Raw genomic sequence first — 57,671 nt, 5'->3', positions numbered from 1 at the left:
GGGAATAATCATGAACGCAAATACGAACAGAACAGCCGTGATGAATTTTCAAATCATGGGCCATGGTTGGCACCCCGTAGGGGCAACCCCCTGTGGTTGCCCTCACCATCGTCGGTCATCCATGACAGGGCAGGCACGGGGGCCTGCCCCTACGGTTCCCTGCAAATCCGGAACGAAATGGATTTCATGCCTCCTTGATTTTCACCCACCATTTGCCGGTGAGCAATTTCTGCATCAGGCCGCGTTTTTGTTTTTTATATTTCTCTAAAAGCTGTTCCAAAATCTTGATCTCCTGATCCATGGTGTCTAATGCTTCACCAATTTTTTTCTGTGTTTTGATATCGGGCAACCAAATGGGAATTTTCAAAAAATCTTTTTTGTTCAAAACACGGTTTCTACCGGCTCCACCGGGTGAAATATTGGTCAATTCGTATTTCATCCGATTTGATTGAATCATATGATGAATGAATCTTGGATTGGCTACCTTTTCATTGATGACATATGTTGGGAACCGATGGGAAACGTAACAGTGTTCATCTTCTTCCTTTACCAGTGCAATTGCACCTTCCCATGCGAACGTTATGTTTACGATAAGGTCGTTCTTTTTTACCCTGTAGAGGGTTTCCATACTCACAGTTTCAGGATCTTCGATTTTTCTCTGAAAAGAGCCCTTGAAATGGCTTCTTATCCCTAACGCAAGGTATGATTCGGTTGGTCTTTTTGTTTTGCGGGCTTTTGGTCGGGCGAAAGCACCAACAGTATCGTTCGGCTTTTTTCCATTGATAAGAGCTTTAAGTTGGTAGGATTTAGATTCGAGTTTTTTGTCAATAAGCTGCTCAATCTTTTCGATAGCCTTATCCCAAGTAGAAAGCAGATCTGCAATGGCTGTTTGTTCTGAAAGAGGAGGGTAACAAATAGGTATTTTTAAAGCTTCTTCTACTTTTATATGGTGAACTGTGGCGCCGAATGATACCTCTTTAATGTACTTTTGAGTGTTTGGTGACAACAAAGTATACAGCAAAAATTTAGGGTCCAATAGATTTCTATTTGCTCTATATTGAAAAAGCCTTTGTCCTAAAAATATTTTTTCATGCGAATTTACAATACCGACTTCTCCTACAGGAGCCTCTCTTGTTAAAATCACATCTCCTAGTTTAGGAGCCAATCTTCTTGTCCATTTTATATATACATCTTCATTTACATATTTGATATCAGCCAAATGGATCTTGCCCTCCTTAATGTTTGATGTCCTTATCATAATGTATGGCGTTTCTTCATCAACGATGGGAGCTGTCCGGTTTAAACAATCAATTGCATGTTCACACAATTTCGAAATTTGTTCCCTTTTCCAGTTTTTTGGAGCCATAATTATTTTCCAAATCAAAAGTTATTTTTTAGCTTTAGGCAACTGTTTCGCTGCTATTTCCAACGCATTGATATTATTTATAACACCAACATCTTCTTTGTAACTTCTACGCCTTTTAGCAAACCGATCATACGCTAATTTTGCATGCTCATCCGCTACCTTCTTGCTCACGCACCCAGCATTGGGAAGCACATTACGGTCATTGAACTTAAGAAACTCATCCAACTTCCGCTCCCAATCCTTCATGAAAACCTGCTTGCGGCGAAGGGCTTGGTCTTCGGCAAAATCCAGCCACATGACCACGATGCGGTTGAGTTCGTCGATTTCTTTCTCGTTGAGGTAATTCTTGGCGATGGTCACATCGGTCTTGCGTACCTCGTCCGCTTTCCAACTGGTCAAGCCCATGTTGGGCAGGGTGTTGTCGGCACGGCTACGGATCAGTTCGGCGGCGGTCAGGCCGGTGGCCGCATAGTGCAGCTTGTTCTGGATGACACTGAAAAATTTGGTGGTCTCGGCCCAGGAGGGGTTGTAATCACCGGCCATGGCGAATATCTCTTTAACCCGCAGGTACATGCGACGCTCGCTGGCACGGATGTCGCGGATGCGAGCCAGCATTTCGTCGAAGTAATCCGGCACAACCGATCCGGCCACGGGCGGATTCTTCAGCCGCTCGTCATCCATGGTGAAGCCCTTGACCAAGTACTCCTTGAGCCGCTGGGTGGCCCAGATGCGAAACCGGGTGGCGATGAGGCTCTTGACCCGATAGCCCACCGAGATGATCATGTCCAGATTGTAAAAATCCAGGCTGCGGCGGACCTGTCGTTTGCCCTCCTGTTGAACCGACAAGAATTTCTTGTGAGTTCCTTCCGGTGCCAGTTCGCCCTCTTCGTAAACATTACGAATGTGAAGGCTGATGTTTTGCTGAGTGGTTTGAAACAATTCGGCCATCATGTTCTGGGTCAGCCAGACCGTCTCATCCTCCAATCGGACATCCAGTTTAACCCTGCCGTCTTCGGTCTGATAGACGATCAATTCCCCTTTTCCCGTTATTTCTTCACTCATTCTGGAGATCCTTATCCAAATCTATTTTTTGATACGACGGCCAAATGCTTCCACGCTCATCAACTTAGACAGGATAAAATTGGTTTCCATCTGACCATTTTGCTGACGTTGGCAATATGGTTCAGACCATTTTCGTGAGGTCAGGAAAATGGTTAGCCTGAAATACGTTACTCCTCATCGCTCAATCTCCTTAAGCTTCTCGGCCATTTCCAACCGAATCTCGGCCAGCTCCTTTTCCAAGGCATCGATCTCCCGCTGAACGGCATCGATATCGATTTCCTCCTCCTCTTCGAAGGTATCCACATAGCGGGGGATATTGAGATTGAAGTCGTTTTCCTCGATTTCGTCGAAACCGGCCAGATGGGCATATTTATCCACATCCTTGCGGCCTTTGACCGTGGCCAGAATTTTTTCGATGTGCTCATCGGACAGGGCATTCTGGTTTTTGCCGGACGAGAACTCACGGCTGGCGTCCACAAAAAGCACATCCGTGCGATCCTGGTTGAGGCCGCCTTTTTCCCTGCTGCGATCAAACACCAGGATCGCCACGGGGATGGAGGTGGTGGGAAAGAGGTTGCCTGGCAAACCGATCACGGCGTCAAGCAGGTTCTCCTCAATCATATGGCGACGGATGCGACCCTCGGCGGCGCCTCGAAACAGAACGCCATGGGGCACCACGACCGAGACACGCCCCTCCTTTTCCAATGCCGCTTCCACCATATGGCTGATAAACGCCCAATCACCCTTGGATTTGGGCGGCACACCGCGCCAGAAGCGATTGTAACGATCGTTCTCAGCCGTTTCCGCCCCCCATTTTTTAAGCGAAAATGGCGGATTGGCCACCACGATATCGAATTTCATCAAACGGTCGTTTTCCACGAGGGTCGGCGAGGTGAGGGTGTTACACCACTCAATCCGGGCGCTGTCGGCTTTGTGCAGAAACATGTTCATGCGCGCCAGAGCCCAGGTGCTCCCATTGACCTCCATGCCGAAAAGAGCGTAATTCCCATCTCCCACCTCACGGGCCGCCTCGATGAGCAAGCCACCCGAACCGCAGGCGGGGTCACAAATTCGGTTTCCCGGTCTCGGCCCGGCCAGCTTGGCGACCAGCTCCGATACTTTATGGGGGGTGTAGAATTCACCGGCCTTTTTACCGGCATCCGATGCAAAGCGTTCGATCAAGTAGATATAGGTATTGCCGATGACATCCTCGGAAACCCGGCTGGGCCGCATGTCCAACTGGGGTTTGCGAAAATCCTCTAGCATCAGTTTTAAACGCCGATTGCGGTCCTTGGTTTTGCCCAAATTGGCTTCGCTATTGAAATCGATGTTACGGAAAACCCCTTCGAGCTTGACTTTGTTGGCCTCCTCGATGGCGTCCAGGGCGATGTTGATCAGCTCTCCGATATTGGTGGCATTGCGCCGCTCGTATAGGCTGTAGAAATCGGCCAGAAAGCGGTCTTCGATTTCACCCGTATCCGGGTCCTTCAGTTCAGCCATGGGCAGCACGAACCGCTCGCGCTCCAGTTTGCGCCGGATACGCTCATCATCATCACCGTATTGTTGACGGTACTTTTCATAGTGATCTTTCCAAACATCGGAAATATATTTTACGAAGAGCATCACCAGAATATAATCCTTGTATCCGGCCGCATCCATCACGCCACGAAATGTGTCGCAGACTGACCAGGCTGCGTTGTTGATATCTTTTTGATCGACTTTTTCGTTCATCGCTAACCTTCATACCCTTGGAGAAATCGTTACATTCACGATGCTTTTTCCACAAATTGCATCAGTTTTGTCAAAACGTAATGGTTGCGTCGCACGGCAATTTTTTCTAACAGCACCTGCTCCTTGTCTGCTAACGCAGCGATGTCCACAATCGCCTGCTGACGGTCGAGCGACGGCACACTTATCTCGACATTTTCCAGTGTCTGTTTGCTGATCATTTTCTGGGTGGTACCTTTTGCCCGGCTGGTAAAATACGCCTGGGCGAGGGGTTGGTTGATGTACCAAACCAAATAATCCGGCAAAATTGCTTTTTCATCGACGCGAATTTTAATTAACGGTGCGGCAATGACTGCCTGGCCCGGATCTTCGGATAGCAACACAGCGGTTGTCACCAGACCCCGCGAACGAAAAACGATGTCGCCTAATCTTGCCAAATGGCGATCTTTTAAAGAGTCCATATCGATCTGAATCAAATCACGACAGTCAACAACATTATCATCTGTTAGATCCTTCATTTGAATGACAGCCGTGAGGCCTTTATTCATGAAATCCAACCGGGATCGGAATGAATATCCCATTTGGATTGATGCAATTTCTTTAAGCTTAGCTCTCATAGTACAAAACCAGTTTATTACTCTGAAATGCCGTTACAGCATTCATTTAACGTTTATATTTATTATTGTCAATATATTTTTACTGTAACGTTATTTCTGCAGAATTAACTTTGTATCAAATCGTAGAAATTATCAGCACAGACGGATAAAAATGGTTCGTGGGAAAATGAAAAAGGGCAGGCGTTACCTGCCCCTACAGGGAAAATCATCGAGGAATGGAATCTGAAGGCTGGATTCTTTTGCTTACGCGTCCGCCAGCGGTTCCAGAAACCGGTATGCGGCCTGTCGCTCAAGCATCCAGCCGGGATACTCGGCCGGCAGTTCGCTGACCGATTTGAGACGTGCCAATTCATCATCGGTGAGCGTTACCTCCGGCGCAGCGAGGTTTTCGGCCAGTTGTTCCGGGGTTTTGGCGCCGATGATGACGCTGGTGACCACCGGTTGGTGCAGCAGCCAGCTCAGGGCAATCTGGGCCACGGAGGCAACCTTGTCCCGGGCAATTTCCCGCATCACGCCCACCACGTCGAAGGCGCGGTCCTTATTCACCGGCGGGAAATCGAAATCAACCCGTCGGGCGCCATCCGGACCGCGGCCATCCCGGTCGTATTTGCCGGACAGGAGACCGCCGGCCAAAGGGCTCCAGACCATCAGACCCAGGTTCTGGTCCTCCAAAACAGGCACGATCTCCTGCTCGATTTAATAGGAACGGTTCATGGAGATGAAACACACAAAAGAATTTAATTCTTGCTCATTCCTGCGATCAACTCAGGAAAACGCCAGTTCCACCGCCTTCCCGGCATGAATGACGGTCGTATCGTAAAGGGGCACCGGTGTATCGGCCTGGTTGATCAGCAGCCCGATCTCGGTGCAGCCCAGGATCACCGCCTCGGCACCGTTTTGGGCCAGGCGGTCGACAACACCGACATACGCCTGCCTGGATTCCGGCTTGATGACGCCCAGGCACAGCTCTTGGTAGATCACGTCGTGCACCTGCAGGCGATCATTCTCGTCGGGAATCAAAACGTCCAGCCCGTATTTCTTCATCAGCCGGCCTTTGTAGAAATCCTGCTCCATAGTAAAGGCCGTGCCCAGCAATCCGACGCGTTGGATTCCTGCATTTCGCAGGGCCTCCCCGGTGGCATCGGCAATATGCAACAGGGGGATGTTGACGGCGGCAGCCACCCGGTCGGCCACCTTGTGCATGGTGTTGGTACAGATCAGCATAAAATCGGCACCGCCGGCTTCGATGCACCGGGCCGCGTCCGATAAAATATCGGCCGTCCCATCCCAATCACCCTGGTGTTGCAACCGTTCGATGGGATCGAAATCGACGCTGTAAAGGACGATCTTTGCCGAATGGAGGCCGCCGAGACGGTTTTTCACGCCCTCGTTGACGGCCCGGTAATAGGTCAGGGTGCTCTCCCAGCTCATTCCGCCTAACAATCCAATGGTTTTCATGGCACTCCTCCTGAATCTAATCGATTCCATCCTTCATTTGTCATTTGGATGTTGACAGTTGACATTTTCCCTATGGGACATGCCGCGTTTCAACGGTTGCCCAAAACTGTATCCACTTACGTTTGCCCACTCTACTCCCCTCATCCTTTCTTCTTCCTTTTCCGCGAATTCTATGATCTTTTTATCTAATTGTTCAGACACATTGCGCTGAGCCGAAAAAGATGACGCAACGAATGGAGAAAGTCCGGATCTTTCCAGAAAATCGCTAATATTACGGATGCTGGCAATCCCGGCTTTTGTAAACGATACATGCGCCGATGTCATTAATCGGTATCGACTCGTTTCCATGATTCTTTTCCACTTGCCGCACTCAAAGATTCGTTGTATGTTGTATTCATGGCTCGATCTGGTTTTTTCCCTTTAAAATAAGTAAGTTGCAGCATCCTTATTTTCTTGTATCAGATCGAGCGTAAAATGTTCCGCACTATCTCATCTTATTATGCCACCGTGTAGTAGATGGGCGAATTTAAGATCAAGCCCGAAAATGGGGATGGGGCTGTCCATCTGCCATCGCATTATCGAAAAACACAACGGCAGTATTACGGTGAGAAATTTCAGCCCCAGGGAGCTGAATTCGTTATCCGGCTGCCGGTGAGCCAATCTGAAAACCAGTATTAAGAGAGGTGGCTATGCGCTATGGCGCCATGAATTTTCCGGTTACACCGGTGTTGACGGAAATTGACACGTTTGCCCGGATGGGGTTCGATTATCTGGAACTGGCCATGGATCCCCCCATGGCCCATCACAGCGTCCTGGCAGGGGCGCGCAAGGCGATCTCCCAGGCGCTGGAGGAAAACGGACTCGGGCTGGTCTGCCATCTACCGACCTTCGTGAGCACCGCTGACCTGACTGAAAGCATTCGGCGGGCATCGGTGCAGGAAATGCATCAATCCCTGGCCGTGGCCGCTGACCTGGAGGCTGCCAAAGTTGTTCTGCACCCCAGCATGGCCGGCGGCATGGGCGCGTTTGTCATGGATACGGTCAAAGGGTACCTGTTTGATTTTTTGTCAACCATGGTGACCGCGGCCGAACGCCTGGGGATGTCGATCTGTCTGGAAAACATGTTCCCCCGCTACCGGATCGGAGTCGAGGCGGACGATTTCGATGAGATTTTCAGTACCTTTCCTTCCCTGAGAATGACTCTGGATACCGGTCATGCCAACATTGACGATGCGCGGGGAAAACGCCTGAAAACCCTGGTACAGCGTTTTGGTTCCAGGATCGATCACGTCCATGTCAGCGATAACCGCGGTCGGGTCGACGATCACCTGGCCGTCGGGCTGGGAACCGTCCGGTTTGCCGATCTGGTAACCCATCTCAAGGCCGCAGAATACGACGGCACAATGACTCTGGAGATCTTCGACGAAAACCGCCAAATGCTGGTGGACAGCCGCGAGCGCATGAAAGCCCTCTTTCTAGAGCATTCAAGATAATGTTTTTGGTAAGGCCAGAGGGAGGAAGCTGTATAACCCATACCGCGACGACCGATAACGCCGCCCAAAAACATTATCTTGAATGCTATATCTTAAACGGGCTGGTTCGCTTTCAGAATCGATACAATCCGGGACAGGTAATCGTCGGCCCTGGAACGCGCGAAACGGCAGGCGCCGGCGCCGCGATGTCCTCCGCCTTCAAAGCCGGCCAACATTTTTCCCACATTGACCTGACAGCCGCGGTTCAGGATACTGTGTCCGACTTTGATGCTGGTGATATCGTTGCCGTCATGGACGATTTTGACATTAACGGTACATTCGGGGAAAAGGGAATAGATGAGAAAGCGGTTCCCATTGGGCACTGGATCCAGATCCCGGAAATCGGTAATGGAAACATGGTCGACCAGAGTGGTGTTCGCCTTGAGGGCCTTTTCATAGGTGACATTGGCCGCCACCACCTCCCCGCAACGCCGTCTGACCTGCTGGTCGTTCATCACCTGATCCATTGGATGGCGACGCATCAGGGCGATCAGGTGTTCCCAGTAATCTTTTTCCTTGGGGTCATTGGAGATGGTCATGGACAGCAGAACGAACGGGTACTTTTCCGGGTGCAGAATTTCATCCAGGGTCAGGTCGGCCGAATCGATCCGGTCGGTCTGGTGGACCAGTTCCCGGTAATCGCGTTTCAATCGATCGCGATAGGTATCGTAAACGATACCGGCGGCCGACGGAGCAAGCTTAAAGGCGCCCGGGATCGGTTTGTCCGGCTGATTGGAATAGTGGTGGTCGAACCACAGGCTGCAGTTTTCGTGGTAAGGGAGGTTGGCGATGACATCGCCCGCCCGGATGACCACCTGGCCGCGTTGCATGTCACTGGGCTGCGTCCAGTGCACCGGTGGGGTAATGTTCAATGCGTCCATCAACAGGATGGCACATACCACACCATCAAAATCGGGTCTTGTCACCACTCTCATCAGATCCGTCCTTTAATCGGTCGTCTCTTGCTATTCCATAGGGTCGGGACGAACAGTTTTGCCTGTGCCGCCGCTGACCGAAACCGCAGGGGAGATTTGCATCTTTCCGCTGGGGTGATAAGTAAGGAATGTACCAATAATCAAGGTTAACCGCAATAGCCGGTGGTTCCGACAGGCTTCGGCATCGCGATTCAGCTTGAAGTTTGCCCGGATCCATGCCAGACAAAAAAAGTGCCATAGCCGTTGGTCGGTTCGGGTTCGGCGGAGGTGCTCCGGTTCGCGTTACAGGGGGCACGGCATCGCGCAACACAAAGGAGGGACAAACCGGGTATGACTGAAATCCAGCTGGCGAATCTGGTTCAGATGGACTCCCCAAAGGCGGTTTTGGAGGAAGCCGTGGCCACGATTGCCTGTTTTTCTGCGGCTGCGGATCTGCCTGTCATCCGATCCGCATTTGACCAGACCGTGTCCCTGTACCGGGGCGCGTGGCCGGATATCAAAGGTTGCAATACCGATTACCATGACCTGAAACATGTCACCGACTGTTTTCTGGCGATGGTTCGGCTGATGCACGGCGCGGTGGAGAACGGGCTGTGCATTACCCCGCGGCAGGTTCATCAGGCCGCGGTGGCGGCCCTGCTGCACGATTCGGGGTATCTGCAGAACTGTGATGACACATTGGGAACCGGGGCCAAATTCACCCTCAGCCACGTCAGGCGGAGCATGGATTTTCTCCAGCGGTATCACCGCGTTTTTGGTCTGCAGTCCTCTGAGATCAATGCCTGTATGGCGATGATCCACTGTACGGATCTGAGCTGCACCCCTGCCGGCATCCCCTTTCCGGACCCGGCTTCCGCCCGTCTCGGCAAAATGCTGGCCACGGCCGATGTCCTGGCCCAGATGGCCGACCGCACCTATTTAGAGAAGCTGCTTTTTCTTTTCTATGAGCTGGACGAGGCTTGCCTGAACGATTATTGCGACGAGTTGGACCTTCTGAAGCGATCCAGGGATTTTTTCATTCAGATCTCGGACCGCATGAAAAACCAGCTGGATGCGTCGGACCGTTTCATGATCCATCACTTCCGGTCACGCTGGCACATTGATGCGGACTTATATCGGACGGCGATCGATGACCAGCACGCCTATCTGAAACGGATCTTGAAAAATGGCGGTGGCGACCCGCGCAACCGGCTGCGTCGCGGAAACGTTGTCAACAAGGTACGCGCCCGCTATAACTGATCGGCCCGAGTGTTGCCGGCCGTGTCAGCCGTTGACGGATTCGCAAAAAAAGATTCAGACCACGCCGTCGGGCATGGGCGCAACCGCCTCCCCGCCCAGCGGATAACCGCCGTCCAGACGCAGCACGCTGCCGGTCATGAACGGTGCGTCGTCCAAAAGAAAACGGACGGCACGGACCACATCGTCGATGCGGCCGATTCTGGCAAGCAGGGTGTGATCCACGATGGCCTGCTGCTGTGCCGCCGTTAACAGACCCCACCCGCGGGTTTGCGGCCCGTGGCGCGTCTCCACCACGCCGATCATCAGTTCGTTGACCCGCACTTCGGGGGCACCCAGGCGGGCCCAGGTTTCCGTGAGCAGCGAGATGCCACGGTTGGCGGCAGCGTACCCCTCGTTGAACAGGACGCTGGCCGGACCGCTGCGGCCAACCATACCGGCAATGGAAGAGATATTAACCACCGAACCATCCCCGGATGCTTTCAGGTGGGGCAGGGCAGCCTCGAAAACCCACCTTTTGGCCCGCAGGGTGGTGGCCAGTTCCAGATCCCACTGCTCGGGGATGTAACGACCGTGAACCACCGGCCATCCGCCGCGTTCGATGTTGTTGACAAGAATATCCAGCCGACCGAAACGGTCGATGACCGGTTCCAACAGGCCGTCGATGGCATGGGGGTTGAGAAGGTCGATGCGTTGAATCAGGTGTTCTGTACCGGTGTCGGCGAAATCGGCCTGCATGGCGGCCTGACTCTCCGGCCAGTCAAACCAGGTGGCGGCCACGCGGATGCCGTGTTGCAGCAGATCCAGGGCGATGGCTTTGCCGATTCCCTTGACCGCACCGAGCACCAGGGCGACTTTTGGGGACTTTGTCATCGGGCGTCGTTTTCCTGTGAAAGGGTAAACACATTCTCCCTGACCCAGGCCATGGCCACGGTCAGCAATGCCGAATCGTCGCTGCGGGCCTGGTCCATATTTTTGATGCCGCCAAGGTTTTTTACGGGTTTTCCGGTGGTGAAGAGCGTTTCGCGAAAAACATCCAAGTCGTATAAGGCGGTATAGACCAATTGGCTTTCGGAGGGCTTCAGCGGGCCCGGGCGGAAACGGTTTTTGTCGCTGATCAGAGACAGCATGCGGTCATTCATGCGGTTATGCTCGGCAATCTGCTGACCCTCGACCCACCGGTCAATGGTTTGTTCCGGACCGCTGTCAAAACCGCGGCAATGGGGTTCCCGGATCAGCGCCCAGTGCTCGACCCGTTTGCCCGTCTCCCGGTTATAGGAGACTCCTCGGGCCAGGGGATAGGTCCGGCAAGAGGCGGGCCTGGCCGGATAGACCCAGCAGCCGGCATCACTGACAAACGGGCAGGCCAGATCGGCCGCATCGGCGAAGCGCAGGCTGACCACCGGCAGCCCCGTTCCCGGGCCGGTACTTGCCTCGGTATAGCGTTTGAGAAACTCGGAGGATGACATCTCTGTATATTGCTTCAGGCAAAGAATGTCATAGGGGGTCAATACCTGCTGCAAATCCCGGCAGCAGGCGTTGAAACAGGCCACCTCGGGAGAGCAGCGGAAACGGAACGTCTGGTGCTTGCTCAGTGGAAAAACAGGATCGCGCATGGCGGGTTTCCCAACGGGTCACAAAGGTTGATGATTGAGAGCAGTGGTAACACGCTGATCGACCAAGTCAACCGCAAATTGCATCGTCATCGCTCAGGGATCCGGGAACCACAGGATAACCGCATTTGAATGGGGCCCCGGTTAATGGCCTTATCGGCGACTCTTGTTTTCGAACAGATGAATGCCAAATCTCAATTAAAGGATTTAAAATTTTTTTCTACCACATATTGTGCCGGTTCATATGGGGCCATCGATATGTAGAAAAACCCGTTCCTGAATGTAAGTCACTGCATCTTTTGGCATTTTAGGCTGATGAAAATTCTTGACAATGAATATGCCGGATGGTATTGATCTTACCTTGTGTTACGCTAATACTATCTTCCCGATTTTATACAATTATCTATCGAATCAGCCAATGCCGGAGTGCATTGAATCAAGTCCGTAATACGTGTTTTTGTTAACAGAGTATGGGGGATTTTATAATAAAGCGGGTGTAACTGTCCGAATCGAAACCATTCGGACGCCATTTTATGGAAGGGAGGTGCGACGAACGGGAGGTTTTTACCTTTAGTTTCGGAAGTTGGTTGAGTGAAAATCTTTTAACTAACCTAGGAGGTATTATAAATGCCAAGTTTTGTAATTCAGGAAAAATGTGACGGCTGCAAGGGTGGCGATAAGACCGCTTGCATGTACATTTGTCCCAACGACCTGATGGTCCTGGATCCCAATGCCATGAAAGCCTACAACCAGGAACCGGATCAGTGCTGGGAATGCTTTTCCTGCGTAAAGATCTGCCCCACCCAGGCCATCGAAGTGCGAGGCTATGCCGATTTCGTACCGCTGGGAAGCTCCATTATGCCCATGATGGGCACCGAGGACGTCATGTGGACCTGTAAGTTCAGAAATGGCCTTATCAAACGCTTCAAGTTCCCCATCCGGACCACCCCCGAAGGCCAGGCCAATGCCTATGCCGATCTTAAGGGCAAGGACCTCGAAAGCGGTCTGCTGTCCACCCAAGAAGCTGACGGCGTCACCATTCCGACCCCGCAGATGTAAGATCGGTTCATTGATTGCTGGAAAACAACCTTTAAGAATCTGACTTTCTACAGGAGGATGAAATATGGCATTACCTAATAAACCTGTGGGTGAACTCAAGGCTGTACGGGATCCCGAAGTTGTCGAGAAAGAAGTCGATGTCCTCATCGTTGGCGGTGGTATGGCTGCCTGCGGTACCGCATTTGAAGTCAAAAAATGGATGAAAGACGACCAAACCGTTCTGCTGTGCGACAAGGCTGCCATGGAGCGTTCCGGTGCCGTTGCCCAGGGTCTGTCCGCCATTAATACCTTTGTCGGCGACAATGCCAAGGAAGACTATGTTCGCATGGTGCGTAACGACCTGATGGGTCTGGTCCGCGAAGACCTGATCTTCGATCTGGGTTGCTATGTTGACGACTCTGTCTACCTGTTTGAAGAATGGGGACTCCCCGTTTGGAAAAAAGATGAAGCCGGCAAGAACATGGACGGTAAAAAAGGTCAGAAAATGGGCACCCTGAAATCTGGTGCACAGCCGGTCCGTACCGGTAAATGGCAGATCATGATCAACGGTGAGTCCTACAAGCGTATCGTCGCCGAAGCCGCCAAACTGGCTCTGGGCGAAGACAACATCATTGAGCGCTGCTTCATCGTTGAACTGCTCCTCGACGCCACCGTGCCGAATCAGATCGCCGGCGCAGTTGGTTTCTCCGTCCGTGAGAATCTCGTCTACATCATCAAATGCAAAACCATGATGGTTGCCTGCGGCGGCGCTGTGAACATCTATCAGCCCCGTTCGGTCGGTGAAGGTAAAGGCCGCGCCTGGTATCCGGTATGGAACGCTGGTTCCACCTACACCATGGCCATGAAGGTCGGTGCTGAGCTGACCATGATGGAAAACCGTTTCACCCCGGCCCGTTTTAAAGACGGTTACGGCCCGGTCGGCGCCTGGTTCCTGCTGTTCAAGGCCAAAACCCTTAACGGTCTGGGCGAAGCCTTTGCCGGTAGCGATGCCGCCAAGGCTGAGCTGGAAAAATACGCTCCCTACGGCACCGCCGCCATCACCCCGACCTGTCTGCGTAACCACCTGATGCTGTTCGAGATGAAGGAAGGCCGCGGCCCGATCATGATGGACACCGTCACCGCGCTGGCCGAACTCGGCAAAACCATGGACAAGAAGGAGCTCAAGCACCTCGAGTCCGAAGCTTGGGAAGACTTCCTGGATATGACCTGTGGTCAGGCCAACCTGTGGTGTGCTCAGGATTGTGAGCCGGAGAAGAAAAACTCCGAAGTTATGCCCACCGAGCCTTACCTGCTGGGTTCTCACTCCGGCTGCTGCGGGCTGTGGACCTCCGGCCCCGACTATGACTGGGTCCCGGATGATTACAAAATCAAAGCCCGCAACGGCAAGGTCTACAAACAGATGACCACCGTTGAAGGTCTGTTCACCGCTGGCGACGGCGTGGGCGGCTCCGGTCATAAGTTCTCCTCCGGTTCCCATGCCGAGGGTCGTATCGCCGCCAAGCAGATGGTGCGCTACGCAACCGATTTTGCTGATTTCACCCCGACCCTGAAGCAGTCCAAGGAAGAACTGGTCGACCTGGTTTACAAACCGATCCGTACCTTCCTGGACAACTGCGAATACACCACCGCCATCGACATCAACCCCAACTACGTAAAACCCAACGGGATGATGTACCGCCTGATGAAGGCCACCCATGAGTATGGTGCGGGAACCGCCACCTTCTATCAGACCACCAGCAAGTGCCTGGAAATCGTCATGGATCTGCTTGCCACCATGCGCGAAGACTGCGATAAGCTGGCTGCCGGCGACCTGCATGAGCTGATGAGATGCTGGGAAATTGAACACCGCATCTGGACCGTTGAATCTCACCTGCGCCACATCCAGTACCGTAAAGAAACCCGCTACCCGGGCTTCTACTATCAGAGTGACTATCCGGGACAGGATGACGAGAACTGGTTCTGCTTCGTCAACTCCAAGTTCGATCCCGAAAAGAAGGAATGGGATGTCAAGAAGGTTCCTTACATCAAAATCATCCCGGACTAATCGAATGTCGACGGTTGTTTTAGTCGAATAGCCGCTCACCTCCAGGTGCCTTTTACGGCACCTGGAGGTTTTTATTACCGAAAAGCGAGCGTGTTTTTCGGGTAGTACCCATCTGGGACCATCCTGCGCTCACCTGATTGGAACCCGAAACCGGTACCTGGAGATCCGGATTTGCCCGCTGAGCGGTTTCCAGCTCCCCGTTTCCAGTTTCAATAAAAGGGTATTACCCGAAACCGAGGCAGTTTTGATCTGCAATTATATCGATGACATTTTAGAAACGTTGATGCACGGAGGGATAGCATGACAAACGACAAAGCAGCCCCTGCGAGTGGAAGCATTATGGTGGTTGGCGGCGGTATTGCCGGTCTGACCACGGCCCTTGAGGCCGCTGAAGTGGGGTATGAAGTGTTTCTGGTCGAAAAAAATCCTTATCTGGGCGGAAGAGTTGCACAGCTGAATCAATACTTTCCCAAGCTATGCCCTCCGACCTGCGGTCTCGAAATCAACTTTCGGCGGATCAAGGACAATCCCCGAATCAAGGTCTTCACCCTGGCGGAAGTCGAAAAAGTGGATGGCGCGCCGGGTAACTACACGGTCAGCGTAAAGCTCAATCCCCGCTACGTGAATGAGAACTGCACCGGTTGCGGCGCCTGCGCCGAGGCGTGCCAGACTGAAGTTTCCGATGAGTACAACCTTGGCATGTGCAAGACCAAGGCGGCCTATCTGCCTTTTGCCATGGCCTTCCCTTCCAGATATGTCATTTCCCCGCAAATCATCGGGACCGATGACGCCACCAAAATCAAAGAAGCCTGTAAGTATGATGCGGTGGACCTGGAGATGCAGGCCAAGACCGTTGACCTGGCCGTGGGCGCCGTCGTCTGGGCCACCGGTTGGGAGCCCTACGATGCCCACCGCATCGACAATCTGGGCTTTGGCCAGTACGACAACATTATCACCAACATGATGCTCGAGCGCCTGGCGTCTAATTCCGGTCCCACCAAGGGCAAGATCGTGCGGCCCTCGGACGACAAGGCTCCGGAGAGCGTGGCCTTTGTTCAGTGTGCCGGCTCCCGTGACGAAAATCACCTGCCCTACTGTTCATACATCTGCTGTATGGCATCCTTGAAGCACGCCACCTACATCCGTGAGCAATACCCGGATACCAAGGTATACATTTTCTACATCGATATCCGTTCACCGGGTGACCGATACGAAAAGTTCTACAACAAAATCAAGGAAGACGAGAATGTTATCCTGATCAAAGGCAAGGTTGCCGAGGTCAGTGAAGATCCGAACACCAAGAATATTACCGTGGTTGCCGAAAATGCGGTCACCGGGGAGAAGATCCACCAGACGGTGGAGATGGCCGTTCTGGCCACGGGCATGCAGCCCACCGCCGCCAACACCAAACTGCCCGCCGACTTGAATGTCAACGATGATGGCTTCATCGTCAACGACTATGCCAAGGGCGGCATGTTTGCTGCCGGCTGCGCCAACAAGCCGGCAGACGTGATTTCATCCAACCAGAATGCGACCGGCATGGCCCTGAAAGCCATTCAAACCCTGGTGAAAAGGTAGGAGGTAACCCATGGACAAAAAGTATGGTGTTTATATCTGCGAAGGTTGTGGCATCGGGGAGGCCCTCGATGTAAAGGCCCTGTGCGGGGTTCCCGAAGAAGAGGGTGTGCCTGTCAAAACCCATCCTTTCCTGTGCGGTAAGGATGGCGTCGATCTTTTGAAAAAGGACATTGCCGACGGGACCAATACCCTGGTTCTATGTGCCTGTTCCCGCCGGGTGAATTTTGACATTTTTCGTTTCGACGGCTGCATTGTCGACCGCGTCAACCTGCGTGAGGGCGTGGCCTGGTCACATCCGCGCAGTGAGTTCCCCGCGCTGACCGAAGAAGAGAAGGAAGATGAGGACAATTACGATCGCGTCCAGATGATGGCCGAGGATTATATCCGCATGGGCATGATCCGGGTCGAAAAAATCAAGCTGCCCGAGCCTTACCTGCTGGACAATGTATCCAAGAAAATTCTAGTTTTGGGCGGCGGTATCACCGGCATGAGTGCGGCCATCGATGCGGCCAAGATCGGTTACGATGTGACCATTGTCGAGAAGACCGACAGCCTGGGTGGGTATGCGGCCAAGGTGAGAAAACAGATCCCGGTCTCCGCGCCTTACGACGCCCTGATTCCGCCGGTGGTTCAGGCCAAGATCGCTGAGGTCGAGGCCATGCCCAACATTACCGTGAAAACCGGCACCGTGGTGGCCCGCATCGCCGGACAGCCGGGCGAGTTTACGGTCACGATGAAAAAGCCGGGTGAGAAGATCCCCTTTGACGTTCCCTACCCGCTGCCCGACGAAATGAAGGTCGATGAAGCCGGCAAGGAGCTGGATGTCGAGAAACAGCACGAAGCCTACCTGAAATACAACGAAGGCAGAAATGACATCCTCCAGTTCGACGCCGATGGTGAGATGTTTGGTGCCGTGATCCTGGCCGCCGGGTGGCGTCCGGACGATCTCAAGGATGGCGATTTCAGCCACCTGGGATACGGCGAAATTCCGGATGTAATTACCAACACCCAGTTTGAAGAGATCGCCAAGGCCGGCAAGATCGTGCGTCCGTCCGATGGCAAAGCGGCCAAATCGGTCGTCTTCGTCCAAAGCCCGGGCAAGAACGATTCGGACAGCGACTTCGCCTATGCCGGTGCGGTGACCAGCATGGTCTCCCTGAAGCAGGCCAAGTATGTCCGCGAAGATTACAGCGATGGCAAGGCGTTCATCTTTTATCAGCATATGCGCACCCCCGGATTTTCCGAACTGTTTTATAAGGGACTGCAGCAGGATCCGGGAATCTTCATGACCAAGGGCGCCGTGATGAGCGTGGCCAAGAACGGCGACGGCATGATCGTGGATGCCGAAAACACCCTGCTCGGCGAAAAGCTGCAGGTCAAGGCCGATTTGGTGGTCCTCGGTGCCGGCATGGTTCCCGTGACCAAGGACGATCCGGTGGTCAACCTGGCCTACCGTCAGGGCCCCGGCTTCCGGGACATCGGGCTGTTCAACAGCTACGTGGACTCCAACTTTATCTGTTTCCCCTACGAAACCCAGCGGACCGGCATTTACGCCGCCGGCGCCATTCGCCGCTCCATGACCATGGAAGAAGCCATGGAAGACGCTTCCGGTGCCGCCCTCAAAGCGGTCCAGTGCCTCGAATCGGTCAACCGCGGTGTGTCCGTGCATCCACGTTCGGGCGACATGACTTTTCCGGATTTCTTTTTTCAACGCTGCACCCAGTGCAAGCGGTGTACGGAAGAGTGCCCCTTCGGCGCCCTGGACGATGACGAAAAAGGAACCCCGAAACCCAATCCCACGCGCTGCCGCCGTTGCGGTACCTGCATGGGGGCCTGTCCCGAGCGCATCATCGGCTTTGCCGATTACAACATCGACAGCATCGGCTCCATGGTCAAATCCATCCAGGTGCCGTCCGAAGATGATTACTCAGAGCCACCGTTGCGGATCCTGGGCCTGGTCTGCGAGAACGACGCCTATCCGGCACTGGATATGGCCGGCCTCAACCGCTCAGGCTACTCGGCGGATGTGCGCATCATTCCGATCCGTTGTCTGGGCTCCATGAACGTCATCTGGATCAAGGATGCGCTTTCCCAGGGCATGGACGGTGTCTTCCTGCTCGGTTGCAAACACGGGGACGACTACCAGTGTCACTTTGTCAAGGGTTCCGAACTCGCCGACATCCGGATGAAGAAGATCGGTGACGCCCTGGCCAGCCTGGCCCTGGAAAACGAACGTGTGGCCCAGTTCGAAGTGGCCATCGACGACTACGACAAGGTCCCCCAGATCATCAACGATTTCGTGGAATCCATCGAGGCGCTCGGTCCCAACCCGTTCAAGGGCTTCTAACAATAAACGAACCCATGGAAAGGCGGCCAGCCTGCCGCCTTTCCCACCGATTTTGTCCAAGTGAGGAGGTTACCAATGGCGGATTCATATCTGGTCGAACCTGATGTGAGTTTTATTGAAGAAGTGAGCAGATTGGGCGGCGCCGATGTCAAAAAGTGCTTTCAGTGTGCCACCTGTGCGGTGGCCTGCCCGATCTCTCCGGATACCAAACCGTTTCCCCGTAAAGAGATGATTGCCACATCCTGGGGCCTGAAGGACCGCTTGATCGGCAACGGTGACGTGTGGCTGTGCCACAATTGTGGTGACTGCTCCACCCTGTGCCCCCGCGGCGCCCAGCCCGGTGACGTGCTGGCGGCCGTGCGCGCGGCCACGGTGATTGAGTACGCCACCCCCAAGGCCGTGGCCAAAATGGTCAGCGATCCCAAAAAATTGCCCATCCTGCTGGCCATTCCGGCAGCGATTTTTCTGGTTCTGGGGCTGCTGCTGAAGATGGTCGGCGTTGACTGGCTCAACTTCGCCCCTTCCGGCGATCATCTGTGGCAGGCCGATTACATCGGCAACTACCTGGTAGACATCATCATGATTCCCACCTTCTTCGGGGCAGTAGCGGTTTTTGCTCTGGGCTTGAAGCGCTTCATCGTCGACATGCATAAAAATGCCCTTCTGGAAGGCAAGACCGACAAGGAGAAGATCGATCCGGCCGGCTTCATCCAGGCCCTGATCAAAATCGTGCCCACCATCGCGCGGCACGACAAATTCAACGAGTGCGGTGAGAACAAAGAGCGCTCCACGGCGCACATGATGGTGCTGTTCAGCTTCATCGGATTGTTTATTGTCACCAACTGCTTTTTCGCGGCTGAGTGGGTTTTCCACATTGAAGGCCCCTATCAGCAGATCAACCCGGTCAAATGGCTGGGTAATGTCAGCGGCATCGCCCTGGTCATCGGCGGCATCCTGCTGCTGAAAAATCGCCTGAGCAAAAAAGATCAGATTTCCAGTTACTGGGATTGGTACCTGGTCGGTCTGGTGCTGGCCCTGGGCCTCTCCGGCATGCTGACCCAGATGTTGCGCCTGGGCGGGATGTACGGCCTGTCAGCCATCGTGTACTTTCTGCACCTGATGTTTATCTGGTGCCTGTTTGCATATACGCCCTTCTCCAAGCTGGCCCACATCGTCTACCGGACGGTGGCCATGGCCTACCAGGAGTACAGCGGTCGCAAATAAAAATTAAGGGTAGTATATGGGGTGAAAGGGGGGCATGAGGGTGCCCCCCTTTTTTGTTTTCCCTGCATTTTCAGCTCGTTCAGCCAATTTAAATGGGCTTTGCTCCATTTTGTCTTGCCCGGTTAACTGAGCCCTTGGCGCAGCACAAACGCAATGATCTGTTGTTTGGCCTTGCGCAGGGTCATGGAGATATCTTTGCGGGTCTGAACCAAATCCTGCAGGGCTTCATTGGTTTCATCCGGAACATAGACCGGTGTCAGATCGCCGGAATGGTGGAGCTTCGCCAGGTTGGTCGCATCGCGGCGATCATTTTTCACCTGATCTCCCGCTTTTTTTGGGATCAGCGCCAGTGCCCCAACGACGCAATCGATCCCCTGGCGCTTTAGATGCCGGTAAATTGTGTACCCGCAAGGACCGGCTTCATAAGCACATCGCAATTCGGTGTTTTCTGAAATCAGCTTGCTCATGACGTTATCATGCTGCCCCAGGTCGTTATGAATTTTGCCATGCAACCGGACATTTCCGTCACGGCCTTCATCGGCGATGGCGATAGTAATTGAATCTTTCTGGAAACCCAAACCAACATATTTTACTATCTTGCTCACGGCCTGCCGCTTTAATTTTGGCTCTGTAGTTAGGGTTTCTGTGAATGCTTACTATAACCCACGTTTTCAAGGTTTGGCAGGCCATTCTATTTCCGGCGTGTCCGGCTAACGTTCAACCATATTGTCTTACTTTGCGACCATTTCCGGCAACACCATCGAAAAGGCGAAATTATGCACCCAACATCATCACCCTGCCGAAACCACCGCTATGGCAACCGTTTCAGGCGCTTTTGGGCAGCGCTCATTTTGGTCTCGGCATCTGTTTTAACGATCTGCGGCTGCAGCATCAACGCACCGGTGGCCCCTGAAACCGGCGTTGCGCATGTTTCTCCGGGCACCTTCGTCTGGCACGAACTGCTCGTGAGGGACGCGGCCCAGGCGAGGGCCTTTTACGGTGCCCTTTTCGGGTGGCGGTTCCGTTCCCATGGACGGTATGACGTCGTTCTCCTGGACGGCCGGGAGATCGCCGGAATCGCCGCGGTACCCACGGCGAAAGGCAGCATGGCGGCCGCCCGATGGGTTCTTTCGTTAGCGGTGGCCGACCTGGCGCGCGCCATGGCCCATACCCGGACCCATGGCGGGCAGGTCCACGAAGGCCCCATGAAAATGGGGGACCGGGGCAATGGCGCGCTGGTGCGGGATCTCCATGATGCCCAACTCGTGTTGCTCGAATCCGTCCCAAACGAATCCGTCGATACCGCGATGCCGCTCAACGGTTGGTTATGGGATGAGCAGTGGTCCGACGACCCGCATGATTCGCTGGATTTCTATCGTGGCCTCGCCGGGTTTTCAGACATTGAGCAAAGGGATGGCTACTGGATTCTGAAATCCTATGGCATGTGGCGCGCCGGTATTCGAGAGGTATTCAACAAGGGGCTGGAACGGCGCTGGGTGCCGGTGATTCGTGTTGCCGACCCGACGGATACCGCCCGGCAGGCCGAGACGCTCGGCGGCCGTGTCCTGATCGGCGTGGGCGAAGCCCCGGAAACGAACCATGCGGCGTTGATCGCCGGGGTTGGCGCCCTCGCGGGTTGCGCAAACGACGGCACCGGCCGCGTGAGTGGTCATGTTTCTTACACCTATTACCATGGCTTCCATGATCCTCATCCCTGCTGGGGATGTGGCGGCGACACGGTCATTGTCGTCCCCCCAGCGGACAAGCCGGGCAAACCCAAACCACCAGGCATACGACCGCCAAAACCACCCCTCCCCAAGCCCCCCGGCGGAATCGGACGACCCCGACCGAGAGATGGGCGACGCCTGTGAGCATGCCAGGAGCCATGTCCAATTGTGGGGTTATGGTCAGGCGGGCGGATTGCGAAGCGCTGTTTGATCAAATTCTGGAACCGGTCGGCATAATGGACGGCCATTTCAGAATCATACGCTATAACGCATCAGGGTACGGATTCATCGCCAAGAAGCCCGAAGAGGTGATCGGAAAGAGATGCCATGACGTGTTTGGCTTGGGCACACCGTGCAGTTGTTGTGCGCTACATGAAGCCTATCGAACCCGGCAAATTTCAACGGTTGAAAAATATTTCAGTGAAATCGACAGCTGGTTTTTGGTCACCGCCTATCCCATCGTCGACGGAAACGGCCGGATTACACGGGTCTTCCAGCATTACCGTGACATCACGGAGGATAAGCAAAGAGAGTTGCGGCTGCTGATTCTGGAACGGGCGCTCAATCATTCCATCGATGGGATCGCTGTGGCGAACATGGAAGGAGAAAATCAGTTTGTCAATCCGGCCTGGGCGCAAATTCACGGTTACCGCGTCGAGGAAATGGTCGGAAAGAACCTGTATTCATTTCATCCTGAAAAACAGTTGCGGGAAAATGTCATCCCTTTTTTCAACACGGTTCTCGAAAAAGGCTGCCATCGCGGCGAGAGTGAACATACCAAAAAAGACGGAACGCTGTTTGCCACCTATATGATGGCCAGCATTATAAAAGGCCGTGCCGGTGAATCCATCGGTTTTGTCGGCACGATACGCGATATCAGCGAGCTGAAACAGGCCCAGCGTGAGCTTGAGAAATACCGGGATCATCTGGAGGAGCTCGTTGAAGCACGGACACACGAATTGCAGGCGAAAAATGAAGCGCTGAGCATCGCTTTAAGCCAGATCCGTAAGCTTAAAGAGCAACTCGAAAAGGATAATATTCAACTCAGGGAGCAGATCAATCACGAACAAAATTTTGAGGAAATAATCGGCCGCAGCGATCCTTTGAAGTATGTACTATACAAGATCGGCGACGTTGCCCCGACGGATGCCACGACGCTTATTCTCGGACAATCCGGCACCGGCAAGGAACTGGTGGCGAGAGCCATCCATAAGAACAGCGCCCGCAGTTCCCGGCCCATGGTGAAAGTCGACTGTTCTGCGCTGCCCGCCGAGTTGATTGAAAGCGAGCTTTTCGGACACGAAAAAGGCGCATTCAGCGGTGCCCATCAGTCCAGGAAAGGCCGTTTTGAAATTGCAAACGGTTCCACCATTTTCCTCGATGAAATCGGAGAGCTGGAACCAGGGCTTCAAAGCAAGTTTCTACGGGTGCTGGAGTATGGTGAGTTCGAGCGGCTCGGATCTTCGAAAACACTTCGCACCGATGTCAGAATTATTGCGGCAACGAATCGTAACTTACAGGAAGAGGTCGCAAAAGGACGTTTTCGCGAGGACCTGTGGTTTCGGCTGAATGTTTTTACCCTGACGGTACCGCCGTTGAAGGACCGCCGAGACGACATTCCCCTGCTGGTGGAATCGTTCGTTGCAAAATTCAACAGAAAGCATGGAAAAACGATAACAAAGATCCCGAAGAAAACCATGAACGCGTTAATGGCCTACCACTGGCCCGGCAACATTCGAGAGCTGTCCAATCTGATTGAAGCGGCGATCATTGTCAGCCGTGACGACGTGTTAAGGACTGCCGATCTCCCCGATTTCAGACGCGATAACGCCGACAAACAATTCCCGACAATGGCGGAAATGGAGAATCGACATATTGTTCGGGCACTTGAAGCCTGCGGCTGGCAGATCGAAGGCAATAAAGGTGCGGCAAGGCGTCTCGATCTCAATCCGGGAACCCTCCGGGGGCGAATGCGTAAATTGGGGATCAAGCGCCCCCAGCGTTAAGGCTGCCGGAAATGGGGCCTCCCATCAAATATGATGGGCCGATCCTAAACATCCAAGACCTGAAACGTACATGACTGGCAATGCGGATCGTTCCAGGCTGGTATAAGCTTTGACAGAAATCGCCTCACAGCCTTTTCCTATCCCTATAAGCCCGATTAACGCTCTGCGTTCGGCAGAATCAGAAAACGGAATTTCAGCGACAGCATATTGCAGCATATACCCTTTCCCGAAGAAATATCGTCACCCCGAAAAGAGTAAAAAACAGAGAAAGGCACCGTGATATATGTCGGCCCCCATCATATTTGACGGTGCCCTTCCATAGACGCTTCTTGCCCGCCCCATCCGGCTCATGTCAGATATCCATAAAAATACAAGTAGTTACAAAAAACTGACGTCTACGAAAAAGTCGGCATATTTGTTGATAATACCCTCTACCATGATTCATCTCAATCTTTTAGGGGATACATGATCGTTCTCACCTTCAACACCAGGGTCCGCTCGGAAGGTTTTAGAGAACTGCTCAACACGCTGAATTCAATGGGCAAACAGATTCAAGAACTGGAAGGTTGCATCAGTTTTAAATGCCATCGTGGCATCACGGAAAAAAACAACATCCGCTTTATAGAGAAGTGGTCATCCAGAAAACGGCTCGATACCCATATGCAGTCGGAACTATTCAGCGCGCTGAAAGGGGCATTTCAGGTGCTGTCCGGAACGTATACCATTGAAATTAATGAGAAACAATTTAAATCGCCATAATATCAACCCATACCCCAGGGAGAAATCGTTTATGAAGCATTTTTTTTACACACGGCTGATCCGTTCAATTGCACTGCTCGCATTCTGTTGTGCATTGTTCTGCCAGTCGATTCCCGTTGCAGCATTTTCGGCACCACCACCCAAGAAACAATTGATCAACGATAACACGCTCACCATTCTTCGGGCAAAGGAAGAAACGGCCTTCCACTATGGTGTCTCTGCCTATATCTGGGGGTATTCTCTTGTGGATACGGAAAGGCTGCAAAGGGGACGGGTCTTGAAGGCGTCCCCCGGCGTTCCCCAAACCGCAATTAATCAATTCGGACATGTCCGCGACTTGCGGGATGCGGAATACAAGACGATCCCAACGCCAAACAACGATACTCTCTATTCCCATGCGTTTCTAGACTTGACGGCAGAGCCAATTGTTATCGGTGTCCCAGCCATTAAGGACAGGTATTATGTACTGCCTTTATTGAGCGCTTATCAGGATGTATTTGCTCACATTGGCACAAGAGAAACAGGTACCAATGCGGGAGCGTATGTGATTGTCGGCCCCGATTGGAAAGGCGAGCTTCCCGAAAAATTGACAAGAATTGACTCGCCGACCAATTTGGCGGTTATCTGGGGGCGGACTGTTGTCTACGGAAAAGGCGATCTCAAAAAGGCACGCAATATTCAGGATAGCTATTCGCTGATTCCGTTGAGCAAATATGACAAGCTTGAACGCTCTCCAGATCCAGACTGGGATTCCAGCAAAATACGCGTTGCGCAAACGGCTTTTAATTCGAAAGGAGACGTTCCAGACTCGCTGATGTTTTTTGATGAGCTCGGAAAAGCGATGAGAATGACTCCAATCCGAAACGAGGAACGGGCATTTGTCGATCAATTCAAAAATATCGGGCTCACCCGTGAGCGTGGATTTGATTTTAAGAGCTTGGACGCGCCGACGATCATGGGGCTGTCTCGTGCGGCTTCCGCTGCTGAGTTGATGATTGATGGCGCGGCTGCGTACCGGGGGATATCTGTCAACGGATGGTTTTTTAATACCTCGGCGGGCGTTTTCGGGAACGACTTTCTTTTCCGCGCCGCAGTTGCAAAATGGTATATGGGCGCAAATGTCCCGGAAGAGGCGATGTATTATGTAGCGAGGACAGCCAGTGACGGGAAACCATTCAACGGCGTTGCCAAATATTCCCTTCACTTTCCGGCACCACCGCCAGCCAAGGCCTTCTGGTCACTTTCCATGTACAACGCTTCCGATGGATCCCTTGTCGAAAATTCGATGAATCGATATTCCATCGGCGATCGAACCGAGGGCCTTGCTGTCAAAACAGACAAGTCAATAGAAATCCAGATTCAACACAAAGAGCCGACGCAAGGTGAAACCAACTGGCTTCCGGCACCTGCCGGTCCGTTTTACCTTGTCTTGCGGCTCTACATGCCGGAAAGCGATGTCGTCTCCGGCAAATGGACGCCGCCGGAAGTGAAAGCGATCTCAAAATAAATTCAACACAAGTCCCCAAATTCATGCAGGAGGTAAAAATGAAAATACAAAAGGTATTCAGGGTAGCAATCTGCATCCCGGTTATTCTGTTGGCAGCAGCAACGGTCGGTGCCGCCGTTTCATCCACAAAAAAGCCCAACATCGTCATTATCGTGGCCGATGACCTGGGCTATTCAGATGTTGGCTTTAACAATGCAAAAGATATGAAGACCCCGAATCTTGATACCCTTGCCTCCCAGGGCATGCACTTCAAGTCCCTATACTCCCAACCCTTTTGCACCCCCACGCGTGCCGCGCTCATGACCGGGCGCTACCCCATGAGATATGGGTTACAGACCTTTGTCATTACCCCCGGCCAGAAATACGGGCTCAACACCGAGGAAACCACCCTGGCCGATGCCCTTAAGGCGGCCGGTTACCATACCTATGCTGTCGGCAAATGGCATCTGGGACACGCCGATGAAAAATATTGGCCACAGAACCGGGGGTTTGACTACTTTTATGGCTGCTCACTCGGCGAGGTTGACTTTTATACCAAAGAGCGGGTGGGGGTCATTGATTGGCAGCGAAACGGTGAACACCTTAAAGAAGACGGATATTTTACCACCCTGATCACGGAAGATGCCGTTCGCCTGATCGACGAACAGCCTGCGGATAAGCCGTTCTTTCTTTATATGGCCCACCTGGCTGTCCATGCCCCGTACCAGGCCCCCCAAAAATATATTGACCGCTTTGCCCATATCAAGGACGAGACCCGTCGTATCTATGCAGCCATGGCCGCTGCCATGGATGATTCCGTTGCCGAAGTGCTCAAAGCCCTTGAGAAAAAAGGGGTGCGGGATAATACCATTGTTCTTTTCCTGGCCGACAACGGCGGCATAGCGGAGTACGACCCCGCCATGGCCAAGGGAAAAGGCGAAAAACCGGCACCGGCAACAAATACCCCCTTCCGGGGCTCAAAGGGCGGGCTCTATGAAGGTGGTGTCCGCAGTGCATCCTTCATTAACTGGCCAAAACATATCCATCCCGGCACCACAGAAGGTATTTTCCATGTTGTGGACATCATGCCCACCCTGGTCAAACTGGCCGGCGGGAAAATGCCCGCAGATAAAACAATTGACGGCAAGGACATTTGGCCGGCCATTGCAGAGGGTAAACCAAGTCCGCGCAATGAGGTGCTTCTCAATGCCGAATTCCACCGGGGGGCCGTACGCAAGGGCAATTGGAAGCTGATCAAAAATGCCGCCCTACCCTCAAGCGTGGAATTATACAATCTGGCCGAGGACATCGGTGAATCCCATAACCTTGCCGAACAGTATCCGGACAAGGTCAAAGCGCTGGAAAAATTGCTGAACAATTATGCAAAACAGTCCAAAGGCTCCCTGTTTCTCCAGTCATATATGCCCTTTATTCAAGATGATTTTAAAAGCATAGAACACGTCTTTGAAGGTAATGAGGACGCAGGGGAGCCCGGCGAAAAACCGGCGCTGCCCAGCCGGAATTAATCGTCCATTCATTTAAGAGGATCATATGGAAAAATTTCTTATCTACCCGTTGCTGGGCATTCTGCTCATTTTCATGCCCATCCGGGCCACCTGTGGGGTGGATATCGACCATGCAGAGGAAGACCTTGCCTTTGCCCTGGGAACCCAGGCCTATATTTTCGGCTACCCCCTTGCCATCACCGCAGCGACCACTTTGATTGCAACCAATACCGACAGCCCCCTTCCCAACGCATACGCCCCCTTCAATCAATTTGGCCACGTTGCCAAACTTTTCACGGCAGAGGATAAGGATGTCGTCTCCTCCAATGTCGACACGGTATACTCCAGTGCCTTTATCGATCTCAAGCAAGGCGCGGCATTGATCTCGGTTCCCGGCACGGGAGACCGCTATTACTCAATGATGCTGGAAGATGCGTATACCAACGTCTTTGGATACATCGGCTCACGGGCAACCGGAAACGAACCGGGTAAATACCTCATCAAAGGGCCGAACTGGGAAGGCCGGGTGCCGGTGGATGTCAATAAGGTCATCACCGCTCCCACAGCCCTTGTCTGGGTAATCGGCCGGACCCTGGTGGAAGACGAGGCCGATCTGGTGAATGTAAAAAAAATTCAGGCCGGCTACCAGCTGGAGATGATCGGGCCGGCCGTTGACAAAACCCCTGCCAAAAAGCGCTGGAGCTTGGGCGATCCGGGTAAAATACCTGTAAAGATGGTGGAGCAGCTCACCTGGCAGGATTATTATTATTGGATCGGTCAGTTGATGAAAGACAATCCGCCACCAACCGCTGACAGCGGACTTTATGTTCAGTTTAAAAGTATTGGCCTCACCGCGGAAACCGGTTTTAACCCTGAAAGCCTCTCTGACGCGGCAAGAAAAGGGCTTGAGCGGGGGTATCATGCAGGCAAGCGGGTGGTCAAGCGTGAGGCCCTTAAAACCGGTGCCACCGAGGTCAATGCCTGGGCCTACAATATGTCCCAGGGGAAGTGGGAACAGGATTTCAACCTCAGGGCCGCCATTGCCTTTCGGTCCCTGGGGCAGAATACCCCTGAAGAGGCCCTTTACTTCAACACCCGGACCACCGGAAAAAAAGAGCAACTCAACGGGGCAAACCGCTACACCATCACCTTCAAGAAAGATGAACTCCCGCCGGTGGATGCCTTCTGGTCCATCACCATGTACAACGCCGAGAACTTTTTCGTGGATAACCCCATCAACCGATATGCCATTGGCGACAGGACCAAGGGACTGAAGATCGCCGGGGATGGTTCATTGACCATCTACATTCAAAATCCGGCGCCTGAGGAGGCTCAGAATTCCAACTGGCTGCCGGCACCCACGGGGGACTTCCGGCTCTCCCTGCGCCTGTACAACCCCAAACAATCCGTACTCAACGGAGACTGGAAACCGGCACCCGTCAAAATAAAAGAATAATCGTGAAAAAAATATTCAGGGGCGGCATCTGTTTTACGGTCCTGCTGCTCCCGGCGGCCGCCCTTTGTGGGCCGTCCAAGCCGCCCAAAAGCCCAACATCGTCATCATCGTGGCCGATGCTCTGGGCGACTCAGATGAAGGAGTGAGGTCATGGATAAAGGAAAACGATTCGGGGCGGCGGTGTTTTGTATGATGCTGGTTTGTATGGCGTCATGGGCAGCTGCAGAAGAACAATCTCTCGAGCAGGCGTCGAATGATCCCACGGCTTCATTGTTGAGCGTCGCCCTGACCAACCAGTACTCCGGAGACTATCACCGGTTGAACGGCGCGTCGGGCAACGTGCTTCAGCTTCGCTTCACCTACCCTTTCCAGGCGTTCGGCCTGAATAATATTTTTCGGGCCACGGTACCGATGGTTACCGAGAGCCCATCAGGCAAAAACGGCCTGAGTGATGTAACGGTATTCGATCTGGTAACCTTCAATGAACCCTGGGGAAGATGGGGCGTCGGCCTTGTCGGCCTGCTGCCCGTAGCAACGGACGAGGCCCTGGGCGCCGAGCAGTTTGCCATCGGACCGGCGGCAGGTTTCGTGGCACGTCAGTCAAAACTGCTCTATGGAGTTTTCAGCCAGAATGTTTTTTCGGTAGCCGGGGATGACGACCGCGAAGAGGTCAATGCCTCCATTGTCCAACCGATCCTGAATTACTCCCTGCCCGCCAAGTGGTCAGTCGGACTGTCTGAAATGAATCTCACCTATGACTGGGAGAAAAATGACTGGACCAGCCTGCCTCTCGGCCTGAAAGTCGGGAAACTCGTTAAAATCAGCGGCCATCCAGTCACCTTTACCTTCACTGGAGAATACGATTTTCAGGACGATTATGTCGGCCCGGAGTGGACGGTTAACCTGACTGTCAAATTTTTGTTTCCGTTATGATTTTACTATCCGGAAGGATACACAAAGTGAATATTTATCGTTATTTAGGCCTCGGCATCATTTTCCTCGTTTCATGCTCAACCGCAGGGTTGGCAACTGAAGGCGGCGGCAGCCACTACATGTGCGGATCCAGGGGGGACTTTGCCATGGCCCTGCTGGGTGCCCCAGGATGGTACATGCGAAATGACCTGTCCTTTGCCAGCAGCGACATCAATGCAGTTATCATCGGTGATACGGTGTATGCCGCGGCCGAGCAGGATGTCTGGGTCAATACCATCAAAGGGATCTATCTGGCAGCGGGGGGGCTTTTGGGCGGCCGGTTCGGCGCGGCGCTATCGGTTCCGGTTGTCCTCGATGCCAGCCTGTCTGCCGATCTGGCGTTACGGCAGATGAGTAAGGACGGAAGCAAAACCGGTCTGGCAGACATCAATGTCACGGCTTTCAACAACTGGACCACGGGGAATTTTCATTTCAGCGCCGGGATGACGCTTTTTGCGCCGACCGGCGCTTATGACGAGACCCGTCTGATCAATTTGGGGCGTAATTACTGGACCTTTGATTTCATGCTGGCCTCGACCTTTCTTGATCCGAAGCGGGGACATGAACTATCGTATACACTTGGATACATGGTCAATACTGAAAATCCTGACACCGACTATCGGTCCGGAGACGAGCTGCATCTGGATGTGCATATCGCCCAGCACTTTTCATCCCGGTTTGCCGTTGGTCTTGACGGTTATTGTTACAGACAGACGACCGATGACAGCGGGCCGCTGCTCGATTATGCAAACACCGTGTTGCCCATGATCGGCGCAAAACCGCTTGACGGCAACCGGGGAGAAGCATACGGAATCGGCCCGGTTATCAAATACACGGCCCAAGCATGGAGCCGTGACATCAGCTTGATCGCAAAATGGCTCCATGATTTAGACACCGAGCACCGTTTTGAAGGCGACACGGTGATGTTTTCCGTGGCATTGAAGTTTTAGTGTCATCGGCAGGAGATTTATCCAGCAATGCTTTTCATGAACGTTCGTATCGCAACTGTTTTCTTACTGCTCAGTATCATAGGCAGCATATCTTGTTTGGCTGAGGAAAAACTTTTGAAGTATGCCGGCTCGCGCACCTGTGTACGTTGTCATGAGCACTTCTACGAGTTGTGGAAAACCTCCCATCACGGTCTTGCCATGCAGCCGTACACAGAGGCGTTTTCTGAAACGCTTGCGCCCCAGGCAAATGAGATTGAAATCTCAGGGTCAAAATACATTTTCGACCTGCCAAAAGGTCAGCTTTTTGAGTGTCATGACGGGATGAGGAAAACCTATCCGGCTTCCTATGTTCTGGGCGGAAAATATGTATATTATTTTTTAACGAAATTGGACCGGGGACAGCTTCAGACGTTGCCCGTGGGCTACGATGTCAACAAAAGGCAGTGGTTTGATGTCGCCGGAAGCGGGATTGGGCACTTACCAGAGGGGGATGCAATATCATGGAAAGACCCATTCTACACGTTTAACACCTCCTGTTACGGCTGTCATGTCAGTCAGCTTGAACTGAACTATACGCCGGAAAAAAGCACGTATCAGACCTCCTGGACCGAACCCGGCATCAATTGTGAGACATGCCACGGTCCTGCCAAAAAACACAACCAGGTCTGTGATGTTCCATCAGTAGAACAACTACCCAGGGACCTGAAGATTATCCGGGGGGGGCGTAATGGGAGCAGTGTCTTTTCCGCGGACCAGCAAAACAGCAGCTGCGGATCATGCCATGCCAAAATGATTCCGCTATCCAGTAGTTTTCCGCCAGGAAAACAGTTCTTTGATTTCTACGACCTGGTTACGCTGGAACATCCGGATTTTTATCCTGACGGACGGGATCTTGGAGAAAACTATACCTATACCTCCTGGATGATGAGTCCCTGCGTGGCCAACAGTGATTTGGATTGCCTGCACTGCCACACCTCAAGCGGGCGATACCGATTTTCATCAGAAGACAAGGCCAACCACGATTGTCTGCCTTGTCACCGGAAGAAGGTAAACAATCCCACGCCCCACACCCACCATAAAGCATCGCAGCAAGGGGGGCCTCACTGCACATCCTGTCATATGCCGAAAACCACCTTTGCCCGCATGCACCGCAGCGACCACTCCATGCGGCCTCCGACACCTGCCGCAGGCATCCTCTATGGGTCGCCAATTGCCTGCCTGTCCTGTCATGCGAAAAAGAATGCCCAATGGGCTGATAAACAGGTGAGCGCCTGGTCGGCAAATGATTTCCAGGTTCCGTATCTTGATCAGGCAAAGCTGGTGAAAGCCGCTCGAAATCAGGACTGGTCTCATCTTGACGGAATGCTTGAGTATATCAGCCGGCCTGGTCGGGAGGTCGTTGTGGCCAACTCCCTGATCCGGTTGCTGCATGGCTGCCGGGACGACCGCAAATGGAATGTTCTGCTTGCTGTGATGCAAAACGATCCTTCTCCTCTCCTACGTGCCAGTGCAGCCGCAGCTTTAGGAGAGTATTTAACGCAGGATGTTATATCGGCCTTAGCAGAAGCGACGAATGACGCTTTTCGCCTGGTTCGAATCAGGGCTGCGGCCTCGCTGGCCCCGGTGCCTGAGAGCGCTTTTACTGATGAGAAAAAAAGGTGTGTCCAAAAGGCCACAGGGGAACTGATATCAGCACTCTTGGCAAGGTCGGACGACTACAGCTCGCACTACAGTCTTGGCAATCTATACATGGATCGGGGCGAATACCGGAAAGCCATCGTTTCATTTCAGGAGGCGCAGCGCCTGCGCCCGGATTATCTACCGCCGTTTGTCAATGCGGCTTTGGCGTACAATGCGCTTGGCAAGTACAAGGAAGCAGAAAAAAGCCTTCACCTGGCCTCCGTCATCGCGCCTGAGAGCAGTGCCGTATATTTGAACTTGGGCCTGCTGTATGGCGAGCAACGACGTTTTGAAGCGGCGGAAGCCGCCTTCCGTCAAGCCCTTTCGCTTGACATAAATTTAGCAAGCGCCGCTTATAATCTTGGTGTTTTGCTGGAGGATAAAAATCCGTTGGAAGCTTTATCATGGCTTCGCAAAGCTGTTTCAATAGCACCAGATATCCTCCGATACCGTTACACGCTTGCATATGTTGAAGAACAAATCGGAAACGTGCAACCTTAGGCAGGTGGAAAAAAATAATTCCCCAAGCTCGCGCCGGAGTTGGGTTTGTCTGCAAGGCGCCGCCGCTGGTGGATATTTTTGAATATGTGTCTGTGGCAGCAGTTTGGCAGACGGACCCAAGGAGGTGAGTCGGTGATGAAATTATGCGTTTCTTAGGAGAGAAATGGAAAAACGAATAAAATGATCCTCGTAGGCTCCCCACAAATCAGATAGATTTTGATAAAAGAAGCGGCGGTTAAAAGAAAAAGACTTCAACCGCCGTTTGGCAAAAACGGATTGGATACGACTTATTGAAATATTTAGAGCTATCCTATATTTTTCCCGACCGGTCGGGGTATTGGTAATCGAAGCGCTCCAGGTAGGTCTGTACATCCGAGGGAAGGTAGTTTCCGGCTTCCATCACATTGCCCTGAGCGTCGTAACCGTAACCGATTCGGTTGCCCAGGGCATCGGTGATGCCGGTCAGCCGGCCGTAAACCGACTCATAGGTATAAGATCATCGTTTCAGAATTTGCAGATTATTGTCTCAGCCCATACGTCGGCGACCGATAATGTCGCCTACAGTCCGCGTTTTTCTATCGATGCCACTCGTAGAGGGCGATGGCCGTGGCCACGGTGGCGTTGAGGGATTCCACGCCGGCGGCCATGGGAATGGCAACGCTGTTTTTCTTCCAGCGGGGTGGCAGGCCGGGGCCCTCCATGCCGACCAGCAGGCAGAAGGATTCAGGGAAGGCAAATTCGGCCAGAGGCGTTCCTGAGGCGGCCAGGGCCACCACCGGCAGATCTTCCGGCAGGGCAGCCAGGGATGGCCCCTGGAAAAGCCTGGCGGAGAAAACCGTCCCCGCCGATGCGCGCACCGCCTTGGGGTGGAACGGATTGGCGCTTTCGGCCAGCAAAACCACCCGCTCGACGTCGAAGGCGGCGGCACAGCGAATCACAGCGCCCACGTTTTCGGGGTCCTGAAACGGGATCAGCAGGTTGCATCCGGGCGTTGCCGTATCCGTGGCCGGCCATGCCGGCAGTGGTGGCGTGTCAAAGAGAACCATCGGGCTACGGGTGCCGAAAGCATCAATAACCGGAAACAGATTCGGAGCCAGTTGGAACCATTCCAGATGTCGGGGGGCATCGTCCGGCGGCGGCTGACGGTCGCCGCTGGTGATCCAGGCCAGGCAACGCTCAGGCTGCCGGGCCATGCTCTCGGCCACCAGCCGTGATCCGCATACCAGGGTCCGGCCGAGCTTTTTGATTCCGCGGCCGCCAAGCAGTTTTTTCAGATCCTTGAAAATCGGGTTGGCTTCGCTTTCGATGGACCGCACACGGTGCGATGGACCGGGCTTAGCGGCGGCTACGGATACTCGCCGATAGCACACCAGTCGCCGCTGGTGCGGGGTGTGGGGAATCTGGTAGGGGATGTCGGCGGTCTGCTGGTAATCGGGACAGATTTGTGCGGCCGTTTCCATCTCCGCGTCGCAGCGCGGCCCCTTCATGAAGAGTACCGTGCCGTCCTGAATCAGGCAGCCGGCCACCCGCTTCAGGGTCTCGGCGATGGGCTCCACCGCCCGGGTGATCACACCGGCCACCGGCCGGTCAAAATCCGGGGCGATCCCCCGCTCGGTCACCTCGATGCCGGATAGGGCCAATTCCTTCACCACCATTTTCAGAAAGTCGATGCGCGACCGTCGGCTCTCGGCCAGCAGGATGTCAAGCTCCGGACGGAAAATTTTCAATGGAATGCCGGGCATGCCCGGTCCGCTGCCCAGGTCCATGAGCGGCGATGGCAGGGCGGTCTTGAGGGCCGGCAGGATCGAATCGGCATAGAGCTTGACCACCATGTTTTCGAAATTGTGGATGCGGGTCAGGTTCAGTTCGGCATCATGCTGCCTCAAAAGCTGATGGTAAGCCCATAGCTGGTCCAGTTGCCGGGTGGAAAGATGGATTCCGCACCGTTTCAGGAGGGCGTCCATCTGGCCTGGGCCGGGCGCCTGTTTCGGTTCCCGGAATTTGGTTTTCATCGGCACTTTTGAACCAATCTTTTTCACGGGCTGCGCTCCACGAATATGCTTGAATGGCCGTTGAGATTATTTCCGGCAACCTTATAGACCATCGGAGCTACGGGTGCAAGGGGACGCCCGGAAGGACGTGCGAATCGTTTCAAGCGTGCCGCGAACCCTACGGCCAACCCGATGTTTGCCGAGATGATGACGGCGATCTCGGCCTTCGTCAATCGAGCTTCTTGAAGGCCTCCCGACGGCCGGTATACTTCTCCCGGATCAGGGGTTTCATCACTTTGCCGGTGGCGCTGCGCGGGACCGGATCGAAAATCACCTTGCGCGGCACCTTGTAGGTGGCCATCTTCGATTTGGCAAATTCGATCAGTTCCGATTCGGTCATGGACGCGCCCGCCTTGAGCTGGACCACCGCCATGACGATTTCGACCAACCGGTCATCCGGGTAGCCGATGCAGGCCACATCCTCGATGTCCGGATGATCCATGAGGGCATCCTCGATTTCCACCGGGTAGATATTCTCTCCGCCGCTGGTGATCATGTCTTTCATGCGATCGACGATGTAGTAGTACCCTTCGTCGTCGGTTTTTAAAAGATCGCCCGTGCAGAGCCAGCCGGCCTTGATCGTGTCTGCGGTCATTTCGGGGTTGCCGTGATATTCCTTCATCATGCGGTCGGTGGTGAACAGCAGCTCGCCGACCTCCCCGGCGGGCAGTTTGCCGCCCTCGAAGTCGACGATTTTCGCCTCCACCCCAAAGGTCGGCTTGCCGATGGAGCCCGGCTTTCTGAGCACATCTTCGGGATAGAGGTTGAACAGGCCGCCACCGCCGCCCTCGGTGATGCCGTAAATGTTGGAAACGCCGCAGGGCAGGGTCTCGACCAGTTTTTTCATGATGTCAAAGGGCACCGGCTGGGCGCAGCTCTGACGCATGAATAAAAAGAATCAGGGGTTGGTCACGATTAGGGCCCCACTTTTCATCACCCGGCTAACGTCTTCACACTTTTATGACCAAGATTTGCTCCTCAGACAATTGTCATGACATAATCTCAATTATGTCTGACCGTGGACTCCCATCTCTTCCAGGCTTGAGAGGCTGTTTCGCTTTGTTTTGGTACGGCTACTGCTACACCAACCGAAGCTGAAAAGGGGCGGCCAGACGAATTTCCAGCCATTCATAATCCAACCAGGGGTTGGCTATGGTCTCGCGAATAAAGTGAATAAGGCCTCGCACGCCGGTATCTTTGACGACCTTGGCCAGCCGTTCCGAATAGCGAGCCAAAACGTTGAACATATGGCCCAGACGCATTAAATAGTGATATCCCTTCATGACATTCCAGTTATACGAAAAGCAGTGCTCATAGCGATATCCATGATGTTTTTCAACCAGGATACCGGTTTCGATGCCCCAGCGCGCGCGTGCGCCCAGATTGCACCGTTCGTGAAGATTAAACCGGTTCAACGGTTTGCTGGACAGCCACACGTGTCGGCTGCTTTTGTCCTCCAATTGCCCGGTTTGCGGGTTAACCTGTTGCCAGCGCTCTTGGCATTCGACGACGTGCAGGATTTGGCTTTTTTTATCGTTCGGACCAAACCGATAGTCGATACTGTTTACCCATTTGAACACCTGTTTTCTGTTGCCCCATCCCTGGCGGAAACGATTTTTTATCTCAAGTGCCGCAAGCGCTTCAAATTCACTCATCACGCTGGGAAGGGATTTGTCTTTCAGGACGATCATGAACTGCCATTTATTTTTGCGGCAAACCTCTACCACGGGACCCTTGGCGTAAAGCCCATCGATTAACACCATGATTTTCAGCGCCGGAAAGGCCGACTTCAGGCGTTGGGCCAATCGGTAAAAGGCTTTAAGCTCGCAGTCCTGTTTATCATTGGCGGTGTCGCCTTCGGTGTAGCTTAACATTTCACTCATCAACGGAATAGTCATGCCATCGCGAAACGCCAGATTGGCCTCTAAAATATAGACATGGTATTGAAGGTGCTCCCCATCCGCTTGCGTAACGGTGCGCTGCAAACACTCCTCGGCCCAAATCCAGTCACGCTTAAATTTGCCGGTGCCATCGATCGCGATCGGATAGCACTCGTCAATCAAATAGCGCCGAAATTTCTTTTTCCGGATCAATTGCCGGATCAACTCAAGATGCAACTGTTCGATTTGATTGACGTCGATCACCGCCAGTAACCGTTTGAGCGTGTCATGATGGGGCAAACTTTCAAGCTCTGGGAAGAAAAACTGCAGATTCTGCCAAAACAGCGGCCGGGACATCTCCCGGTTGGCCTCGCGACTAGAGCTCATCTGAAAAACAAACATCAGTATCCCATAGATCATCAGGGTCGACAGATTGTGCTTGATCTTTTTAGGATTTCTCGGGTCCTCGATTTTGGACAGTTGCTTAAGCAGCACAGGCATCTTGGCCCGAAAGATCCCTATTTTCTCGGCAACCGCCTCATTGCGGGCAGTGTACTCCTGCTCAATGCTTTCGTATTTACACTTGCCGTTTGAAATCGTGGCATGTGATGGCGCCTTAAAGCCCTTGGCCTTTTCATCCTGACGCAATTTTTTCTGTGCATGTTTGCGCTGTTTGATTTGGGCTTTGATCTGCTCACGACTGGGTCTGCGGCTGGTTTTTTTCATCCGTCAGCCCTCCCCTGAACATAACACTTGCCGAAAATTATCCGCCAGCGGATAAACAAAGATCTTTTTCGGACTGGTGGCGTAGCTTTGACCCTGTCGAATAAGCCCCATTCCGCGGGTCATGCCAAGATACCTAAAATTGGCCGCCCGGTAGCACGTCCCATCGAAATAGTGCGGATCGACAAAGGTTTCCAGCAAAACCGGCCGATAGCCCCAGCGCTCCTGCCAGTGCCGCCCCAACTCCCTGATCGCCTTGCCCAATGCGCAGCTTGCCAAGTACCTGACCTTTACCCACGGAAAAATCAAATACCGCCCATTGTTGACAACAAATCCCAGGTTCCGCAGTCGCTCGTTGGTGCTCCAGCCGATCCATTGATCTCTCTTGATTAGCGCTTTGGCCGCTCCTGAAAACAGCATACACCCCAATAGCGTGCCTGCGCCTTCGACAAAATAGCGCAAATAACATCCAAATGGCTTCTTGTCCCCCAAGTAGTGGTAACGGCTCAGGTATTCATTAAAAAGCGCCTTATCTGCTTTGCCTTGTACGACCCTGAGCCGGATCGGCCCGATATCCGAAAGCTTGCCCACGACTGGCTCTTGAGGCTGGATCCGATGGGATGCTATCGGCTGCTTGCCGCTTTTGCGGCCGCTATCGCGTTTAGCGGGCAATCGTATGCGCCCTTGCGCTTCCAAACGCTTGAGCAACTTCAGGCAGGCGTCCACTTTATTGCCGCCGGAAGCGGTGTGCCAGCCCAAATGCTCACATACCGTTTGGGCCAACTCCCACTGACTCAACCGCCAAAATGTCTCAACGGTTTCGCGAATTTGCGCAAGCTCCTCACTCTCAATCTGCCGTCCACACTGGACTATCAAAGCGACCTCCTTTTCAAGTGTAGCGTCACGACTATGATGCGTGCTTACAAACATCCTATGCTACCTCTACCAAAAGCCCGATCGCTTGTCTATAGCTATTTTGAGACAAACTTTTTTTGATGTCTGTCTATCTCGCTGGTATCAGTGGGTTTAAATAGTTATGCGTCAGTGCTGGGCTGGGCGCCGATCTCCATGTAGCGCCAGGCCGAAAGGTCGTAATCCGCCAGCTTGACGGTCCCGTGGTCGATGGCATTGAGCACCATGATGGCCACCGGCACCACGAAAAGGGTATCGGTGCATTTTTCTTCGGCAATGGTTTCGATGATATAGCGAGCATCGTTGAACTCCCGCAGGATGGTGCCGGTGGCTCCCGTGGCATAGAACGGCGCCCACAGAAACATGGTCCCGCTGTGGAACAGGGGCAGGAAGAAAAGGTAATTGTCGTTTTTCTCCACAAAATAGGACATGCCGTTGCCGATGGCCGTATTCTTCAATGAGAAATGGGTGTGCATGACCGGTTTGGGCTGGCCGGTGGTGCCGGACGTGAACATCATGGCCAGGTCGTGCTGATCGTCCACATCCACCATGGCATCGGACAGATCGTCATGGGCGGCCACGGTCTGATAGCCGATCATGTCCTCGGGAACGCCGTCGCCCACACAGATGCAGTGCCGGACGGAATCGAGCTTTTCCTGGATCGGCTGCACCACCTTCAGGAATTCAGAACCCAGAATAAACACCTGGGGCTTGCAGACCCCCGCCGCATAGAGCACATCGCTGCTTTCGAACCGGAAGTTCAGGGGCACCACAACGGCGCCCAGGCGAATGATGGCGTAGTAGGTGATCAGCCATTCCAACGAGTTGTTCTGCAGGTGCATGACATAACTGCCGTCCGTGACGCCGCACTTCCCGGCCAGGTAGTTGGCACAGCGGTTGATGGCATCGTTGAACGCTTTCCAGGTGAGCGTGCGACGCTCACCGGTGGAGGGCATGCGCTCGATCAGGCAGGTCTTGGTGGGAAGATGGCGGGCATGAATGGCGGCGTATTTGGAGTAGTTCACGGAAAACCTCCTGTTGGAAGATAGTTGTAGAACAATTTTTTCCATACTGCTCTAAACATCATCGTTGCGGCAGCAGGCGTTCGTTGTCAATTATAGGGATCATGCATCGGCCAGGCGCTCCTTGAGTTTGCGATGCAGGATTTTTCCCGTGGCCGTGCGCGGCATTTCATCGTTTTTGATAAAGACGACTTGCTTGGGCCGTTTATAGCTGGCCAGCTTTTCCCGGCAGCAGTCGTTGATCTCCTTTTCGCCGACGTCCTTCTCATCCATGCCCGCCTTGAGAGTGACTACGGCCACGATCTTCTCGCCCCACTTCTCATCGGGAAGGCCGATACAGGCACAGTCAAATACGCACTCATGACTGCCCACCACCTCTTCGACTTCGCTGGGGTAGACATTTTCTCCGCCGGTGATGATCATGTTGTCCTTGCGATCCACGATATAGTAGTACCCGTCCGCATCCCGCCGGCCCATGTCACCGGCGGAAAACCAGCCGTCATGAAAGGACTCGTCGGTCTTTTCGGGCAGTTTGTAGTATTCGTCGAACAGCATGGGGCCCCGGGAGTAGATCTCACCCACTTCGCCCACGGGCACTTCGTTGCCCGTATGGTCCAGGAGTTTGATCCATTCGGTGCCCAGGGCCTCGCGGCCGATGGAACCGGTCTTGGCCATCTGGTCCTCGGGTTTGAGCACGGTCACGCAGCCGGCCTCCGTGGAGCCATACCCTTCGTAGAGTTCGGCATTGGGGAAAAAGGCCATGATGTCGCGTTTCATTTTGCGCCTGACCGGCGCCGAGGAGCAGAGCAGTTTGCGGATGGAGCCGACATCCCGCCGGCGGTCGGCGTCATCCACGTTCAAAATCAGGTTGTAGTGGGTCGGAATCAGGGAGATGAAGGTGATCTTTTCCGCTTCGACGATTTCAAGCAGTTCCGGCGCCCGGAAGGCGAGCGCCGGATGAACATACACAGCGCCGCCCAGGTAGAGGAAGATAAACGTGTAGAATGTCGAGTTGATGTGGCAAAGGGGCATGATGTTCATGCAGTAATCGTGCTCGTTGAATCCCATCTCGAGGGCATTGATCAGATAAAAGGCGATGTGGGATTCGTGGGAACGGATCACCCCCTTGGGCTTGCCCGTGGTGCCGGACGTATAGATCAGGATCCAGGTGTCTTCGGGACGCACGGTGGCCTGCGGCTCATCGTCCGGACTGCCGGCAATGAACTTCTCATACTCGATATAGCCGCCGGCTTCGCCGCCCACGACCACATAATGGCCAGCGGCGATGTTGTTCAGCTCCTTTTTGATCGGATCGATGACCCCGGTGAACTGAGCCTCCACCACCATGGCCCGGGCATCGGAGTTGTTGACGATATAGACCACCTCGCGTCCCACCAGGCGGAAGTTGATCGGCACGATAATAATGCCGGTTTTGGCCGTGGCCAGGTAGAGTTCGATGATTTCGATGCCGTTGTCCATGAACGCGGCTACTTTGTCTCCCTTGGAAAGGCCCAGCCGCATGAGCCGATGGGCCAGCTGGTTGACGCGCCGGTTGGTTTGCGCATAGGTGAAGCGGCGCCGATGATCCGTCAGGGCCAATTTGTCGGCATATTTGCGTGCGTTGATCTTGAAATGCTGGCCCAGGTTCATCCAGTGTGCCATGGCTGTCCTCCTCTTTTGCTGTGTCCATCTGCGGCTGGACGCTTTCGGTTGCCGGTGCGGATCTGGATTCGCCTACCGGCGCGTTTCCAGGCGGAATTCGATCCCCTTGATCAATGAGCGCATGGTGTTGTTGTAAGGGGTCTGGACACCGGCCCGCGTGCCGTATTCCACAAATTTGCCGTTGATGTAATTGATCTCCGTTCTCCGGCTGGCTTCAATGTCCATCAGCATGGATGGCTTGTGGTTACCCGCGCTTTTCAGGTATTCCACGGCATACTGGTAGTAATCCCAGCCCAGAAAGATTTCGTTGCCCCGCGCCACTGCCAGGCACTCCTTTAACAACGCATCGACGACGCCAAAGGTCATCGGGTCTCCCATGGCCTGGGCCATGGTCAGGCCGGTGGCCGCGCAAACCGGGTTCATGGAGGCATTCATCACCGTTTTGCGCCACACCATGGGAACGATCCGGTCGGTGTGTTCGGTGGTCAGCCCGCTGGCGGTCAGGTCCCTGGCGATGTGAACGGCCGCATCAATGGATGCGGGGTCGAGTTCCTGGATGTAGTGGGGGGGGTGATGGAACGGCATGGTCACATGGGCCGGGCCCAGCAGGCCGCATCCCCAGTTCACCACGGCCCGCATCACCGGCGTTTTGCCGAGAACCTTGGCCAGTTCGTACTCGGTATCGATTCCGTTTTGCCAGCTGACGATATAAATGCCCTCCTTGTACAGATCGCCCAGGGCAGAGGAGATCAGCGGCAGGGCCTGGGCCTTGACACAGACGAAAATGGCGTCCGGGCCCGCGGCGATCAGCTCTTCGATCTGGTTGCAGGTCCGGGGAATCTTCTGCTCCAGGCGTTCCGCGCCCTCGATGATGATGCCCCGCTCCCTGGCCGGATCAACCAGTTCAGGGACGATGTCACACAGGGTGACCGTGTGTCCGCCGCGGGTGAGAAATGCGGCCACGATGCAGCCCACCGGTCCGGCGCCGATGATGCCATAATGCCAGGAATGATTTTTTTGCGATTTTCCCATGCCAACCTCTTCTCTTTGTTCGGGTCGATACTATTCAATAATGTCAAAGGTGTTTGCATCCAAAATGCGAATGCCCTTTTCCTGAAGCACGGCAATGGCCTTGTCGTTGTCGGAGAAGCGAAAAATCATCACCGCCTGCCCGGCCAATGTGCCACCGGTGTAAGCATACATAAATTCAATCCGGATGCCGGACTGCATCATCGGCAGCATGACATTGGCCAGGCTGCCCGGCTTATCGGGAATTTCCGTGGCCACCACCTCATTGACAAAAGCGGGAACGCTCATTTCCATCAGTATCCGCCGGGCTTTGGCAACGTCGGATAAAAGCAGGCGAAGCTGGCCGAAGGCGCCCGTGTCCACCAGGTTCAGGGCGCGCAGGTTGATCCCCGCATCGCTCATCGCCCGGATGACATTGTAGAGGCGGTTTGGAGAGTTCTCGATTGAAATAACGATCTGTTTCAGTTTCATGAAAACTCCTCTCGTGATGTGTTTTGGAAGCGGGACTTCTCAATTTGAGTGCTCGTGAATGACATTTATTTAAAATCTGGCAATAATATTAAATAAAAAAAAGATTTGACAGAATTAAATAAGGATTTTATAAAAATTAGCATAATTAAGATAAAATGAATGGTCAATATTTTTTTTAGTGCTTTCTATCGATGGAGGGCAAAACATGGAAAAACAGATCCTTTCAGGAAATGAGGCCGTCGCTCTGGGCGCCTTTCAGGCCGGCGTCAAGATGGCCAGCGCCTACCCGGGCACGCCGAGCACGGAAATTCTGCAGAATTTCGCAACCTATGACGGGGTTTATGCCGAGTGGGCGCCCAACGAAAAGGTGGCTCTGGAAGTGGCCATCGGATCGGCCATGACCGGGGTCCGGACGCTGTTCACCACCAAGCACGTCGGGTTGAACGTGGCCGCCGATCCGCTGATGACCCTCGCCTATACGGGGATTCCCGGGGGGCTGTTGATGGTCTGCGCGGACGATCCGGGCATGCACAGTTCCCAGAATGAGCAGGACAACCGCTATTATGCGCGTTTCGCCAAGATTCCCATGCTCGAGCCCAGTGACAGCCAGGAAGCCAAAGCCATGGTGGAGGCGGGATTGCTGCTCTCCGAGCAGCACGACACGCCCACCCTGCTGCGCATGACCACACGGGTCTGCCATGCCAAGGGGATCGTTGCCGTGGATGCGCAAAACCAAGCGGCCATTCCGAAAGCCGAGGGGTTCACGCGAGACCTCAAGAAATTCGTCATGATTCCGGCCTTCGCCAAGCAGCGGCATCCGCTGGTCCTCGAACGGGAAGCCCGGCTGGCCGAAGTGACCGAGGCGAGTCCCTTTAACCGCATCGAATGGAATGATTTGTCCATCGGTGTCATCACCAGCGGGATCGCCTACCAGTACGTCAAGGAGATCCTGCCCGATGCCTCGGTGCTCAAACTGGGTATGACCTTTCCCTTGCCCAAAAAAATGATCCAGGCCTTTGCCGCCAAAGTGGATCGGCTTTTTGTGGTCGAGGAACTGGAGCCCTACATCGAAGAGGAAATCCGCATCATGGGGCTCGCCGTTGAAGGCAAGGTTTTTTTTCCGCGACTGGATGAACTGTCGCCGGATGCCGTGGCCGCCGGATTCGCCAAAGCCGGCGTGCTGCCCTTTGATTTGCCGCCAGCGGCGGAAAAGGCACCGGGCAGCGAGATGCCCCGTCCGCCGCTGCTCTGCGCCGGATGTCCTCACCGGGGCCTGTTCTACGCCCTGAACAAGATGAAGGCCATCGTGCACAGCGACATCGGCTGTTACACCCTGAGCGTTTTGCCGCCGCTGCAAAGCATCGACTCCACCCTGTGCATGGGGGCCAGCATCAGCATGGCCCACGGCACGGCCAAGGCCATGGCCCAGGCCGGCCTGGAAGACAAACGCCCGGTGTTCGCCGCCATCGGGGACTCCACTTTCTTTCACTCCGGCATCACCAGCCTGCTGGATGTGATCTACAACCGGGGCAACGTGAACGTGATTATCATGGACAACCGCATCACGGCCATGACCGGTGGCCAGCAGAATCCGGGTACCGGGCGGACCCTTCAGATGGAGGAGACCATTGCCGTCGATATTATCGAACTGGTCAAGGCGCTGGGGGTCCAGCGGGCCCGGGAAATCGACCCCTTTGACCTGCAAGGCACCCTGGCGGCGCTCAAGGAAGAGATCGATCATGACGGGCCGTCCGTGCTGGTGACCAAGCGCCCGTGCATCCAGCTGTTCCGTCAGGATCCCAAGGCCGTGCGCGTCGTGGATACGGATGCCTGCATCGGCTGCAAGATGTGTCTGAAACTGGGCTGCCCGTCCATTTCCCAGGGCGCTATCATTCCGGATGAGGAGGGTAAGAAAGAGCGTCGCTATTCATCCATCGATGCCGCCACCTGCTACGGTTGCGCCCTTTGTGAGCAGGTTTGCAAACAAAACGCCATTTCCGTGGTGGCCGGGTAATCACTGAAAAGGACAGGAGACGATCAATGACGCGTGACAAGACAAAGACAACCAATGTGCTGGTGGTGGGAACCGGTGGCCAGGGCGTGATCACGGCCAGTGAAATTTTGTCCGATGTGGCCATGCTCAGCGGATTCGACACAAAGAAAAGTGAAATCCACGGCATGTCCCAGCGCGGCGGGGTGGTGACCAGCCATGTGCGCTACAGCGAAACCGTGTATTCGCCCATGATCATGGAGGGCGAGGCGGATATTCTGCTCTCCTTCGAACTGGCCGAGACGGTGCGCTGGCTGCATTTCCTACAACCGGACGGGCGTGTGATCAGCAACCGTCAGCGCATCATCCCACCGGCCATTTATGCGGGCATGGGCAGTTATCCCGAAGATGCGGAAAACGTGATCCGCCAGCGCACCACCGATCCCATCTTTGTGGATGCCTTGCCCCTGGCCGAGACCCTTGGCAATCCCAGGCTGGTCAATACCATTTTGCTCGGAATCGCCTCGACCCTTCTGGATCTTCCCCTCGATCAGTGGACGGCGGTCATCGCCAGACGGGTTCCGGCAACGTTCAAGGCGCTAAATCTGGAAGCATTCGAAAAAGGACGGGGCATCCAATGACACGATCCGAATTTGGGGCGGATTATGCGTCTTTCAATTTTACCGGCAGGCTGTAGGAGTTTTTGATTGTCGAGAGGACAATAGAGGATTTGAAATTCTGAATTCCAGGAATGGCGGCCAGCTTCTTCATGGCAAATTCAGAGTAACTTTTAATATCGCCCAGCACGACCTTGAGGATGAAGTCGTCTTCACCGGAGACCTGATGACACTCCAGGACTTCGTCCAGGGCCAGCAGGCGTTCCCGGAACCGGTCGATGGACTCGAGTTCATGCGCCGCCAGGGAGATGGAGACGATGGCCATCACTTCGAGGCCGACCTTTTCCCGATCCAATACTGCCGCATACTGGGAGATCACCCCGGCGGATTCCAGGCGGCGGACCCGTTCCAGCATGGCCGGCGGTGAAATGCCGATCGTCGCGGCGAGCTTGGCATTGGTGATGCGGCCGTTGGTTTGCAGGATTTCAAGAATCTTTTTGTCAATTTCATCTATTTTCATGGGGGACTCGATGCGGTTGGTCCGTTGCGGATGATCCACTGGCAAAAGTGAAGAACCTGGGCCGGGCTGTCTTCCGTTCTGGCTAATGAATTTATTATATTCTGATATTTTGAAAGATACTCTTATTAAATAAGTTTTATCCTGACAAGAAAAAAATATTATAAGGGAGGGCAGCCATGGAAATCGCAATCGTTGGTGCGGGTGTCTTGGGATCGATCTTTGGCAGTCTTTTTTCGCAAAACGGATTCGACGTTACCCTGGTCGAGGTGCTCAAGGAACGGGTGCGCCTGATTGACCGGGAGGGGCTGTGGATGCAATGGCCCGATGGCGATCGGACCCACGCGCGCATGGCGATTACATCGGATGTGAATGCGGTGGGCGTCAAAGACGTGGTGATGGTGGCGGTCAAGGGCTACCATACCCGTTCGGCCATCGAAAGCGCCCGGCCCATGATCGGCGACAAGACCCTTGTGCTGTCGGTGCAAAACGGCCTGGGCAACCTGGAGGCGATTGCCGATGTGGTGGGCCCCGAGCGGGTGATCGGCGGTATCACGGCCCACTCCGGCATGCCGGTGAGCATGAACGAGGTGAAATATGTGGGCGGACTGGGGCCGCTTCTGGTCATCGGCCCTTACGACAGCGTCAGCCGGCCGGGGTTTGAGCGAATGGTCAGCGCGTTCCAGAAGGTCGGCCTGGATGTGCATACCACCCCGGATATCAACCAGGTCATCTGGAAAAAACTGATCGCCAATGTCTCCACCAATGTGGTGGCGGCGCTCACCGGCCTGACCGGCGGCTCGGCCGTCAAGCATGCCCCGACGGTGAAGGTCATCGAGGCCTTGAGCCGGGAACTGGCCCAGGTGGCCCGCGCCAAGGGCATCGACATCCCGGAACTGGACGATCCGCCGGCCTTTGCGCTGAGCGCCTTTGCTTCCACCAAGGACAACCGGGTCAGCATGCTGCAGGACGTGGAGGCCGGGCGACCCACCGAGATCGGCAACCTGAACGAAATCATTGTCTCGGAAGGCAATCGGCTCAACATTTCGACGCCGTTCAACGAAGCGGTTTCCCTGTTGATCCGTGGCGTCGAGGAGCGCAACCGGCAAAAGCTCTCCGTAGTCGAATCGGCCAGCGAACCCAATGCGGTGCGCAACGCGATCAAAGCCGAGGACCTGGACGCCCTGCGCCAGGCCCTGGAAACATCGCCCCTGGCCCGTGCCCTGTCGATCCACTTCACGGAATTCGAGCCCGGCCGGGCCACCGCCAAGCTGCCCGGCACGCCGCAACTGCCCAATTTCCTCGGCTACACCCATACAGGGGCGCTGTTCACCCTGGCGGAGCAGACCATGGCAGCCGTTGCCAACTCCCTGGGGCATGTGGGTCTGCCTTTGAATTGCGATATCGAAATTCTGAACGCCGCGGACCCGGCCAAAGACGTCACGGCGTCGGCCCGGGTGATCGACACCCAGGGCCGCATTGCCCGGGTGCAGGTGGAGTTGACCCAGGACGATCAGCCGGTGGCCAAGGTGGCGGAGATGGTCTTTTTACGCAATTAAGGAAATATAATATGCTGATCACCGAGATCTTATCCCGCAACGCCAGCCAATATGGCGCGGAAGTGGCCCTGATCGAAAGGGATCCCGCCGGGCACTCGCGCCGGGAAATTACTTGGGCGGCTTTTGACCGGCAGGCCAACCAGGTGGCTCGCGCCCTGATCAAGCGGGGCGTCCGCAAAGGGGACAGGGTGGTCCACCTGATGATGAACAGCCTGGAATGGCTGCCGGTTTACTTCGGTATCCTGCGCACCGGTGCCTGGGTGGTGCCCCTCAATTTCAGGTTCAGCGCGGAAGATATCGAATACTGCACCACCCTTGCCGAGGCCACCGTCCTCATCTTCGGGGACGAGTTTGCCGAGCGGGTCGCGCGGGTCAAAAAAGCGCTCGATCGATGTGTCGAAACCTACATCTTCGTCGGACCCGACGCCGGACGGCCCGACAATGCCGAGAGCTATGCCGCAGTTCTTTCCAGCGGTGAGGATACCGACCCCGGCGTGGCCATCGACAGTGGCGACAGCGCGGCCCTCTACTTTACTTCCGGCACGACCGGCCGTCCCAAGGCGGTGCATCTGACCCACCGCAATCTCGAATTTGCCTGCCAGGTAGAAAACCGGCATCACCACCAGACCCACGACGACAATTTTCTCTGCATTCCGCCGCTCTATCACACCGGGGCCAAAATGCACTGGTTCGGCAACTTTCTGGTTGGTGCCAAAGCGGTCATCCTGAAGAGCTTTCAGCCCGTCGACATTCTCCAGGCGGTATCCGAGGAAAACGCCACCATCGTCTGGCTGCTGGTGCCCTGGGCCCATGATATCCTGATCGCCATTGAAACCGGGCAGATCAATTTGGTGGACTACGACCTGTCCCGCTGGCGGTTGATGCATATCGGTGCCCAGCCGGTGCCACCGGCGCTGATCAACCGATGGAAAACGGTGTTTCCCCACCACGACTACGATACCAACTACGGATTGACCGAATGCACCGGACCGGGGTGCGTCCACCTGGGGATCGAAAATACGCACAAAGTCGGAGCCATCGGTGTGCCGGGGTTTGGCTGGTCGTGCATGATCGTTGACTTCGATGCCTGGATCAACCAGGGGCGGCTGGCACCGGCGCCGCCCGGGGCCACCGGCGAACTGGCCGTTCGCGGAGACGGCGTCATGAAGGAGTACTATAAAAACCCCGAGGCCAGCGAAGCGACGATCAAGGACGGATGGCTGCTGACCGGCGACATCGCCCGCCAGGATGAAGACGGCTTCATCTGGCTGGTCGACCGGGCCAAGGATGTCATCATTACCGGGGGTGAGAACATTTTTCCCGCGGAGATCGAGAGCTTCATCATGGACCATCCCAAGGTGCAGGATGTCGCCGTGATCGGTTATCCGGACGACCGCCTGGGAGAGATCGCCTTGGCCATCGTGAAGGTAAAACCGGCGCAAACCCTGACCGAAGCCGAATTCATGCAGTTCTGTGGCGGGTTGCCGCGCTATACCCGGCCACGCAAGGTGATCTTCGCCGATGTTCCACGAAGTCCCACCGGCAAGATCGAGAAACCGAAACTGAGAAAAATGTATACGGGGCATGCGGGCGTTCTCGGCAACAATCGACTTCTCATGCCCTAGGCAGAAGAGTTCGACAATTTGAATTGACATCCGCATAAATCAATGCCTACTTGGCGAAGCCATGTACATTCGAACCATCAAACGCAAAAACAAGGACGGATCGGTTGTCGAATATGTCCAGCTGGCCCATAATGTCCGGCATCCCGAAAAACGGTATCCAAAAGCCGAGGTCATTTACTCTTTCGGCCGGAGAGACCAGTTGGATCTCGCTGCACTGCGGCGATTGGTAAAAAGCGTCAGCCGCTTTTTTGACCCTGAAGAGAAAACCGATCCCCACGCGACGCCCGCCCCTGGGTCGGCCATCACCTTTGTCCGCAGCCGACCTGCCGGCGGAGCGTATCTTTTGCGGGCCCTGTGGAACCGTTTGGAGATCACCGGGTGCCTGTGTGAAGCGGCAAAGTCGCGCGTTCTCTCCCCTTCCGTTTCCATCGCCCTGTTTGCCCTGGTTGCCCGCCGCACCCTTGACCCGTTTTCGCCTGTGCCTATCCGGCAGTGGGCTTCGCAGGATGTCTTTCTTGGTGAAGAAATCGCCTTCCAGCAGCGCCATCTTGATCGGGTCAGGGAACTGCTGACCACGCATACCGGTAACATTCAAGCGGCGGTCCGGCAATCCGCCACCCGCCTGTGGGACCTGAACCTCGACCGGGAGGCTGGCGATTGCACGGATGCCCGAGGTGCAACCGGTGACTCAGACCCGGATACGCCGCTACTGGCCGACTGGCTGTCGCTCTTGCTGCGGCAGGTGGCCGAAGTGAACACCGGCATGCCATGGCCAGGCATCCGGTGTGCCATGCAACGGCTCCAACTGGGCGAGTTCCTTGATGCCGGCGAGCGTGTCTGTCGCTTCACGGAGCTCACCCGGATTCAACGCAACATCCTCGATAAACTCGAAATCGATTTCCCTCAACAGACCCCCGCAGTCAATTTGCCGGCCTGATTCCCCGTCCTTTGGGTTTTCGTTCAGCCATGGTTTCGGGGATTAGTATCATTAAGCTTTTGTAGGCACTACGCCGAATATCGTTAAGTCCAAATCCGTTCCCATGGGGTATCCATTCGGAGTTATCCGGCCCCATGCGTTATCTTATTTGAATCCGTTGATCGTGTCGTGGCCAATTCATAGCGGGCCGCCCCGTAACCCCAGAAAATGTAATAACTATTTTAATTAAAGATATATTGTTGCGTATTTCAGAACGTCGGGAGCGATTTTGGACCATTGTCCCGGGGGGATTCCGGTGCTGGGGGGCCGGTAGGGGCCATCCGGCGCTGAATCGATGCCGGGTTGACCTTTTTGCTCTATTTCGTAGGCACTACGCAAAATTTTATTAAGCGAATAAAGGCTTAATATATAAAATGATTTTCCTGTGGGTGGGCTCCAGGCAAGCCCTAACACGCTAAAATAATTTGCGCTTTTTGAAATAAATATGCTACCAGCCCTCAATTTTATTTTGCACTGTTTTTTTCAGCGTTGCCGCTTTTTCACCGCTGATATCCGGCAGGGTGAATTTGGCCGGATTACAACCTGTTGAAATTAAATGAAAAAGTAAAGAGGATGCTGCCATGAGCATGAATTTCAGCCCCATCACGATCACGCCTAATTTTTTTCAGTTGGGAACCCCGTTTTTTCCGATGTATCTGTCCATTGGCGAGGATGCCATGCTGATCGAAGGGGGCATCAGCGCCACATTCGATATCGTGGTCGAGCAGATCAAACGCATCGGCATCGATCCGCAGCGGATCAAGTATGTGGCCCTGACCCATACGCATACCGATCATATCGGTGCCTTGCCGCGCCTGAAAATGCTCTGGCCCCACCTGAAAACCATTGCAAGCCCCCTGGCGGCCAAAATTCTAAGCAATGGCAAACTGCTCAAGCAGTTCAAGGGGGTGGACAGCAGCATCAGTAAGATCATGCAGTCCAAGGAAGAGATTGCGGCGTTGCCCCAGGATTTGGAAGCTTACGATTTCAGCGCCGATATTGTCGCCCGGGACGGGGATCGTTTCGATCTGGGAAACGGCATTGCCTGGACCACCCACGCCATCCCCGGCCATTCGGCCTGTCAGATTGCCTACCACGAAGAACGGGAAGGGAACCTGGCCATTGGGGATGCCACCGGATTCTACAACCCCGAGGAGAAGGTTTTCTGGCCCAACTATTTCGAGTCGCTGCCCAATTACGTTAATAGTATTAAGAAACTGGCCGCCCTGCAGGCCAACCGGGTGGCGTTGAGCCACAACGGTGTAATCGAAGACCGGACCAACGATTTCTTCAGTCAGGCCCTGGCGGCGGCAGAGGCTTATCATCAGGAGATGGTGACGCGCACGGCCAACGGTGAAGATCCCCAGGCGATTGCCCTGGAAAAGGCCAAATGGGTTCAAACCATTGCCGATCACATGCCTTTCAACGTCATGACCGCGCTTTGCGAAATGCTGATCAATCTTTCGCGAAAGGAAAACGAAGCGGTCAGCTTCACACTGCAATAACGGGGCGATCCATGCACCTCAGTCAAACAGCCATTCATGCGCTCAGGGAAATCGTCGGCGCCGATGCCGTACTGACCGACGCCAACGACCTGGCGGTTTATTCCGTTGACGGCACCACCCATTGCCAGGGCTCGGCGGAAGTGGTGGTATTTCCCACCGATGCCGGGCAGATCGCCCAAATTATGCGACTGGCCGATAAGGACGAGATTCCGGTTACCGTGCGCGGGGCGGGGACCAGTCTGAGCGGGGGGCCGGTGCCGGTGGCCGGTGGCATCGTGCTGTGCACCGCCCGCATGAACCGCATCCTCGACATCGACGGGGAGGATTTTACGGTCAAGGCGGAAGTCGGCGTCGTGCTCAACGATCTCAACCAGGCCCTGGCGGCAAAGAACCTTTTTTTCCCACCGGATCCCCAGAGTTTTCTGGCCGCCACCCTGGGCGGATGCGTTTCCGAAAATGCCGGCGGCCCCTATGCGGTCAAATACGGGGTGTTCCGGCACTACTTGCTGGGCATGACCGCCGTGCTGGCAAACGGAAAGATTGTCAATCTGGGCGGCAACACCATGAAAAACGTTACCGGCTATGATCTGCCCCAGATCATCTGCGGTGCCGAGGGCACCCTGGCCGTGATCACCGACGTTACCCTGCGCCTCCTGCCCAGGCCCCAGGCCACCCAGACGGTACTGGCCATTTTCGACCAGGTGGTGACGGCCGGATCGGCGGTGCACCAGGTGCGTGCCCGCGGGGTGATTCCGGCCAAAATCGAATTGATGGACAACTGGGTGGTACAACGCATCGAAGAACGCCTGCCGTTGGGCATACCGCTGACCGCCGAAGCCATTCTGCTTTTTGAACTGGATGGCGCGCCGGCGAGTGTCCGGCAGGAGACCGAGACGGTGATCGAGCTTTGCCGGCAGGCCGGTGCCGTGGACGTCCGCGCCGCCCGGGATGCCGACGAGGCGGGTAAGTTCTGGACGGCCCGCCGGGCCGGATTTTCGGCGGTCTTCAGTGCCGCGCCCACGGTTTTTGCCGAGGATGTGACCGTGCCCACCCATCGCATCGCCGACCAGATCGCCCATACCCAGCGGCTGGCCCGCAAATACGATCTGGCCATCCCCATTATCGGCCACGCCGGCGACGGCAACCTGCATCCCTGTATTCTTACGGATAAGAACGATGCGGACCACTTTGCCCGGGCTCAGAAGGCGGCCGATGAAATCTTTGCCGCGGCCCTGGAATTTGGCGGCGCCATTTCCGGGGAACACGGCATCGGGCTGGAAAAACAGCGCTTTCTGAAAGATGCCATGGCACCCGACGCCATTTTGCTGCTCAAAGGCATCAAGCGTGCCTTCGACCCGAAGGGGCTGCTCAATCCAGGGAAAATCTGGGAGAACGAATAATGGCGCTTCCGACCACCATCAATGCGTCCCAGTGCATGAAATGCGGTTTCTGCATGTCGGTTTGCCCAGTGTATCAGGCGGATCATGTGGAGAGCCATGTGGCCCGGGGGCGTAATCTGCTGATCCGCATGGCCGAAGCGGGAACGGTTCCGGACCCGGACGCCTACGGGGATTGCCTGGATTTTTGCTTGCTGTGCGGGCGTTGCCAGACCGTGTGCCCCGCCGGGGTACCCTCACCGGCGATCAACGTTCAGGCCCGCAGCCGGCAGATGGCCGACCATGGGGCCAGTCTTGGGCAAAAACTGCTTTTCAAGGGACTTTTGAAACACCGTTCCCGTATGGCCCGGCTCATGGGAATCGCCGCCCGCATCCCCGGCGTCAGCCATACCAATGGCCGGCCCCTGCGCCACATGGCCGACGCCCTGACCCTTTTTTCCGGTGGGATGTCGATCCCTAGAATCTCAAAGCCATTTCTCTCCGGGCGCATCGAGCGTTGCCTCCGGCCGCCAGGCGGCACCCCGGCAACGGACCGGGTCGCTTTTTTTGCCGGTTGCGGTTTTGAATTCTTCTTCGCCCAGGCCGGTGCCGACACGGCGCGGGCCTTGGCCCGGGCAGGCGTGGACGTCATCACCCCCGAAGGCCTGACCTGTTGCGGCATGGCGGTTCATAACGCCGGCGACTGGGAGACCGCCCGCGCCATGGCCCGGCGGAACATCGACATCCTGGCGTCCTATGACCGGATCGTCACCGGGTGCGCCACCTGCGGTTCCACCCTGAAGCATTATGGCCAGTGGTTTGAAAACGACGCTGCCATGGGCGAGCGGGCCCGCGCATTTTCGGCAAAGGTAATGGATTTTTCCGAATTCCTGGTCGCCCGGGAAGCACCGGTCAACCACCGCAATAATACGCCCGTTACCGTTACCTACCACGATCCCTGTCACCTGAAATGGCATCAGGGGATTAGCGATTTTCCCCGAAAAGTGTTAGATTCATTAACTGATGTCGAATTGGTCGAGATGGAGAATGCCGATGCCTGCTGCGGGTTGGGCGGGACTTTCGGGGTCAAGCACCGCCAGACCAGCCTCTCCATCCAGGCCAAAAAAATGGAATCCATTCAAAAAACCGGTGCCAGCAAGGTGGTTACCGCCTGCCCGGGATGCATGATCCAGCTCATGGACGGTGTCCGTCGCTTTGGGCTGGATGTGGAGGTCGTTCACCTGGCGCAGCTGCTGTCGGAACCGCAATAGGACTACCGGTATCGATCGGTAGCATTCGCGCCGGGGCGATACCCGGCGCTTTTCTTTGCGAACGGAAAAAGGAGTGGCATGTCTCAACCTGTCTTTCTGGGCATCGACCTGGGTGCCTCGAGAACCAAAGTGGCCCTACTGGATTCGTCCAAAAATCTGATTGGCCGGGCCGTGCAGAATTCGGGAACCAATTATACCCGGACGGCGGAGGTTTGCCTGGAGGCGGCTCTGGAGATGGCCGGCGCCGGCATGGATGACATCGTCGCCGGTATCGGTACCGGCTATGGCCGCAGCAACGTTCCTTTCGTGGGGGATACCAAAACCGAAATCGCCTGCCACGGCAAGGGCTGCTTTCACTATTTTCCACATGCCGTCTCGATTATCGATATCGGCGGGCAGGATAACAAGATCATCAAGCTGAGCGATGCCGGCCTGCGCACGGAATTCAAGATGAACCGCAAGTGTGCGGCTGGCACGGGCGCGTTTCTGGAAGAGATGTCCCTGCGGTTGAACATCCCGCTAGAAGCAATGAACGACCAGGCCAAACAATCCACGGAAATGGTCAAGCTGGGCAGTTACTGTACGGTATTTTCCGGAACCGAAGTTCTCGAGAATATCAGGAACGGCAAAAAGGTCGAAGACATTGTCAAGGGACTCTTCTTTTCGGTGATCAAACGGGTACTGGAAATGGATTCCTTGAGCGAAAACGTGGTCATGACCGGTGGGGTGGTGGCCCACAACCCATACCTGGTCAGCATGGCAGAGGAGATTATCGGGAGATCGATCAGCGTCCCGCCGTATCCTCAGTTTTCCGGCGCGATCGGGGCGGCGCTGTTTGCCATGAACCTGAATTGACCGAATACGTACCTATTGTAAAGTTGGCTGGCGGAAACGGAATCGAACGATAATTCTGGAGGAGATGATGGCAGAAGAGAAAAAAGTGGTTCGCAAGGTGATTGAGACGTCCAAAGACATGGGCCGGTTCATGAAGGACTATTACTATGAATTGAACGAGGCCGCCACCACCGGCAGCCGGAAGATCGCCTGGTGCACCAGTGTCGGTCCCACCGAGCTTTTGCGGGCCATGGGCTTTCTGGTCTACTTTCCCGAAACCCACGGGGCCATGTTGGGCAGCACCCGCACGGCCACGGACATGATTCCCGCCGCCAACGCGCTGGGCTATTCGCCGGAGATCTGCTCCTACCTGACGGCGGATGTCGGCGCCTACCTGAACAAATTCACCCCGCTGTCCAAGGCCTATCCGGGCATCGAAACGGTGCCCAAGCCGGACGTGCTGGTTTTCAACACCAACCAGTGCCGCGACGTGCAGGACTGGTTTGCCTACTACGCCAGGGAGTACAACGTGCCCATGATCGGCATCCACACCAACCGGAGCGTCACCGATGTCAACGACCCCATTGTGGACGATGTGGCCAAGCAGATCGAAAACCTGGTGAAACCGCTGGAGGAGATTTCCGGCAACCCATTCGATATGGACAAGTTCAAGGAAGTGGTCGGCCTGTCGCGGCAGTGCTCGGACCGTTGGAAAGATGTGCTGGAGACCACCACCGCCAAACCGTCGCCGATGACTTTTTTTGACTCTTCCACGCTGATGGGACCGGCGGTGGTGGGCCGGGGAACCCAGATCGCGGTGGAGCTGTATGAAAAACTGCTGGCCGAACTGAAGGACAAGGTGGCCAAAAAGGATGCCGCTGTCGAGGGGGAGCGTTTCCGCATTTACTGGGACGGCATGCCGGTGTGGGGACGATTGTCGGCCCACTCCAAGCTGTTTGCCGGCCTGAAGGCCAACGTCCTGGCCTCGACCTACTGCAGCAGCTGGATTTTCACGGCCCTGGAGGCCGATGATCCGTTCCGGAGCATGGCCCGGGCCTACACGGAACTGTTCATTGTGCGCTCCGATGACTACAAGGAGCAGTACATCAAGGACAAACTGGAGCGCTTCGGCATCGACGGCATCATCTATCACGATGCCAGGACCTGTCCGAACAACTCCAACTGCCGCTACGGCATGGTCAAGCGTGTGGAAGCGCTCAGCGGCGTTCCCAGCCTGACCATTGACGGCGACCTGTGTGATATGCGCTGTGTTTCCGATGAGCAGACCAAAACCAAAGTCGAAGCGTTTATCGAGCAGCTGGATGAATTGAAAGGATAAGGCTTGTTTTTCGACCCGCGCTGGCCGGTCCTGCATGTGGATAACCACCTGCTGGCGCTGTACAAGCCGGCGGGCCTTCTGGTGCAGGGCGATCATACCGGCGATGCCTCTCTTCTGGAGCTGGGCAAGCAGTGGCTCAAGGACCGGTTCCAGAAGCCGGGCCGGGTGTTCCTGGCCATGGTGCACCGGCTGGACCGGCCGGTGGCCGGTGTGGTGCTGTTTGCCCGAACCTCCAAGGCCGCCGGCCGGCTCTCCGCCCAGTTCCGGGAACGCCGGGTGGAAAAGCGCTATCTGGCAGTGGTCACCGGGTCGTTTCCCGGTCGCTCCGGCCGGCTGATCCACCATATCGAACGCCGGGACCGCCAGAGCCGGGTGGTCCCGAGGCCCACACCCCGGAGCCAGGAGGCGCGCCTGAACTACACCGTCCTGGCCGGCGACGGAACGCAGAGCCTGCTGGAGGTGCAGCTGGAGACCGGCCGGCGGCATCAGATCCGCATCCAGCTGGCCCAGGCGGGCCACCCGATCCTGGGGGACCTGCGCTACGGAGCCGGCGCCCCGCTTCCTGATCGGCAGATTGCCCTTCTGGCCCGCAGCCTGAGCGTGGATCATCCCACCCGGGGCGAGCGCATGGTCTTTACCAGCCCCATTCCCCTCGGGTGGCCATGGCCCGATGGCAGTGATGCGACGGAGCCGCCCCCCTGGAACTGGCGGGCTTTCGATGCGATCATCCGGACCCTCCCAAGCAAAACTTGACCGCCTGCCGCCATATCAATTCACATCAAAGCATTGATTATGCGGTTGGCTTTTTCATCGGCCAATTTGCTGCATCGAAAAAGAACGGCTGCCGCCGCCCCGTCGGATCAAAAGAAATTAAAACCCGAACCTCACCCCGCCGTAATAGACGGCCTCGGGCATCGGATAGTAACTTTCCAATACTGTTCGGCACAGTCATTGATAAGAGTATTGAGCAATAACTTTGGCGATATTCACATCAAATATTTCTAACAAATTATTTTTTACTGCTAATAACCAGTGAAGACCAATTTTATAAAACTGTTTTAATTTTTCTCCAAGAAGAGTTACTAACCCGCAAACATATGGTCTTTTTGCATTTGAATTGGAGCATGAAGATGAAGTTAGCAAGGTTTCGTTCTTATTATTTTCTTCAGATTCATGCTCATCTTTTTCATTTTCTCTGCTTATTATTTCCGTATCTTGTTTGAATGATAATAACAATAGATAAGCAATCATATACAAGTAGAATTGTATCTGTACGCCATGAGGAGATTGGCTCATTAAGTGAATTCCCTTGAAGGTTCTTTTTATGAAGCGAAAAAAAAGTTCCACTTGCCACCTGTAAGCGTAAAGCATTATAATTTCGTAAGTTGTCAAATCATTTCTGTTTGTGATCAAAATGTAGTTTTCGCCCATAGCCGTAAAGCTAACAATACGATAACTTGCTTTGTTTTCA

Annotated in this window: 50 protein-coding genes (1 of these 50 only partly in view); 27 read left to right on the top strand and 23 right to left on the bottom strand. The window is 54.7% G+C overall.

The window, feature by feature from the left end:
* Nucleotides 1–184: 184 nt before the first annotated feature.
* The 7 genes from GN112_RS19610 to GN112_RS19580 all read right to left on the bottom strand — a co-directional run bounded on the left by GN112_RS19610 (nucleotide 185) and on the right by GN112_RS19580 (nucleotide 6,579).
* On the bottom strand, nucleotides 185–1,366 hold the full coding sequence (locus tag GN112_RS19610) for a restriction endonuclease subunit S (RefSeq protein WP_155311769.1): 1,182 nt from the start codon (nucleotides 1,364–1,366) through the stop codon (nucleotides 185–187).
* A 21-nt stretch (nucleotides 1,367–1,387) separates the two neighbouring features.
* Nucleotides 1,388–2,428, bottom strand: coding sequence for a virulence RhuM family protein (locus GN112_RS19605; RefSeq protein ID WP_155311768.1), 1,041 nt, complete (start codon nucleotides 2,426–2,428; stop codon nucleotides 1,388–1,390).
* A 174-nt stretch (nucleotides 2,429–2,602) separates the two neighbouring features.
* On the bottom strand, nucleotides 2,603–4,159 hold the full coding sequence (locus GN112_RS19600; RefSeq protein ID WP_155311767.1) for a type I restriction-modification system subunit M: 1,557 nt from the start codon (nucleotides 4,157–4,159) through the stop codon (nucleotides 2,603–2,605).
* A gap of 35 nt (nucleotides 4,160–4,194) precedes the next feature.
* Nucleotides 4,195–4,773 carry a restriction endonuclease subunit S gene (locus tag GN112_RS19595; RefSeq protein ID WP_155311766.1) on the bottom strand — a complete coding sequence of 193 codons (579 nt, stop codon included), beginning with the start codon at nucleotides 4,771–4,773 and terminating at the stop codon, nucleotides 4,195–4,197.
* Between the two features lie 243 nt (nucleotides 4,774–5,016).
* Complete coding sequence (locus GN112_RS19590; RefSeq protein WP_197743357.1) at nucleotides 5,017–5,454, bottom strand: aldo/keto reductase; 438 nt, start codon at nucleotides 5,452–5,454, stop codon at nucleotides 5,017–5,019.
* A gap of 84 nt (nucleotides 5,455–5,538) precedes the next feature.
* Nucleotides 5,539–6,231: an aspartate/glutamate racemase family protein gene (locus tag GN112_RS19585; protein ID WP_155311765.1), complete on the bottom strand. Its 693-nt coding sequence runs from the start codon at nucleotides 6,229–6,231 to the stop codon at nucleotides 5,539–5,541.
* A 33-nt stretch (nucleotides 6,232–6,264) separates the two neighbouring features.
* The gene (locus GN112_RS19580) at nucleotides 6,265–6,579 is read right to left on the bottom strand and encodes a hypothetical protein (protein ID WP_155311764.1); all 315 of its coding nucleotides are present in this window, start codon (nucleotides 6,577–6,579) and stop codon (nucleotides 6,265–6,267) included.
* 356 nt (nucleotides 6,580–6,935) lie between these two features.
* On the opposite strand from GN112_RS19580, the gene GN112_RS19575 reads away from it, so the two are divergent.
* Nucleotides 6,936–7,724, top strand: coding sequence for a sugar phosphate isomerase/epimerase family protein (locus tag GN112_RS19575; protein WP_231717072.1), 789 nt, complete (start codon nucleotides 6,936–6,938; stop codon nucleotides 7,722–7,724).
* A gap of 92 nt (nucleotides 7,725–7,816) precedes the next feature.
* On the opposite strand, the gene GN112_RS19570 is transcribed toward GN112_RS19575, so the two are convergent.
* Nucleotides 7,817–8,698, bottom strand: coding sequence for a DHH family phosphoesterase (locus tag GN112_RS19570; protein WP_155311762.1), 882 nt, complete (start codon nucleotides 8,696–8,698; stop codon nucleotides 7,817–7,819).
* A 330-nt stretch (nucleotides 8,699–9,028) separates the two neighbouring features.
* Between GN112_RS19570 and GN112_RS19565 the strand changes: the two genes are divergently transcribed.
* Nucleotides 9,029–9,937: a hypothetical protein gene (locus tag GN112_RS19565; protein WP_155311761.1), complete on the top strand. Its 909-nt coding sequence runs from the start codon at nucleotides 9,029–9,031 to the stop codon at nucleotides 9,935–9,937.
* A gap of 54 nt (nucleotides 9,938–9,991) precedes the next feature.
* Here GN112_RS19565 and GN112_RS19560 read toward each other — a convergent pair whose 3' ends face one another.
* Together GN112_RS19560 and GN112_RS19555 are read right to left on the bottom strand one after the other, a co-directional pair.
* Nucleotides 9,992–10,807, bottom strand: coding sequence for an SDR family NAD(P)-dependent oxidoreductase (locus GN112_RS19560; RefSeq protein WP_155311760.1), 816 nt, complete (start codon nucleotides 10,805–10,807; stop codon nucleotides 9,992–9,994).
* A complete protein-coding gene (locus GN112_RS19555) occupies nucleotides 10,804–11,550 on the bottom strand; it encodes a YkgJ family cysteine cluster protein (protein ID WP_155311759.1) in 747 nt (248 codons plus the stop codon). Before GN112_RS19555 ends, GN112_RS19560 begins: the two co-directional genes overlap by 4 nt.
* 624 nt (nucleotides 11,551–12,174) lie before the next feature.
* Between GN112_RS19555 and aprB the strand changes: the two genes are divergently transcribed.
* The 5 genes from aprB to qmoC all read left to right on the top strand — a co-directional run bounded on the left by aprB (nucleotide 12,175) and on the right by qmoC (nucleotide 19,799).
* Nucleotides 12,175–12,606 carry an adenylyl-sulfate reductase subunit beta gene (gene aprB, locus GN112_RS19550; protein WP_155311758.1) on the top strand — a complete coding sequence of 144 codons (432 nt, stop codon included), beginning with the start codon at nucleotides 12,175–12,177 and terminating at the stop codon, nucleotides 12,604–12,606.
* Nucleotides 12,607–12,670: 64 nt separating this feature from the next.
* The gene (gene aprA / locus GN112_RS19545; protein ID WP_155311757.1) at nucleotides 12,671–14,650 is read left to right on the top strand and encodes an adenylyl-sulfate reductase subunit alpha; all 1,980 of its coding nucleotides are present in this window, start codon (nucleotides 12,671–12,673) and stop codon (nucleotides 14,648–14,650) included.
* 300 nt (nucleotides 14,651–14,950) lie between these two features.
* The gene (locus tag GN112_RS19540; protein ID WP_155311756.1) at nucleotides 14,951–16,228 is read left to right on the top strand and encodes a CoB--CoM heterodisulfide reductase iron-sulfur subunit A family protein; all 1,278 of its coding nucleotides are present in this window, start codon (nucleotides 14,951–14,953) and stop codon (nucleotides 16,226–16,228) included.
* Between the two features lie 10 nt (nucleotides 16,229–16,238).
* The gene (locus GN112_RS19535) at nucleotides 16,239–18,575 is read left to right on the top strand and encodes an FAD-dependent oxidoreductase (RefSeq protein WP_155311755.1); all 2,337 of its coding nucleotides are present in this window, start codon (nucleotides 16,239–16,241) and stop codon (nucleotides 18,573–18,575) included.
* A 75-nt stretch (nucleotides 18,576–18,650) separates the two neighbouring features.
* Complete coding sequence (qmoC, locus tag GN112_RS19530; protein WP_155311754.1) at nucleotides 18,651–19,799, top strand: quinone-interacting membrane-bound oxidoreductase complex subunit QmoC; 1,149 nt, start codon at nucleotides 18,651–18,653, stop codon at nucleotides 19,797–19,799.
* A 122-nt stretch (nucleotides 19,800–19,921) separates the two neighbouring features.
* Here qmoC and GN112_RS19525 read toward each other — a convergent pair whose 3' ends face one another.
* Nucleotides 19,922–20,404 (bottom strand): IS110 family transposase, encoded by a 483-nt coding sequence (locus tag GN112_RS19525; protein WP_155311753.1) that lies wholly within the window; start codon nucleotides 20,402–20,404, stop codon nucleotides 19,922–19,924.
* 171 nt (nucleotides 20,405–20,575) lie between these two features.
* On the opposite strand from GN112_RS19525, the gene GN112_RS33655 reads away from it, so the two are divergent.
* Together GN112_RS33655 and GN112_RS19520 are read left to right on the top strand one after the other, a co-directional pair.
* Complete coding sequence (locus GN112_RS33655; RefSeq protein WP_162459029.1) at nucleotides 20,576–21,670, top strand: VOC family protein; 1,095 nt, start codon at nucleotides 20,576–20,578, stop codon at nucleotides 21,668–21,670.
* Between the two features lie 2 nt (nucleotides 21,671–21,672).
* A complete protein-coding gene (locus GN112_RS19520) occupies nucleotides 21,673–23,532 on the top strand; it encodes a sigma 54-interacting transcriptional regulator (RefSeq protein ID WP_231717248.1) in 1,860 nt (619 codons plus the stop codon).
* Between the two features lie 24 nt (nucleotides 23,533–23,556).
* Here the strand turns inward: GN112_RS19520 and GN112_RS19515 are convergent, their stop codons facing one another.
* On the bottom strand, nucleotides 23,557–23,748 hold the full coding sequence (locus tag GN112_RS19515) for a hypothetical protein (RefSeq protein ID WP_155311751.1): 192 nt from the start codon (nucleotides 23,746–23,748) through the stop codon (nucleotides 23,557–23,559).
* Nucleotides 23,749–23,997: 249 nt separating this feature from the next.
* Between GN112_RS19515 and GN112_RS19510 the strand changes: the two genes are divergently transcribed.
* The 7 genes from GN112_RS19510 to GN112_RS19480 all read left to right on the top strand — a co-directional run bounded on the left by GN112_RS19510 (nucleotide 23,998) and on the right by GN112_RS19480 (nucleotide 32,841).
* The gene (locus GN112_RS19510) at nucleotides 23,998–24,291 is read left to right on the top strand and encodes a putative quinol monooxygenase (RefSeq protein ID WP_155311750.1); all 294 of its coding nucleotides are present in this window, start codon (nucleotides 23,998–24,000) and stop codon (nucleotides 24,289–24,291) included.
* A gap of 31 nt (nucleotides 24,292–24,322) precedes the next feature.
* Nucleotides 24,323–25,798, top strand: coding sequence for a DUF1254 domain-containing protein (locus tag GN112_RS19505; protein WP_162459027.1), 1,476 nt, complete (start codon nucleotides 24,323–24,325; stop codon nucleotides 25,796–25,798).
* A 38-nt stretch (nucleotides 25,799–25,836) separates the two neighbouring features.
* Nucleotides 25,837–27,303 carry an arylsulfatase B gene (locus GN112_RS19500; RefSeq protein WP_155311748.1) on the top strand — a complete coding sequence of 489 codons (1,467 nt, stop codon included), beginning with the start codon at nucleotides 25,837–25,839 and terminating at the stop codon, nucleotides 27,301–27,303.
* A 25-nt stretch (nucleotides 27,304–27,328) separates the two neighbouring features.
* Complete coding sequence (locus GN112_RS19495; RefSeq protein ID WP_155311747.1) at nucleotides 27,329–28,738, top strand: DUF1254 domain-containing protein; 1,410 nt, start codon at nucleotides 27,329–27,331, stop codon at nucleotides 28,736–28,738.
* Nucleotides 28,739–28,888: 150 nt separating this feature from the next.
* Nucleotides 28,889–29,671, top strand: coding sequence for a hypothetical protein (locus tag GN112_RS19490; protein ID WP_197743356.1), 783 nt, complete (start codon nucleotides 28,889–28,891; stop codon nucleotides 29,669–29,671).
* Between the two features lie 26 nt (nucleotides 29,672–29,697).
* Nucleotides 29,698–30,660 carry a SphA family protein gene (locus GN112_RS19485; RefSeq protein ID WP_162459026.1) on the top strand — a complete coding sequence of 321 codons (963 nt, stop codon included), beginning with the start codon at nucleotides 29,698–29,700 and terminating at the stop codon, nucleotides 30,658–30,660.
* A 27-nt stretch (nucleotides 30,661–30,687) separates the two neighbouring features.
* A complete protein-coding gene (locus GN112_RS19480) occupies nucleotides 30,688–32,841 on the top strand; it encodes a tetratricopeptide repeat protein (protein ID WP_155311745.1) in 2,154 nt (717 codons plus the stop codon).
* Nucleotides 32,842–33,416: 575 nt separating this feature from the next.
* Here the strand turns inward: GN112_RS19480 and GN112_RS19470 are convergent.
* From GN112_RS19470 to GN112_RS19435, 8 genes are all read right to left on the bottom strand, one after another.
* Nucleotides 33,417–34,880 (bottom strand): RsmG family class I SAM-dependent methyltransferase, encoded by a 1,464-nt coding sequence (locus GN112_RS19470; RefSeq protein WP_231717071.1) that lies wholly within the window; start codon nucleotides 34,878–34,880, stop codon nucleotides 33,417–33,419.
* 181 nt (nucleotides 34,881–35,061) lie between these two features.
* Nucleotides 35,062–35,778, bottom strand: a complete 717-nt coding sequence (locus tag GN112_RS19465; protein WP_231717070.1) for a class I adenylate-forming enzyme family protein — start codon at nucleotides 35,776–35,778, stop codon at nucleotides 35,062–35,064.
* A 193-nt stretch (nucleotides 35,779–35,971) separates the two neighbouring features.
* The gene (locus GN112_RS19460; protein ID WP_155311552.1) at nucleotides 35,972–37,498 is read right to left on the bottom strand and encodes a transposase family protein; all 1,527 of its coding nucleotides are present in this window, start codon (nucleotides 37,496–37,498) and stop codon (nucleotides 35,972–35,974) included.
* Nucleotides 37,499–37,501: 3 nt separating this feature from the next.
* Nucleotides 37,502–38,371: a Druantia anti-phage system protein DruA gene (locus tag GN112_RS19455; protein ID WP_162458872.1), complete on the bottom strand. Its 870-nt coding sequence runs from the start codon at nucleotides 38,369–38,371 to the stop codon at nucleotides 37,502–37,504.
* Between the two features lie 158 nt (nucleotides 38,372–38,529).
* The gene (locus tag GN112_RS19450; RefSeq protein ID WP_231717069.1) at nucleotides 38,530–39,432 is read right to left on the bottom strand and encodes an AMP-binding protein; all 903 of its coding nucleotides are present in this window, start codon (nucleotides 39,430–39,432) and stop codon (nucleotides 38,530–38,532) included.
* 99 nt (nucleotides 39,433–39,531) lie between these two features.
* Nucleotides 39,532–41,091, bottom strand: coding sequence for a class I adenylate-forming enzyme family protein (locus GN112_RS19445; protein WP_155311742.1), 1,560 nt, complete (start codon nucleotides 41,089–41,091; stop codon nucleotides 39,532–39,534).
* A 72-nt stretch (nucleotides 41,092–41,163) separates the two neighbouring features.
* The gene (locus GN112_RS19440; protein WP_155311741.1) at nucleotides 41,164–42,123 is read right to left on the bottom strand and encodes a ketopantoate reductase family protein; all 960 of its coding nucleotides are present in this window, start codon (nucleotides 42,121–42,123) and stop codon (nucleotides 41,164–41,166) included.
* A gap of 30 nt (nucleotides 42,124–42,153) precedes the next feature.
* Nucleotides 42,154–42,591 carry an amino acid-binding protein gene (locus GN112_RS19435; protein WP_155311740.1) on the bottom strand — a complete coding sequence of 146 codons (438 nt, stop codon included), beginning with the start codon at nucleotides 42,589–42,591 and terminating at the stop codon, nucleotides 42,154–42,156.
* A 205-nt stretch (nucleotides 42,592–42,796) separates the two neighbouring features.
* Here GN112_RS19435 and iorA point away from each other — a divergent pair, with 205 nt between their 5' ends.
* Nucleotides 42,797–44,605, top strand: a complete 1,809-nt coding sequence (iorA, locus tag GN112_RS19430; RefSeq protein WP_155311739.1) for an indolepyruvate ferredoxin oxidoreductase subunit alpha — start codon at nucleotides 42,797–42,799, stop codon at nucleotides 44,603–44,605.
* A 26-nt stretch (nucleotides 44,606–44,631) separates the two neighbouring features.
* Nucleotides 44,632–45,222, top strand: coding sequence for an indolepyruvate oxidoreductase subunit beta (locus GN112_RS19425; RefSeq protein ID WP_155311738.1), 591 nt, complete (start codon nucleotides 44,632–44,634; stop codon nucleotides 45,220–45,222).
* Nucleotides 45,223–45,244: 22 nt separating this feature from the next.
* Here GN112_RS19425 and GN112_RS19420 read toward each other — a convergent pair whose 3' ends face one another.
* On the bottom strand, nucleotides 45,245–45,718 hold the full coding sequence (locus tag GN112_RS19420; protein ID WP_155311737.1) for an Lrp/AsnC family transcriptional regulator: 474 nt from the start codon (nucleotides 45,716–45,718) through the stop codon (nucleotides 45,245–45,247).
* Nucleotides 45,719–45,894: 176 nt separating this feature from the next.
* Between GN112_RS19420 and GN112_RS19415 the strand changes: the two genes are divergently transcribed.
* From GN112_RS19415 to GN112_RS19405, 3 genes are all read left to right on the top strand, one after another.
* On the top strand, nucleotides 45,895–47,274 hold the full coding sequence (locus tag GN112_RS19415; protein WP_155311736.1) for a 2-dehydropantoate 2-reductase: 1,380 nt from the start codon (nucleotides 45,895–45,897) through the stop codon (nucleotides 47,272–47,274).
* Nucleotides 47,275–47,285: 11 nt separating this feature from the next.
* Nucleotides 47,286–48,899, top strand: a complete 1,614-nt coding sequence (locus GN112_RS19410; RefSeq protein WP_155311735.1) for an AMP-binding protein — start codon at nucleotides 47,286–47,288, stop codon at nucleotides 48,897–48,899.
* Between the two features lie 61 nt (nucleotides 48,900–48,960).
* Nucleotides 48,961–49,836: an IS1634 family transposase N-terminal domain-related protein gene (locus GN112_RS19405; protein ID WP_155311734.1), complete on the top strand. Its 876-nt coding sequence runs from the start codon at nucleotides 48,961–48,963 to the stop codon at nucleotides 49,834–49,836.
* Between the two features lie 487 nt (nucleotides 49,837–50,323).
* Here the strand turns inward: GN112_RS19405 and GN112_RS19400 are convergent, their stop codons facing one another.
* The gene (locus GN112_RS19400; RefSeq protein ID WP_155311733.1) at nucleotides 50,324–50,479 is read right to left on the bottom strand and encodes a hypothetical protein; all 156 of its coding nucleotides are present in this window, start codon (nucleotides 50,477–50,479) and stop codon (nucleotides 50,324–50,326) included.
* Between GN112_RS19400 and GN112_RS19395 the strand changes: the two genes are divergently transcribed.
* The 6 genes from GN112_RS19395 (at nucleotide 50,457) to GN112_RS19370 (ending at nucleotide 56,953) form a co-directional block, all read left to right on the top strand.
* On the top strand, nucleotides 50,457–51,380 hold the full coding sequence (locus GN112_RS19395) for an MBL fold metallo-hydrolase (protein WP_155311732.1): 924 nt from the start codon (nucleotides 50,457–50,459) through the stop codon (nucleotides 51,378–51,380). The genes GN112_RS19400 and GN112_RS19395 overlap by 23 nt on opposite strands.
* A gap of 11 nt (nucleotides 51,381–51,391) precedes the next feature.
* Complete coding sequence (locus GN112_RS19390; RefSeq protein ID WP_162459025.1) at nucleotides 51,392–52,780, top strand: FAD-binding oxidoreductase; 1,389 nt, start codon at nucleotides 51,392–51,394, stop codon at nucleotides 52,778–52,780.
* Nucleotides 52,780–54,027, top strand: a complete 1,248-nt coding sequence (locus GN112_RS19385; RefSeq protein ID WP_155311730.1) for a (Fe-S)-binding protein — start codon at nucleotides 52,780–52,782, stop codon at nucleotides 54,025–54,027. The genes GN112_RS19390 and GN112_RS19385 overlap by 1 nt, the downstream gene beginning before the upstream one ends.
* A gap of 78 nt (nucleotides 54,028–54,105) precedes the next feature.
* On the top strand, nucleotides 54,106–54,882 hold the full coding sequence (locus tag GN112_RS19380; RefSeq protein WP_155311729.1) for an acyl-CoA dehydratase activase: 777 nt from the start codon (nucleotides 54,106–54,108) through the stop codon (nucleotides 54,880–54,882).
* A 67-nt stretch (nucleotides 54,883–54,949) separates the two neighbouring features.
* Complete coding sequence (locus GN112_RS19375; RefSeq protein WP_155314299.1) at nucleotides 54,950–56,200, top strand: 2-hydroxyacyl-CoA dehydratase subunit D; 1,251 nt, start codon at nucleotides 54,950–54,952, stop codon at nucleotides 56,198–56,200.
* Nucleotides 56,201–56,203: 3 nt separating this feature from the next.
* Nucleotides 56,204–56,953 carry an RluA family pseudouridine synthase gene (locus GN112_RS19370; RefSeq protein ID WP_155311728.1) on the top strand — a complete coding sequence of 250 codons (750 nt, stop codon included), beginning with the start codon at nucleotides 56,204–56,206 and terminating at the stop codon, nucleotides 56,951–56,953.
* Between the two features lie 195 nt (nucleotides 56,954–57,148).
* On the opposite strand, the gene GN112_RS19365 is transcribed toward GN112_RS19370, so the two are convergent.
* Nucleotides 57,149–57,671, bottom strand: partial view of an IS4 family transposase gene (locus GN112_RS19365; RefSeq protein WP_155309288.1) — the 3' portion only. 743 nt of this gene lie beyond the right edge of the window; only the last 523 of its 1,266 coding nucleotides appear in the window; the start codon falls outside the window, past its right edge; it ends in the stop codon at nucleotides 57,149–57,151.

This window comes from Desulfosarcina ovata subsp. ovata (assembly GCF_009689005.1).
GTDB classification, from domain to species: Bacteria; Desulfobacterota; Desulfobacteria; order Desulfobacterales; family Desulfosarcinaceae; genus Desulfosarcina; species Desulfosarcina ovata.
The sequence above is the reverse complement of the archived record's forward strand: the minus strand, read 5'-3'. Positions and strand labels throughout refer to the sequence as shown.

Coding starts and splice junctions, on each gene's coding strand:
- GN112_RS19445 (WP_155311742.1), bottom strand. CDS start 41,091: ATGGCACACTGGATGAACCTGGGCCAGCATTTCAAGATCAACGCACGC.
- GN112_RS19385 (WP_155311730.1), top strand. CDS start 52,780: ATGGCGCTTCCGACCACCATCAATGCGTCCCAGTGCATGAAATGCGGT.
- GN112_RS19380 (WP_155311729.1), top strand. CDS start 54,106: ATGTCTCAACCTGTCTTTCTGGGCATCGACCTGGGTGCCTCGAGAACC.
- GN112_RS19575 (WP_231717072.1), top strand. CDS start 6,936: ATGAATTTTCCGGTTACACCGGTGTTGACGGAAATTGACACGTTTGCC.
- GN112_RS19405 (WP_155311734.1), top strand. CDS start 48,961: ATGTACATTCGAACCATCAAACGCAAAAACAAGGACGGATCGGTTGTC.
- GN112_RS19465 (WP_231717070.1), bottom strand. CDS start 35,778: ATGCGTCAGAGCTGCGCCCAGCCGGTGCCCTTTGACATCATGAAAAAA.
- GN112_RS19540 (WP_155311756.1), top strand. CDS start 14,951: ATGACAAACGACAAAGCAGCCCCTGCGAGTGGAAGCATTATGGTGGTT.
- GN112_RS19570 (WP_155311762.1), bottom strand. CDS start 8,698: ATGAGAGTGGTGACAAGACCCGATTTTGATGGTGTGGTATGTGCCATC.
- GN112_RS19560 (WP_155311760.1), bottom strand. CDS start 10,807: ATGACAAAGTCCCCAAAAGTCGCCCTGGTGCTCGGTGCGGTCAAGGGA.
- GN112_RS19375 (WP_155314299.1), top strand. CDS start 54,950: ATGGCAGAAGAGAAAAAAGTGGTTCGCAAGGTGATTGAGACGTCCAAA.
- qmoC (WP_155311754.1), top strand. CDS start 18,651: ATGGCGGATTCATATCTGGTCGAACCTGATGTGAGTTTTATTGAAGAA.
- GN112_RS19390 (WP_162459025.1), top strand. CDS start 51,392: ATGCACCTCAGTCAAACAGCCATTCATGCGCTCAGGGAAATCGTCGGC.
- GN112_RS19410 (WP_155311735.1), top strand. CDS start 47,286: ATGCTGATCACCGAGATCTTATCCCGCAACGCCAGCCAATATGGCGCG.
- GN112_RS33655 (WP_162459029.1), top strand. CDS start 20,576: ATGCACCCAACATCATCACCCTGCCGAAACCACCGCTATGGCAACCGT.
- aprB (WP_155311758.1), top strand. CDS start 12,175: ATGCCAAGTTTTGTAATTCAGGAAAAATGTGACGGCTGCAAGGGTGGC.
- GN112_RS19610 (WP_155311769.1), bottom strand. CDS start 1,366: ATGGCTCCAAAAAACTGGAAAAGGGAACAAATTTCGAAATTGTGTGAA.
- GN112_RS19605 (WP_155311768.1), bottom strand. CDS start 2,428: ATGAGTGAAGAAATAACGGGAAAAGGGGAATTGATCGTCTATCAGACC.
- GN112_RS19480 (WP_155311745.1), top strand. CDS start 30,688: ATGCTTTTCATGAACGTTCGTATCGCAACTGTTTTCTTACTGCTCAGT.
- GN112_RS19440 (WP_155311741.1), bottom strand. CDS start 42,123: ATGGGAAAATCGCAAAAAAATCATTCCTGGCATTATGGCATCATCGGC.
- GN112_RS19510 (WP_155311750.1), top strand. CDS start 23,998: ATGATCGTTCTCACCTTCAACACCAGGGTCCGCTCGGAAGGTTTTAGA.
- GN112_RS19400 (WP_155311733.1), bottom strand. CDS start 50,479: ATGGGGCTGAAATTCATGCTCATGGCAGCATCCTCTTTACTTTTTCAT.
- GN112_RS19580 (WP_155311764.1), bottom strand. CDS start 6,579: ATGGAAACGAGTCGATACCGATTAATGACATCGGCGCATGTATCGTTT.
- GN112_RS19500 (WP_155311748.1), top strand. CDS start 25,837: ATGAAAATACAAAAGGTATTCAGGGTAGCAATCTGCATCCCGGTTATT.
- GN112_RS19565 (WP_155311761.1), top strand. CDS start 9,029: ATGACTGAAATCCAGCTGGCGAATCTGGTTCAGATGGACTCCCCAAAG.
- GN112_RS19420 (WP_155311737.1), bottom strand. CDS start 45,718: ATGAAAATAGATGAAATTGACAAAAAGATTCTTGAAATCCTGCAAACC.
- GN112_RS19535 (WP_155311755.1), top strand. CDS start 16,239: ATGGACAAAAAGTATGGTGTTTATATCTGCGAAGGTTGTGGCATCGGG.
- GN112_RS19505 (WP_162459027.1), top strand. CDS start 24,323: ATGAAGCATTTTTTTTACACACGGCTGATCCGTTCAATTGCACTGCTC.
- GN112_RS19460 (WP_155311552.1), bottom strand. CDS start 37,498: ATGAAAAAAACCAGCCGCAGACCCAGTCGTGAGCAGATCAAAGCCCAA.
- GN112_RS19495 (WP_155311747.1), top strand. CDS start 27,329: ATGGAAAAATTTCTTATCTACCCGTTGCTGGGCATTCTGCTCATTTTC.
- GN112_RS19490 (WP_197743356.1), top strand. CDS start 28,889: ATGGATAAAGGAAAACGATTCGGGGCGGCGGTGTTTTGTATGATGCTG.
- GN112_RS19595 (WP_155311766.1), bottom strand. CDS start 4,773: ATGAGAGCTAAGCTTAAAGAAATTGCATCAATCCAAATGGGATATTCA.
- GN112_RS19585 (WP_155311765.1), bottom strand. CDS start 6,231: ATGAAAACCATTGGATTGTTAGGCGGAATGAGCTGGGAGAGCACCCTG.
- aprA (WP_155311757.1), top strand. CDS start 12,671: ATGGCATTACCTAATAAACCTGTGGGTGAACTCAAGGCTGTACGGGAT.
- iorA (WP_155311739.1), top strand. CDS start 42,797: ATGGAAAAACAGATCCTTTCAGGAAATGAGGCCGTCGCTCTGGGCGCC.
- GN112_RS19520 (WP_231717248.1), top strand. CDS start 21,673: ATGCCAGGAGCCATGTCCAATTGTGGGGTTATGGTCAGGCGGGCGGAT.
- GN112_RS19555 (WP_155311759.1), bottom strand. CDS start 11,550: ATGCGCGATCCTGTTTTTCCACTGAGCAAGCACCAGACGTTCCGTTTC.
- GN112_RS19395 (WP_155311732.1), top strand. CDS start 50,457: ATGAGCATGAATTTCAGCCCCATCACGATCACGCCTAATTTTTTTCAG.
- GN112_RS19600 (WP_155311767.1), bottom strand. CDS start 4,159: ATGAACGAAAAAGTCGATCAAAAAGATATCAACAACGCAGCCTGGTCA.
- GN112_RS19435 (WP_155311740.1), bottom strand. CDS start 42,591: ATGAAACTGAAACAGATCGTTATTTCAATCGAGAACTCTCCAAACCGC.
- GN112_RS19415 (WP_155311736.1), top strand. CDS start 45,895: ATGGAAATCGCAATCGTTGGTGCGGGTGTCTTGGGATCGATCTTTGGC.
- GN112_RS19515 (WP_155311751.1), bottom strand. CDS start 23,748: ATGCTGCAATATGCTGTCGCTGAAATTCCGTTTTCTGATTCTGCCGAA.
- GN112_RS19425 (WP_155311738.1), top strand. CDS start 44,632: ATGACGCGTGACAAGACAAAGACAACCAATGTGCTGGTGGTGGGAACC.